At 64.8% G+C, this 43,583-nt stretch carries 51 protein-coding genes and 1 tRNA gene (1 of these 52 running past the window's edge); 19 read left to right on the forward strand and 33 right to left on the reverse strand.

From position 1 onward, the window contains the following. The 7 genes from BLR51_RS08905 to BLR51_RS27375 form a co-directional block, all read right to left on the reverse strand. Positions 1–1,336 carry the 5' portion of a hypothetical protein gene (locus tag BLR51_RS08905; RefSeq protein ID WP_089846004.1) on the reverse strand. The gene continues 749 nt to the left of window position 1, outside the view, so the window shows 1,336 of its 2,085 coding nt (coding positions 1–1,336); the start codon lies at positions 1,334–1,336; the stop codon falls past the left edge of the window. Next, a complete protein-coding gene (locus BLR51_RS08910; protein WP_089846006.1) occupies positions 1,333–1,785 on the reverse strand; it encodes a hypothetical protein in 453 nt (150 codons plus the stop codon). The genes BLR51_RS08905 and BLR51_RS08910 overlap by 4 nt, the downstream gene beginning before the upstream one ends. 83 nt (positions 1,786–1,868) lie before the next feature. After that, the gene (locus BLR51_RS08915) at positions 1,869–4,331 is read right to left on the reverse strand and encodes a phage tail protein (RefSeq protein WP_089846008.1); all 2,463 of its coding nucleotides are present in this window, start codon (positions 4,329–4,331) and stop codon (positions 1,869–1,871) included. Beyond that, entirely contained in the window at positions 4,328–4,927 is a 600-nt protein-coding gene (locus BLR51_RS08920; RefSeq protein WP_089846010.1) for a phage connector family protein, read from the reverse strand. The genes BLR51_RS08915 and BLR51_RS08920 overlap by 4 nt, the downstream gene beginning before the upstream one ends. 47 nt (positions 4,928–4,974) lie before the next feature. Then, on the reverse strand, positions 4,975–5,433 hold the full coding sequence (locus tag BLR51_RS08925) for a hypothetical protein (RefSeq protein ID WP_089846012.1): 459 nt from the start codon (positions 5,431–5,433) through the stop codon (positions 4,975–4,977). A gap of 60 nt (positions 5,434–5,493) precedes the next feature. Continuing rightward, complete coding sequence (locus BLR51_RS08930; protein WP_089846014.1) at positions 5,494–6,438, reverse strand: phage capsid protein; 945 nt, start codon at positions 6,436–6,438, stop codon at positions 5,494–5,496. Positions 6,439–6,679: 241 nt separating this feature from the next. Further along, positions 6,680–6,907, reverse strand: a complete 228-nt coding sequence (locus BLR51_RS27375; RefSeq protein WP_131821802.1) for a hypothetical protein — start codon at positions 6,905–6,907, stop codon at positions 6,680–6,682. Between the two features lie 223 nt (positions 6,908–7,130). On the opposite strand from BLR51_RS27375, the gene BLR51_RS28005 reads away from it, so the two are divergent. Next, positions 7,131–7,385 carry a hypothetical protein gene (locus tag BLR51_RS28005; RefSeq protein WP_089846016.1) on the forward strand — a complete coding sequence of 85 codons (255 nt, stop codon included), beginning with the start codon at positions 7,131–7,133 and terminating at the stop codon, positions 7,383–7,385. 34 nt (positions 7,386–7,419) lie between these two features. Here BLR51_RS28005 and BLR51_RS08940 read toward each other — a convergent pair whose 3' ends face one another. The 14 genes from BLR51_RS08940 to BLR51_RS09005 all read right to left on the reverse strand — a co-directional run bounded on the left by BLR51_RS08940 (position 7,420) and on the right by BLR51_RS09005 (position 19,147). Then, positions 7,420–8,433, reverse strand: coding sequence for a hypothetical protein (locus BLR51_RS08940; RefSeq protein ID WP_089846018.1), 1,014 nt, complete (start codon positions 8,431–8,433; stop codon positions 7,420–7,422). Next, positions 8,426–8,749, reverse strand: a complete 324-nt coding sequence (locus BLR51_RS08945; RefSeq protein WP_089846020.1) for a hypothetical protein — start codon at positions 8,747–8,749, stop codon at positions 8,426–8,428. The genes BLR51_RS08940 and BLR51_RS08945 overlap by 8 nt, the downstream gene beginning before the upstream one ends. Then, positions 8,746–10,401, reverse strand: coding sequence for a portal protein (locus BLR51_RS08950; protein WP_089846022.1), 1,656 nt, complete (start codon positions 10,399–10,401; stop codon positions 8,746–8,748). The genes BLR51_RS08945 and BLR51_RS08950 overlap by 4 nt, the downstream gene beginning before the upstream one ends. Next, positions 10,398–10,583 (reverse strand): hypothetical protein, encoded by a 186-nt coding sequence (locus BLR51_RS08955; protein WP_089846024.1) that lies wholly within the window; start codon positions 10,581–10,583, stop codon positions 10,398–10,400. Before BLR51_RS08955 ends, BLR51_RS08950 begins: the two co-directional genes overlap by 4 nt. Beyond that, entirely contained in the window at positions 10,576–11,082 is a 507-nt protein-coding gene (locus BLR51_RS08960) for a hypothetical protein (protein WP_089846027.1), read from the reverse strand. Before BLR51_RS08960 ends, BLR51_RS08955 begins: the two co-directional genes overlap by 8 nt. Further along, positions 11,079–11,423, reverse strand: coding sequence for a DUF2829 domain-containing protein (locus BLR51_RS08965; protein ID WP_089846029.1), 345 nt, complete (start codon positions 11,421–11,423; stop codon positions 11,079–11,081). The genes BLR51_RS08960 and BLR51_RS08965 overlap by 4 nt, the downstream gene beginning before the upstream one ends. Beyond that, entirely contained in the window at positions 11,423–11,713 is a 291-nt protein-coding gene (locus tag BLR51_RS08970; protein WP_089846031.1) for a hypothetical protein, read from the reverse strand. The genes BLR51_RS08965 and BLR51_RS08970 overlap by 1 nt, the downstream gene beginning before the upstream one ends. Further along, positions 11,710–13,572, reverse strand: a complete 1,863-nt coding sequence (locus BLR51_RS08975) for a hypothetical protein (RefSeq protein WP_089846033.1) — start codon at positions 13,570–13,572, stop codon at positions 11,710–11,712. Before BLR51_RS08975 ends, BLR51_RS08970 begins: the two co-directional genes overlap by 4 nt. A gap of 181 nt (positions 13,573–13,753) precedes the next feature. Beyond that, positions 13,754–14,437: a hypothetical protein gene (locus BLR51_RS08980; protein WP_089846036.1), complete on the reverse strand. Its 684-nt coding sequence runs from the start codon at positions 14,435–14,437 to the stop codon at positions 13,754–13,756. 443 nt (positions 14,438–14,880) lie between these two features. After that, positions 14,881–16,824: a hypothetical protein gene (locus tag BLR51_RS08985; RefSeq protein ID WP_089846037.1), complete on the reverse strand. Its 1,944-nt coding sequence runs from the start codon at positions 16,822–16,824 to the stop codon at positions 14,881–14,883. Between the two features lie 47 nt (positions 16,825–16,871). Beyond that, positions 16,872–18,041 (reverse strand): DUF7146 domain-containing protein, encoded by a 1,170-nt coding sequence (locus BLR51_RS08990; protein WP_089846039.1) that lies wholly within the window; start codon positions 18,039–18,041, stop codon positions 16,872–16,874. A gap of 95 nt (positions 18,042–18,136) precedes the next feature. Continuing rightward, positions 18,137–18,451 (reverse strand): hypothetical protein, encoded by a 315-nt coding sequence (locus BLR51_RS08995; protein ID WP_089846041.1) that lies wholly within the window; start codon positions 18,449–18,451, stop codon positions 18,137–18,139. Further along, positions 18,444–18,731: a hypothetical protein gene (locus tag BLR51_RS09000; RefSeq protein ID WP_089846044.1), complete on the reverse strand. Its 288-nt coding sequence runs from the start codon at positions 18,729–18,731 to the stop codon at positions 18,444–18,446. The genes BLR51_RS08995 and BLR51_RS09000 overlap by 8 nt, the downstream gene beginning before the upstream one ends. A gap of 236 nt (positions 18,732–18,967) precedes the next feature. Beyond that, positions 18,968–19,147 carry a hypothetical protein gene (locus tag BLR51_RS09005; protein ID WP_089846046.1) on the reverse strand — a complete coding sequence of 60 codons (180 nt, stop codon included), beginning with the start codon at positions 19,145–19,147 and terminating at the stop codon, positions 18,968–18,970. Between the two features lie 233 nt (positions 19,148–19,380). On the opposite strand from BLR51_RS09005, the gene BLR51_RS09010 reads away from it, so the two are divergent. From BLR51_RS09010 to BLR51_RS09030, 6 genes are all read left to right on the forward strand, one after another. Continuing rightward, entirely contained in the window at positions 19,381–19,998 is a 618-nt protein-coding gene (locus BLR51_RS09010) for a LexA family protein (RefSeq protein ID WP_089846048.1), read from the forward strand. Between the two features lie 206 nt (positions 19,999–20,204). Beyond that, positions 20,205–20,453: a hypothetical protein gene (locus tag BLR51_RS09015; RefSeq protein WP_089846050.1), complete on the forward strand. Its 249-nt coding sequence runs from the start codon at positions 20,205–20,207 to the stop codon at positions 20,451–20,453. After that, positions 20,428–20,691: a hypothetical protein gene (locus BLR51_RS09020; protein WP_089846052.1), complete on the forward strand. Its 264-nt coding sequence runs from the start codon at positions 20,428–20,430 to the stop codon at positions 20,689–20,691. The genes BLR51_RS09015 and BLR51_RS09020 overlap by 26 nt, the downstream gene beginning before the upstream one ends. A gap of 114 nt (positions 20,692–20,805) precedes the next feature. Continuing rightward, complete coding sequence (locus BLR51_RS27715) at positions 20,806–20,970, forward strand: hypothetical protein (protein ID WP_165616779.1); 165 nt, start codon at positions 20,806–20,808, stop codon at positions 20,968–20,970. Beyond that, the gene (locus BLR51_RS09025; RefSeq protein WP_089846054.1) at positions 20,967–21,224 is read left to right on the forward strand and encodes a hypothetical protein; all 258 of its coding nucleotides are present in this window, start codon (positions 20,967–20,969) and stop codon (positions 21,222–21,224) included. Before BLR51_RS27715 ends, BLR51_RS09025 begins: the two co-directional genes overlap by 4 nt. After that, entirely contained in the window at positions 21,221–22,381 is a 1,161-nt protein-coding gene (locus tag BLR51_RS09030) for a tyrosine-type recombinase/integrase (RefSeq protein WP_089846056.1), read from the forward strand. Before BLR51_RS09025 ends, BLR51_RS09030 begins: the two co-directional genes overlap by 4 nt. 90 nt (positions 22,382–22,471) lie before the next feature. Here BLR51_RS09030 and BLR51_RS09035 read toward each other — a convergent pair whose 3' ends face one another. The 5 genes from BLR51_RS09035 to BLR51_RS09045 all read right to left on the reverse strand — a co-directional run bounded on the left by BLR51_RS09035 (position 22,472) and on the right by BLR51_RS09045 (position 27,083). Next, positions 22,472–23,449 carry a reverse transcriptase family protein gene (locus tag BLR51_RS09035; protein WP_089846058.1) on the reverse strand — a complete coding sequence of 326 codons (978 nt, stop codon included), beginning with the start codon at positions 23,447–23,449 and terminating at the stop codon, positions 22,472–22,474. Between the two features lie 142 nt (positions 23,450–23,591). Then, a complete protein-coding gene (locus BLR51_RS27380) occupies positions 23,592–24,323 on the reverse strand; it encodes a hypothetical protein (RefSeq protein WP_131821804.1) in 732 nt (243 codons plus the stop codon). Next, positions 24,316–24,741 carry a hypothetical protein gene (locus BLR51_RS27385; RefSeq protein WP_131821805.1) on the reverse strand — a complete coding sequence of 142 codons (426 nt, stop codon included), beginning with the start codon at positions 24,739–24,741 and terminating at the stop codon, positions 24,316–24,318. The genes BLR51_RS27380 and BLR51_RS27385 overlap by 8 nt, the downstream gene beginning before the upstream one ends. 560 nt (positions 24,742–25,301) lie before the next feature. After that, a tRNA-Thr gene (locus tag BLR51_RS09040) sits at positions 25,302–25,377 on the reverse strand. A gap of 50 nt (positions 25,378–25,427) precedes the next feature. Then, on the reverse strand, positions 25,428–27,083 hold the full coding sequence (locus tag BLR51_RS09045) for an ABC transporter permease (protein WP_089846060.1): 1,656 nt from the start codon (positions 27,081–27,083) through the stop codon (positions 25,428–25,430). Between the two features lie 84 nt (positions 27,084–27,167). Here BLR51_RS09045 and BLR51_RS09050 point away from each other — a divergent pair, with 84 nt between their 5' ends. Then, positions 27,168–28,049: a hypothetical protein gene (locus BLR51_RS09050; RefSeq protein ID WP_089846062.1), complete on the forward strand. Its 882-nt coding sequence runs from the start codon at positions 27,168–27,170 to the stop codon at positions 28,047–28,049. Positions 28,050–28,156: 107 nt separating this feature from the next. Here the strand turns inward: BLR51_RS09050 and BLR51_RS09055 are convergent, their stop codons facing one another. Next, complete coding sequence (locus tag BLR51_RS09055) at positions 28,157–28,414, reverse strand: DUF2312 domain-containing protein (protein WP_089846064.1); 258 nt, start codon at positions 28,412–28,414, stop codon at positions 28,157–28,159. A 121-nt stretch (positions 28,415–28,535) separates the two neighbouring features. Here BLR51_RS09055 and BLR51_RS09060 point away from each other — a divergent pair, with 121 nt between their 5' ends. After that, on the forward strand, positions 28,536–28,751 hold the full coding sequence (locus BLR51_RS09060; RefSeq protein ID WP_089846066.1) for a hypothetical protein: 216 nt from the start codon (positions 28,536–28,538) through the stop codon (positions 28,749–28,751). Positions 28,752–28,829: 78 nt separating this feature from the next. On the opposite strand, the gene BLR51_RS09065 is transcribed toward BLR51_RS09060, so the two are convergent. Beyond that, on the reverse strand, positions 28,830–29,030 hold the full coding sequence (locus BLR51_RS09065; protein ID WP_089846068.1) for a hypothetical protein: 201 nt from the start codon (positions 29,028–29,030) through the stop codon (positions 28,830–28,832). A 209-nt stretch (positions 29,031–29,239) separates the two neighbouring features. Between BLR51_RS09065 and BLR51_RS09070 the strand changes: the two genes are divergently transcribed. The 4 genes from BLR51_RS09070 (at position 29,240) to BLR51_RS09085 (ending at position 31,491) form a co-directional block, all read left to right on the forward strand. After that, a complete protein-coding gene (locus BLR51_RS09070; protein WP_089846070.1) occupies positions 29,240–30,106 on the forward strand; it encodes an MBL fold metallo-hydrolase in 867 nt (288 codons plus the stop codon). Positions 30,107–30,179: 73 nt separating this feature from the next. After that, complete coding sequence (locus BLR51_RS09075; RefSeq protein ID WP_089846072.1) at positions 30,180–30,611, forward strand: YeeE/YedE family protein; 432 nt, start codon at positions 30,180–30,182, stop codon at positions 30,609–30,611. A 1-nt stretch (position 30,612) separates the two neighbouring features. Then, the gene (locus BLR51_RS09080; protein WP_089846073.1) at positions 30,613–31,050 is read left to right on the forward strand and encodes a DUF6691 family protein; all 438 of its coding nucleotides are present in this window, start codon (positions 30,613–30,615) and stop codon (positions 31,048–31,050) included. A gap of 9 nt (positions 31,051–31,059) precedes the next feature. Continuing rightward, a complete protein-coding gene (locus tag BLR51_RS09085) occupies positions 31,060–31,491 on the forward strand; it encodes a protein tyrosine phosphatase family protein (protein WP_089846075.1) in 432 nt (143 codons plus the stop codon). Between the two features lie 17 nt (positions 31,492–31,508). On the opposite strand, the gene BLR51_RS09090 is transcribed toward BLR51_RS09085, so the two are convergent. The 5 genes from BLR51_RS09090 to BLR51_RS09110 form a co-directional block, all read right to left on the reverse strand. Beyond that, entirely contained in the window at positions 31,509–32,615 is a 1,107-nt protein-coding gene (locus BLR51_RS09090; RefSeq protein ID WP_089846077.1) for a flagellar motor switch protein FliM, read from the reverse strand. Positions 32,616–32,714: 99 nt separating this feature from the next. Continuing rightward, complete coding sequence (locus tag BLR51_RS09095; RefSeq protein ID WP_089846079.1) at positions 32,715–35,396, reverse strand: ATP-binding protein; 2,682 nt, start codon at positions 35,394–35,396, stop codon at positions 32,715–32,717. Further along, on the reverse strand, positions 35,393–35,668 hold the full coding sequence (locus BLR51_RS09100; RefSeq protein WP_089846081.1) for a hypothetical protein: 276 nt from the start codon (positions 35,666–35,668) through the stop codon (positions 35,393–35,395). The genes BLR51_RS09095 and BLR51_RS09100 overlap by 4 nt, the downstream gene beginning before the upstream one ends. Further along, entirely contained in the window at positions 35,665–36,051 is a 387-nt protein-coding gene (locus BLR51_RS09105) for a response regulator transcription factor (RefSeq protein ID WP_089846083.1), read from the reverse strand. The genes BLR51_RS09100 and BLR51_RS09105 overlap by 4 nt, the downstream gene beginning before the upstream one ends. Positions 36,052–36,146: 95 nt before the next feature. Beyond that, the gene (locus BLR51_RS09110; RefSeq protein WP_089846084.1) at positions 36,147–37,460 is read right to left on the reverse strand and encodes a helix-turn-helix domain-containing protein; all 1,314 of its coding nucleotides are present in this window, start codon (positions 37,458–37,460) and stop codon (positions 36,147–36,149) included. Between the two features lie 224 nt (positions 37,461–37,684). Between BLR51_RS09110 and BLR51_RS09115 the strand changes: the two genes are divergently transcribed. The 6 genes from BLR51_RS09115 to BLR51_RS09140 form a co-directional block, all read left to right on the forward strand. Next, positions 37,685–39,046, forward strand: a complete 1,362-nt coding sequence (locus tag BLR51_RS09115; RefSeq protein WP_089846128.1) for a substrate-binding protein — start codon at positions 37,685–37,687, stop codon at positions 39,044–39,046. Positions 39,047–39,129: 83 nt separating this feature from the next. Continuing rightward, positions 39,130–40,161, forward strand: a complete 1,032-nt coding sequence (locus tag BLR51_RS09120) for a branched-chain amino acid ABC transporter permease (RefSeq protein ID WP_089846086.1) — start codon at positions 39,130–39,132, stop codon at positions 40,159–40,161. Positions 40,162–40,163: 2 nt separating this feature from the next. Beyond that, positions 40,164–41,369 carry a branched-chain amino acid ABC transporter permease gene (locus tag BLR51_RS09125; protein WP_089846088.1) on the forward strand — a complete coding sequence of 402 codons (1,206 nt, stop codon included), beginning with the start codon at positions 40,164–40,166 and terminating at the stop codon, positions 41,367–41,369. 10 nt (positions 41,370–41,379) lie between these two features. Continuing rightward, the gene (locus tag BLR51_RS09130) at positions 41,380–42,135 is read left to right on the forward strand and encodes an ABC transporter ATP-binding protein (RefSeq protein WP_089846091.1); all 756 of its coding nucleotides are present in this window, start codon (positions 41,380–41,382) and stop codon (positions 42,133–42,135) included. Between the two features lie 28 nt (positions 42,136–42,163). Continuing rightward, positions 42,164–42,919, forward strand: coding sequence for an ABC transporter ATP-binding protein (locus BLR51_RS09135; RefSeq protein WP_089846093.1), 756 nt, complete (start codon positions 42,164–42,166; stop codon positions 42,917–42,919). Between the two features lie 84 nt (positions 42,920–43,003). Further along, a partial coding sequence (locus BLR51_RS09140; RefSeq protein ID WP_165616780.1) for an AMP-binding protein occupies positions 43,004–43,583 on the forward strand: 580 nt, incomplete at its 3' end.

The raw sequence follows: 43,583 nt of genomic DNA on the forward strand, positions 1-43,583 counted from the left end.
TTCTGGAGACAACACCGGCCAGACGCATCCGCTCTTCCGGATCGTTTTCTGCGTCCAGGGCAGTTTCCAGTGCGTCGGCTTCGGCTTCGGTCAGGATGCGGCTATCGCGTGCAAAGCCTGCGGATACCAGCTCCTCGCCGATCTGAGCGCGCCGGGTCAGCTCGGCGGCGAGCGTCTCGCTGTCCGCCGAAAAGTCGATCGGGCTGATCTCGGCCACGCCGACGGTGCCGGCATAGGCGATGGGGTCTTCGTCATAGCCCTTTTCGTGCTCCTCAAGCCGTTCCTGAAGAACCTTCAGCCGTTCGGTCTGGTACGGCTTGGTGACCTTCCGCGCCTCCTCCTCATCGATGAGGGCGGCCAGCTGCGCGGGCGTCAGGGTGGCAAGCGATCCGTTTTCTTCCCGCAGGGCAATGGCGGCCTTGGCCTCTCCATAATACTCGCTCTGCTGAACCTCTGGATCCTCGAGGAACCGTTCATCCACCGCCTCGCGACCATCGGCGGCGATGTCCCTGATTTCCCGGATCCGGTCATTGATCGCCTTCTTGCGTTCGAGTGCGGCCTTTTCTGCCGCCGTCGCGGCGGCTCGGGCATCGGCCTCCAGTTTCCCCTGGGCCTGCACGCGGTAGCGGGCGACGGTGTCCGCTTCCAGCCCAAGGAAGCCGCCCGCATCGGCGGCGGCAATGAAGGCCTCCGGGTCGTCGGACACCATCCTGATGGCGCGGGCGTTGGATATGTCGCCCTGCAGACCGATCCTGCGGCGCTCCGCCTCGGCGGCATCGATGACACCTGCGGCCAGCAGACCCTCGATCTGTTCGTTGCCCTGAGACAGGAGCACGTCAACCGTGCCCGCATCCGCGCTGGCGCCGGTCCGGGTCGCTTCATGGGCGTAGCGCAGAAACGACGCCTCCCGCTCGGCATTGCGCAGGCCGACCGTGCGGCGCCCAAGGTCGAAGGCCACGGCGTTGGTCAGCTGGTCGAAGGCAAGACCGAAAGGCTCGCGGTTCTTCGGATCGATCAGGGGTCTGCCGGTCTCTGCCGTGGCGGTGTCGTATTGCTCGCGCAGCGCCTGCACGCCCTGCGACCACGCGGCGTCTGCGGCATCGGGATCCCCGATCTGCTGCACCGACAGGCGAAGATCATTTACGTCGCGGGTCAGATCGACCTGACTGCGCTTCAGCTCGCGGTCCAGCCGTTCCGCCTCGAGGCCCTTGCCGACCTGCGCCATGACCTGCCCGAAATCGGCCAGAGCTGCGCCGCCCGTCGGCACGGCCTGCTGCGGCGCCCGGGCGGCGCGACCGGGGCTGAGCGGCCCGACAGGGACGGTGAGCCGCGTCATGCCAGAAGCTCCGGCCAGATGTCAGGCGCTGCCGTCAGGAAATCAGCCGCAGCGGAAAAGCCGCCCTTGATGACGGCATTCCGGCCCTGGGCGCGCAGCATGCGCTGCTGTCCGGTCAGTTCGACTGCCTCGGCCTGCCCGCCCTGCCGGATCGCGGCACTGCCGAAAGCCATTTCCTCGGCTGCCGTCTGGCCAAGGTAGACTGCGGACGGGCTGCCCAGATCGACGCCCCGCGCGGCAAGCTCGGCCCGCTGGCTGCCGATCTGGCGGCGAAACTGTGCCCGGTAGCGCTGATCCTCGACCGAATTCAGCTGCAGCATCTGCTGCTTCTGTTCGCCAATGGCCTTGGCCTGCGCGGCAGCAGCGCGGTTGGTCTGCACGCCCTGCCAGATGCTGCCGCCAATCCCGGCGACGGTGCCGGCAAGCTGCAGCACCTGCCCCGTCGTCATTGCGGCCGCCGCCGCACCAGCGCCCGCTGTGCCAGCGCCCGCTGCCCCGGCAACAACAGGAGCGAAGATTGCGGGAACACACATCAGGCGCCAACCTCTTCGATATTGGGCACAAGGCCGGTGATCGTCAGAGGGGCGAGCCCGTCCGGCAGGAATTCGATCGACACCTCGTCCGCCTCGCCGCTGTCACAGCCAAGCCCGACGATGCCGCTGGCGTCGCGCGCGACTGTCTCCAGAATGCGGTAGGGCAGCAGTTCGCTGGGGGCTGCCGCGTGTTCCTCCCCGGCGTCGTTCCGTTCGATCGTGCGGACGAAGCCCGCCGCCGTGCGATGGACGATAGCCGCAGACCCCCGCTTCAACCGCCGCTTTCGCCCGCGGCTGTCACCATCCCGGGCGCCGGCGCGCAGGGGCAAGGTGCGCACGCGGTGGCTGGTATCGACCAGACCGATGACCGCGTGGGACACAGGATCCGGAAGGGTCAGACTGCCATCCTGTGAGACGGTCAGATCGTCATAAGCGCCGCGGTCGGTCCATGCGGACACGGTCTGACCAGCCAGATGCGGCAGGCTGAATTCTGAGGTCGGCACAGCAGGATCAAAAACTGCCCCGCAAAAGGCATGGTTGAAGGTTTCGACCCCGCCCGCGCCGGACAGGGGAAGCACGTTCAGCGCCTGCTCCTCGATGCAGCGGACCGTCTGGCCGCCGATCTCGCGGCGCACGATCATGGTCAGGAGGTCATAGGCGGCATCGACGCTGGGGGTCACATCGATGTGCTCGACAAAGCCACCGGCCACAGGAACGGGCGCCCAGCCCAGCACATCCTGTTCCGGGTCATAGATGACGCAGGCCAGCGTTCCGTCGCCGCAACGCAGCCACCCGCGCTGAAACGGCGACGGCTGCCACACGATCTGTTCGAAGCGGGCGCCGCCCAGATGCTGCGACGGCAGGGAAAGCTCGACGGGTCGCATGGCGTCTTCGGAGAAGTTGTAGCGGATCTCCATCACCCGGGCGCGGTCCTTGGTGACGTAGACCGGCCAGCCATAGGGCAGCGCGGGCTGCACCCGGGCGGCGCCGTCCGTCGCCACCACTTCGGGGCGGAAGGTGGTCAGGGTGATCGGTTCATCACGCGATCCCGCCGCCCCAAGCCGCACGCCGCCAAGCGAACCGATATAGACGCCGCGACGGCCCGACACGAGCCAGTTGATTTCGTTCTTGGACGAGACGCCGCCGATGTCATAGCTGAACGATCCGTCCTCCTGATCGCTCGGCAGGAAATCCCGATAGGCGCCGATGGTGGAAAAGGTGATGGTGCGCGGCTCTGTCGGGGTGCGCGCCGCAACCAGCCGCTGCTGGTGAAGGGTGATGTGACGCGGGAAACCGTAAATCTCGTTCCATGCGCCTTCGGACCAGCGATAGGTCGGGTCATCGACGCAGGGCTGCGGAACAGCCGTCACAACATCCGCAATGGCGGTGTTGGTATCGACAACCTCGGTGATGCGGACAATCCCCGCTTCGGTTGAATGGTGTTTGTAGAGCGTGGCTTTTGACAGGTCGGTGCGCACCGTGCCCGAACTGTGGACCGGGGGATTGATCCCGGTGTTATCGCCCGCCGTGATCTCGTAAACATTCTGGTCGTAGCGGACCAGCTGGCCCACCTGGCAATCGGCATTGCCAACCCAGATCGGCACGTTGCGCCAATCTGTCGGCTCCAGCAGGATCAGCACGCCGACATGCTCCGGGGTGAAGATGTCCCCCGATGCAGCCAGCGTCACGCCGACGGCACCCGGGCCGATCATGGTATCGTACAGGAAGGTCCACCAGACGGCGGGGCTGCCAAAGCCAGCGCCAGTCAGTGCGGTGCCGCTGGTATGTCGGGGCGCCGTGGATCCACACGATCCGTCTACGGCCTCTTCAAGCGGCGATCCGACACCGGCGAATTCATAGACCCGGCTGCCCGTCTTGCGGACGTCGCCGATTTCCAGATCCTCGTCCGCCTGCCAGTAGGTTTCCGCACCGGTGCCGTCGGGGCCGATCAGCTGGATCGTCTTCGCTTCATCAAGGTTCTGGACCCGGAACGGCCCGGCCTCCAGCTTGGCCGGGGCAAGCGTCCAGTTGTCCAGGGCGAAGCGGCTGAGCTGCTGCAGCGGGTGCCGCCCGTCCGCGAGATACATCACGTCGGCGTCCTGCATGTGGTTCAGGTTGGGCAGGTCCGCCGCGGTGAATGGCGTGTCCAGTTCATAGGGCACACCGCCCTGCATGACCAAGGCGCCGTAGCGCCAGACCCGCATCTTGCCTGCGGTAAATTCCAGCGCCAGCGCGTCGTCATCCGCAAAGATGAAAGGCACGCGGATGGCATAAGCGTTGCCCCGCGTCGTGCCGCGAAAGATGGTGCCGGGCGCGCGGGTGAACCCGCCCTGCCGCAGCGGCAGGAAGCCGCGACAGATCGCAAGGCCGGTCTGGTGCCGCTGGAAATCCTCCCGCGCGTGCAGCAGCGGATCAATCTCCCCGGCAGAGAACGCGACCTGAGGCGGGCGGGAGGCGGTCATCGCATGACCCCCGCCGCCCAGTCGTCACTGGTCTGCTGCGGCAGCCCGTCCAGCCGGGTGCCAGACGCGGTGCCCTGATCGGACGTGATGGCGCGCTGGAATGCCGCGCTCAGATCATCCTTCAGCTCGACCCGCTTCGTGCGCGAGGTGACCAGCTTTGGCGACAGCAGCACGGCCAGCTGGCAGGCGACGGTCAGCTTGAAGTCCGACGGCAGCTGCGCCTCGTTGGTGAGGTGGAACGTGCCCCGGATCAGGATCTGCCTTTCGCTGGCGCGCAGCGTCATGCCATCGACCCGATACCGGATCCCGCTGCCATAGACCTTCCGCAGCTTCAGCATGTCATCCGGCAGCAGGAACGCATGCGGCAGATCCGGATCCGTCGCATCGTTGGGGCCCGGCAGCGACAGAGGCGGGCGGATCATCCGGCGCGCGAAAGACCAGTCATAGGCTTCCAGCATCATCCGCAGAGCCTCGGGATACTGCTCTGCCGCCGCCTGCGCCTCTTCGGTATTCTCCCCGAAGGACTGCAGCGGACGCATTTCCATCAGGCGGAACGCCTGTCTTGCGATGGTGCTGGCGGCGATGGCGACGGTCATGGAACCCCCATGGATGGGCCGGGCACCATGGCCCGACCGCGGGCGCGTCAGGGCATGATGTAGGCGATGCGGAAGGTCATGGACCCGGCGCCCGTGGCATTGGCCTCAGCATGCGCCCAGATCTCGAGCTGGCCGCCCGGGTTCTCTGCCAGCCCCAGCACCTCCCACCAGCGCTTGCCGTGGTTGGCATCGGCCACCGCGAACGGGGTGACCACGTTTTCGGTGGCTTTGGTCTGGTCAACCAGCGCGTCGGTGTCGGTTTCGGTGCCGATGACCACCTGCGCAAAGCCCCAGCTGGCCACGCCAAAGAACGTGTCCTCATGCACCAGCGCGTTCGAGGGCACATTCGCGAGATGGTATTTCGATCCGCTGCTGTCGGTGCCGACGTTGGCAACGCTGCCGGTGGACAGGACGAGGCGCCCGCGCGCCACCTCGGGATCGGGCGGCGTCGCGGTGATGTCGAAATGGTCATAGACCAGATTGGAATTGCCGGTGACAACGGCCATGGGGGTTACTCCTGGAAAGGGGAAGGATCAGGCCGGATGCGATGCGCCCGGCCCGGTCGGTCAGCCTTCGACGCAGCGGATGATGCGGACGCCCTTGTCCTCGACACGCCCGGAATTCACGTAGGCGTCGACATAGACGTAGGGCAGGTTTTTGGCGGAACCGTCGTTCCAGATCCGGCCATCGACGTCCTGCCAGAAGGCGGCAACGACATTTTCCTTCGTCCAGATCGGGACCAGGCGATGGCCGCTGCTGTCATAGGGCACCCGGTTGGAGAACAGCCAGTTGATCCCCAGCAGCGTGCCCGGCTTGCCGTTGCGGATGTTCTCCACCTCGAACGGGTTGAGGCTGGTCTTGGTGGCAAGCGCCAGATTGATCAGGTCGGTTTTCTGCTTCGGGCTGATCAGGCCATAGATTTCCTGATCGCTCTCCAGCCCGAAATCCTCGAGCTCCATGCCCTCGGTCGCCGCGCGCAGCTTTTCGGCGGTCAGACCGATGCTCTCGCCGCCCAAATCGTGGGCGATGTAGTTTCCGGCGGGCAGGGTCACCAGCGCATTGGGGGTCTTGCCCTCATAGACGCCACCCATGATACCGCCGCCCGCAACGCGGAACTTGCCGGTGCTCTGCACCTTTTGCACCCCAAGGATCGTGTCGAACACGCCGCGTTCCACGCCCTTGACGTGGTTCTGCAGGAAGGTCGATGTGGGATCCATCGCCTTGTCGAACTGTTCTTCCTTGGTGATGTATTGCCCGGTTTCGATCACTTCCGGACGGACCAGCCAGCGGCGGGAATGCTTCGGCGGGTTCTCGGGGTTCCGGCGGCTGTAATCCTCGCCCTTGATGTAATCGACCGCCCCGACGAGATCCGCGATGTCCTGCGCTTCGCCCTTGCCGTCAGCGACAGTGACAGCGGCGCGCAGCGGGTTCTGCATCTGCTGATGCACCATCTTCACGTTGTTGGTGAAGGTCAGCTTGTGATGGTCCTCGACCACCTGACGATAGGACATGGGTGCCCCTCTCTCGAAAAATCAACAATATGGTGAGATTTCGGAGGGGTTGCCCGATGACACCGGACCCGACCTGAGCCGTAACGTGGCCTGCCCGCCGGAATTGCCCGGATCAGACGGACCCGCAAAGGGGTTGCCCGTCGTGAAAACTTCATCCCGAATTTTGCGCGAAAGTCAAGACAGAACGCCACATATGGCCATCGGATGACCGGGCCCTACTGCATGCAGAGCCCGGAACAGATCAGGGACTCCGATCAACAGCGCCTGAGCGCGCGATCTGGTTTGCCGCGACACCCGCGCGGGATCGGCAGCGATCTTGCGCAGTGACCAGCGCCAGCAGCACCTGCTCTTGATCAGGCTCCAAGTCTAGGCTGGACAAGACGTTTGCCAGCGCAACCGACAGCCCCTCCTGTTCGTGAAGTGCTTCCAGAATTTCTTCCGCTCGGTCGAAGGTTTGCTGATTGATCACGCCGACACCTCATATGTCTGCGGTGCCGGCGGGGCAGAATATCCGGAGCTGAGCTGGTAGCGGCACACAAAATTCATTCTCGAACCTCTTTCCATATTGCGAGAATGAGAAATCCCAGCACCTGAAAAAGGCCGAAGCCCGACAGATAATGTGGACATTCGCTGGCAATTGCCGGTGTCAAATGGTTTGATTGCAGGCGAAGTAGTTTCCGTCGGGTACTGTCATGATAGACTGGGCACGGGTCTGGATTTTTTCAGGGGTCACGGTGCTCCTCGGTACAGTGAAGATCCTGAGCGACGGCGTGGCTAGATACTGGCAGCCATGGGTCGTGCTCGCTACATACGCCCTCGCTTTCGCGATAATGGGACTATTCTTGAGTTTTCCCAACGACAGCAAGGCACAGCGCAATCTGGCGATATTGTCGCTTGCTCTTTTAATCCTCGCGGCAATTTTGCCCACCATCTTCGAACTCTGGTGACCCCGCCGCAGTCGCCACGACGGGGTCTGTCTGATCACTTCCCGGCGTCCGCGAGGATCTTTTCAAGGTGCATCCGGCGCTCATGCAGGGCCTTGTAGGCTGCGCCAGCGCCCGGGGCACCGGCGCGTTTTGCGGCCATCGCCTTGCCATAGTCGCTGTCGGGTTTCAGCATCGCGTCCAGTTCGGCCCAGGCCTCGGCCGGCGTCGTGCCCAGCCCACCGCCGGCCCCCTCGAGGCGGGGCAGATTGTCCTCGCCCATCATCTGACCGACAGCCGCGAAGAGGCGCAGCGTGTTGGCGTCGCCCGACGAACCTTTCAGAACCTGCGCGATATTCATGAGCGCGTTGCTGTCGAGCCCTGCGGCTTCGGCCAGCGCGCTGGCGGCCTGCTGGGCCAGTGCCACCCGGGCGTCATACTGATCGCCCCAGTCCTTTTTCAGCTCCGTGCGCAGCTGGTCCGCAGACTGCTGCAGATCGCGCTCGGCCCCCTGCAGCATGTCGGCGACGTTCTCGGCATAGAGGTTGACCATGCCCTGCAGCTGCGGCCCGTTCAGCCCCAGCTGATGGCCAAGAGCGCGCGCCTTGCCTTCCAGCTCTGCATCCCATGCCTGATCCTTGGGCCAGCCCTCGGGCTTTGCGAGCTCGTATTTCTCGGCGCTTTCCGGAATCCCGAAGACCTCGCCATTCTTGCGCAGCCACTCGCTCATGTCCTCGTCCTTCTTCGGACGGGTCAGCAGCTGGTCGGGCGAGGCGCCAAGGCGGCTTTCCGCATGACGGTAATTTTCGGTGATCTTGGCCAGCGCGTCCAGCGGATCGTCCAGCGTCAGGCCCTTCGCGGTCAGCAGCTGGCGGTGGGTGTCGCTGAACTTATCGCCCTCCCACCAGTTACCAGCCCCGGCGCCACCTGCGGGGGCCGTGTCATCGCCGCCCCCCGGGATCGTGTCCGCGCCAGCACCCGGTGCCGTGTCCGCGCCGCCCCCGGCACCGGCACCGGCATCAGCCACCTGAAACACGCGGCGCGCACGAAAACGCTTCAAAAAATCAGTCATAGTCCTGCTCCTCAAGAAGTTCGTTTAGTTGGGTTGGGGTCAGGCCAGCAGCCGCAAGCAGCTGCAGGGCCAGATCGCGCCGGCCCGCCTCATAGGCCAGCCGGTGCGGGTCGATCGGCGCGGCGCGGGGGATACCGCCGCTCATGCGCACGGGCTCACCGGCCAACAGCCCGCTCTGCCGGATCAGATCGGGCACCAGCCCCGGCACCTTGCGTGCCGCCTCGCGCCAGATCGAGGCATGCGCCGCCGCCGTCGCCCGCGCCTGCGGGGTGACCCCGAAACGGGACAGCAGCATGGACAGACGGTCAAGGATCATTCCTGCTGCCCCCTGCCCTGCATCGCCGCCCCGGCCTGAGCCATGTCGCGCAGCCCGGCGCCGCCGGTCTTGGCCATTTCCGCCATGGCCTGCGCCTGCTCGGCCTGCTGGCGGGCGGCCCGCGTCTGCATCGCCACATCCCGGGGAACCAGAACCCGCTGCGGCACCGACGTGCTGGCCTCGTGCAGCACCTCGGCGTAATCATCCGCGCTGATCCGGTCGAGGATCTCGGGCTTGAGCTGCGCCAAGGGCAGCATGTCGCCAAGGACATACTGGCGGACCGTCTGCGCCTCGGACGCGCGCAGGGCCATGGCCGCCGCCGATGTATAGGCCACCATCAACGGCGTCCCGGGTGGCACGCCTTCGGGCGGGGGCGGGATCTGGCCGGCGCGGAACAGCATCCGGAACCGCCGCTCGTATTTGCGGGCCGCGTATTCCTCCATGATCCGGTCGGCATGCGGCGCCCAATTGCGCAGCCGGGCCTCCTCGATCACGCGGTTTTCCGCATCGGAAATCCCGGTGCGCCCGGTCAGGCTCATGACCGAATAATAAAAGGCATTCTCCACCGCCTCAGCCGCCGCGCGCTTTTCCTCCAGCGTCAGGCCGATATTGCCGTTGAATTCCTCGGACCGGACCAGAGGATTGCCGCGAACATCCACGGCGCCATAGACGACGCTGCCGGGGCGAAACTCCCCGTCCAGCGGAATGGCATTGCGATCGGGGGCGAGTTTCGTGGGATCTGCGGCCCGCTGCGCGGCGCGCAGGGTGGCGGTTTCCATCAGATCCAGCTTCCGCGCCGACGGCAGCGCGATGGATCCGGGGCCCGTGCCGTAGATCATGCCGCTGTCCACATCCCAGCGCGGGAAATAGATCGGCATTTCGTCATACCCCGCCTCGCGGACCACCGAGTAATCCAGCTGACAGCACCACAGGCTGAGCCAGCGCCTGCCCCGCACGCCCAGCCTGCCCTGCTCGAACGTGTCGTTGGGCAGGACGTGGTGGAAATAGGCGTGCTTTTCGCTGTTGCCCTTCTGCGCAAGGTCCATGACCCGGGGCGGCACCTTGCCCTTGAAGGCGCGGACCGCCTGTCGTGGCGTCAGATACCGCTTCCGGACCGCCTCGTTGACCCGACCATGAAAATCCACATCGACGACCACCTCTGCGAGCGAGAAGGTTACGTCGATGAACTTGCGGTTCACCTGGTCCAGCTCGTCATAGGCGGCGCCGTTGCCGAAGGCCGCAAGGTCCGCGTAAATCTGGAAGCTGGCCGGGTAAAAGCTCGACATGGACGGGCTGAAGGAGGTGTGAACCTTCGACGCGGCACGATCGAGCCATTCCGCGAAAGGCGGCCAGCGGTTCAGATCCTCGTCGGGCGTGGTGAACCCGCCCCAGCGCGTCGCCGGGTTGGTGATCCCGGCATAGATGCCCGCAGCGAAATGACCATGCGCAATCGCGCCCTCGCTGGACATGGATTTGGTGAGCTGCCGCGTGGTCGCGGTGTCGACACGAAAGCCGCCGCGCTGGGGGCGGATCAGGCGGGCGATGTCCTCCCAGTCGCTTTCGAACTGCAGGCGCGGCTCCTTCAGCTCCGACCAGCGGCGTTCGGCCTCGCGGGCGCGTTCATCACCGGGAAAGAGATGGGTGGATTTCATCGGGTCACCTCGCCCAGCTTGCCGCCGGACGGGATGCCCAGGGCGGATGTGAGGATATTTGCCGCCGCGCCGGAGCGGGCGCGCCGCAGCCGCGCCTCGATGTCGCCGTCCTGTCTGGCCGTGGTGGCTGGTGCCGGGATCAGCGCGGGCTTCGGGTCTTTGATGTTCGGGCCTTTACACATGCTCGGTGCCTCCTTCGTGGATCCATGCGAATTGCAGAAAGACGGCGCGCCCGTCCGGGCCATAGCCGGGGGTCTCCGCCTCGAACCGGAAACCGCAGGCCCGAAGGAACCCGGGCGCGGTCGGATGGTCAGCCCAGCATCGGGCTTCCAGACGGTGGATGCCGGCGCCAGCCGCCCAGCCGGGAAGACGGCGCCGGATTTCGATGGCCGCACGCGCCAGCGGCATGCGGAATTTGTCATGGGACCGGGACAGGAGCGCCGCCTGCGCAACACCGCGCGCCGTCAGCACGACGGTCAGCAGCGCGAAGGGTCTGCCGGTGTCGGTGCGCAGCAGATGTGACACCACCCCGACCGCCTGCGCCGCCCGCCATTCGGCAAAAAGCGCCAGATGCGACGCCTCCGCCCCGCGCGCGAGCACGGCCTCGCGGTAATCCGACGGGTCAAGCGCCCGCAGGATGTCAAGCGCGGCGTGATCCTCATATGGCCCGGCGTGGATCATGCCGTGCGCGCCGAATCGAACGGGGCCGCGAAGGCGTCCGGCTGCACGGTATCACCGACAATGCGCCAATCGTCGGCCAGCATGTCGGTCTGCGAGGCCAGCCAGCCGACAACGATCGTGCCATCAGCGGCGCGCATGTCGATATGCGGCAGCACCTCGATCTCGCCCTCGGGGTGTTCGAGCTCTTCGGCGCGATGGGCGGTTGCATGCCCGCATTTTGCGTCGCGCGCGCCGATCACCGATCCGGGCGCCAGCTTCAGCCACATGCCCTTGCCGTTCCAGCCGGCACGGGCGACGCGCGCGCCCTGCTTCAGGGCGCGGAGTGCATCACCGAAATCCATCACACCGCCCTCCCTTCCTGACGCAGCAGCCGGCGTGCGGCGTTGCCCCAGTTGGTGGCGGCCAGATCGCGCGAGCCGCGCGCCCCGACCTCGAGCCTGCCGGCCTTCGCATAGGTCCGGCCCTGCGATGTCTCGCGGAACTTCATGCCCTCCTCGATCTCGAGGCGGCGCAGCATGTCCGCATTCACGGTCGGATAATCCGCCATGACCCAGACGAGCCGTTCAAGCACGTCCAGATCGGGCTTCGGCGGCGCCTTGGGGGCGGCCTGCGGCGTGGGGTTCGTGGTCATGATCTTTCTCCGTAGGGGTCAAGGACGTTCCATCCTGTGCGCAGGCCGCCTTGCGGGCTGTCCGACAGCGGCGGCCCGCCGTTATGGCCGCGCATGGACTGCGGGCCCTTTCGTTTGTCGGACAATCTTGCGACGTAGGGGCTGATGCCGTCGGCCCGGTGCTGGCCCAGCAGCAGGTATTGCAGCGCGTCGTGCACGTTGGCTTCGGTCAGCTTTTTGTTCGGCACCTTGCGCTTGTCGCCGCTGCTATCGACCTCTTCGCCCCAGACATACCGGGCCTCGAAACCGCGGATCAGGAACCTGCAGGACGGGTCGATGAGCAGGCCCGGCTCCCCGGCCTCGAGCGGCGCCTCAAGCGCTGCGCGCACGGCCTCCAGACGCGGCTGGATGCGGTTCTGACCGATGATCGACGGGCGGATATGGAACCCCGCCGCGCGGCCCACCATCAGGTTCCAGGTCGCGTTTTCGTCCGCCGACTGGCTGGCCCCATGCTCGCCGGCCATGTCGCCCCAACCGGCTTCGATCCGGCCCCCCGGGCAGCGTTCGTCCAGAAACTCCCGCAGGCGCTGGCCGAACACCTGCGCAAACAGCCGTTCATCGGGAAAGTGCAACTCGCCAAGGATGCGCCAGCGGAAAAAGCCGACCAGCTGGGCGACGATCGCCGCCCCCTTGAAGCCCTGATCGAGGCCAAGCAGCAGCGGCAGGCGGGGATCGAAGGGGATCGTCTCTTCGGCGACATGGATGCGGCGCCGGAACTCCCGCTTGAAGACCGGCTCGCCCTGCCGAAGATAGACCACCTTGTTGTAAACGAGCCGGTCGACCATGTCGCCGCGGCCTTCCAGCTTCATCGACATGATCTGGCGCGGGTAATAGCTCGAGCTGAGCTTCGCGAGGTTCTCGCAGCCCGGCTCGCCATAGCCCGGCTGGTTGTAGAACTCGATCCGCACCGGCTTGACCGTGCGCGGCGGGCGGTGTTCCTCGCGCGCCCGGGTGTCTTCATCCGCCTGCATCGCCAGCGTCAGCTCAGCCGCCAGCCCCCGGCGCCTTTCCTCGTCGTGGAAGACGCGGAAGGCCCAGTTGTCCTCGTCGGGCGCGTTGAAGTCGCAGGCGATCTGCCCGTAGCTGCGCAGCTCGGGCGGCAGCCCCTCAAAATGCGTCTTGGCGGGATAGCGATCGATCCGGCCAATGCCCACGCTCAGGATCTCGCCCGGCATGGTGTCGGCTTCGTTCAGCACGATGTCCGTGGTCTGAATGCCGCGCATCGACGCGATGATGTCATCCCCGAACGCCATGAACTCGGCGGTGAATTCGATCGGGCCGAACGCATCCTCGAAATGGATCACATGGGTGACCGGATCGCCCCGTCCGCCCGACCATTTCCCCAGCGCCTTCGGGAAGGTCTCCAGATAGCTAGGGATGGTGGTGGACCAGACCTGGCGATAGGTCTCGCGGATGAACAGCACCTTGTAGCGCCGCACCCCGTCCACGGTGCTGCGCGGCATGCAGATGGCGCGGCGCGCGCGGCTCTTCATCAGCGTCGTGGTCTTGCCGGAGCCCACCGGCCCCTGAATGCCGACCACGTCGCCGTCATCGAAATAGAAGCCCTGCGCCTTGGGGCCCGGGAAATAGGCGGTTTCCTCGAGGCCGGGAAAGCTGTTGCCCCCGGCGAAATCGCCCTCTAGGCTCTCGATTGCCTCTTTCGCCCCCAAGCCTTCCAGTTTGGCGAGCGTGTCCGGATCCAGAGCCGTCTGGATCCCCGCACCCCCGTTCGCTGCGTGCCCGGGCCCGCCGCGACCCTCTCCGGAGGCAGACCGCAGCACCCCCCCACCCCATTCGCCGGTCACAAGGTTCACGCTCATTTCCCAAGCTCCGGATCAAAAACCCTGAATGGGGTCGGAGCGGGGGGCAGACAGACAGCCGCGGGGCGCCCCCCCGGGGGGGTCGCGCGGGCGCCGGGCCGGGCGCGATCGGCGGCTGCGGGGCGCGGGATCGACCCTGCGGCGGCGCGACCAAACTGATTTTTAATCAGTGCATCCGGCATCACTTTTCCCTGTCTTTCCAGTCGGTTGGCTGATCCGTCCGAATTGCCGCGTCCGAATTGCGCGCCTCATCCTCGCTAACCTGTTGATTTCGCTCGATTTGCCAGCGCACATCCGCAGGCACCAATCCGGCACCAGCGGCGGGCGTCACATCCCGGACCGATGCGCCGCGATCGGCAGGCGCGCCGCCCTGAACGACGAGCTGCACGGTCTGCTGCACCGACACGTCGGGGCTGGCCTTGGGGGTGCCGTAAGGCAGCAGCGCCTCGGCGGCGCGCAGCTGGACCGCAAACACCTGGGCGAAGGTGGACAGGCGCTGTTCGGGCGTGATGACCCGATCCGCCTTGTCCTTGTCCTGCGCCTCGGCGAAGGCCCAGACCAGCAGGCGTTCGGTCTGCATCATCGCGGTCTCGAACACGTCGCGCGAGCTGGTCAGGCCCGCCATCTCGGCCAGCTGCTGTTCCGGCAGGCGGTATCCCTTGGCCGCGAGCCAGTCGCGCATCTGTCTGGAGCCCTTGCCCATCGCGCCCTTCGGACGGCCGCCGCTGGGTGCTGCCACCTCCGCAGGCGTCCGGCCCGGCTCGTCCGGCAGCAGGGACAGCTGCTCGCCGGTCCGCCGCGCATCCTCGAGCCGCGCCGCAGCCTTCCGGGCCAGCTCCTCTTGGGTGTTGCGCGGCTTAGCCATGCCGAAAACCCCCTATTTTAAGCGAAATCAGGGACTTAAGGTCATTCCACAACAGAGAGGGGGCCAATCTACAACGCTTCAGGCCCCCTTGTTGTAGGCTTTGTTGTAGGGATTTCGCTTTGAAATCAGCGCCTTGATAGATAACTACAACGCTACAACGGATATATTCATTCACCCACACACGCGCGCGCGCGCATGCGCACATATTTGAGAGGGGCGCGATTTTGCGTTGTAGCGTTGTAGAATGGGGGTAATGCGCTGATCTGGCAGGGTTTTTCCCTACAACAAACCCTACAACAGAGCCATGGCCGTTTGTTGTAGCGTTGTAGCCCTGACCCGTGGCGGGGCCATCAGAGCGCACGAACATCATGGCATCCGACCGGGTGCGGGGCAAGCGCGAAGGGATGCGCGGCGGGACAAGGGAACCTGAATGGCGCATGTGTCTAGCGGTAGTCCTCGAGCTCATCATGACCGGGGCGCGAGGCGCCAGCGGTTCCGTTGGCAGGATCCATGGGGAACGACAGCATTCCGGGGATCGCCTTCAGCGGCATGATCCAGCCGCGCGAGGTGATCCGGGCCAAGGTTGGCGGGTGTGGGGGCTGGACGGCGCCGGGCACGCGGGAGGCGGACTGCTTCCATGCACCACCTGACCACTGGCTGCCCTGAAACAGCTGCACCAGCGGGGCAATCGGCTTGTTCATGATGAACAGCCCCGGCTCGGGCTCGTCGTAGACGCGCAGGCCCAACTGCGACAGGTGGCGCTGCGCGTTCCGCTGCTGGTCGCTCTTGTCCATGGGGCCACCGTCTTCGTTGTAGAGCGTCTTCGGCGCCCCGGGCAGACCGGCGGCCGCCGCAACCCATTGGGCGATGTTAAACTGTTCCCCGCGCCGGAACGGGTCATAGGTCTGGGACATGAGGTGCAGCAGCATCGCCTCGGCGTCGTTGACGGTGTCCGCCTTGTCGGCTGTCACCTGGAACGCGACCTTGCGCGCCATGCTGGCCGCCTCGTCCTCGCCCACCACGTCCTCCGACCGCGCCATGTCGGCCAGCGCCAGCACCGTGCCCCAGTTGTCCGCGTCGCGGCCCGTCACGTCGGCCAGCTCCAGCGCGTGCCGCCAGACCGCAAGGCGTTCGGGAAAGCTCGCCCACCGCTCGATCAGGAAAGCCTTCAGCCGGGCGCCACGGCTGCGCCAGGTGCGCGTGCGCAGCCCCAGCTTGGCGGCACCTTTCGGGATCGGGTTGAGCTCGAGGCGGATCAGGCGCTGCACGTCCTGCGTCTTCATCACGCCGGGGATCAGGATCGAGGAGAACAGGAAGGTGGAATAGACCTTGCCGCCGACGCCGGACTGATCCGCGCTGCCGCGCAGCCACTGGCCGCCCGACGAGGCGACACGCGCAAGCGTGATGATGTCCTTTTCCTTGGTCGATCTTTCGTCGCCCGGCTCGAGCTCGTCCACCGCGACCGGCAGGCTGGCATGGCCCAGCTGGGAGGTGATGCCGGATTTCGTGGCGTCGGTGGACTGGATCAGGGCGCGTTCGCCGTGCAGCATCTCGATGAAGCGCTGAAACTCGGACTTGCCGGCACCAGCTGGTGCGGTCAGCCAGAAGGTCGGCCGCCAGTCCAGCGCCCCACCCAGAAACTGCGCCGCGATCAGGCCCAGGGCGATGACCGGGTGCAGATCGTCGCGCGTCCAGTTCCATGTGCCCAGCATGCGCAGGATCTCGGGAACCGGATCCGGACCGTCGGCAAAGTCCGGCGCCGCGACAGGGGGTGCTGCAGGGTAGATCTTGCCGTCGATCCGCCCGGGCGGCAGGCGGTCGCCGCGATACAGGACCGCGTCGCCCAGATGATAGATCAGCTCGCCGTCGTCATCGGTCCAGGCACCAACGCCACGCACATCGGAATTGGGCTCGAACACGCCGCAGGCGCTGACCGCCTCGTGCATCCGCATGGCGGCTGATGTCTGATCGAAGCGGTTGCGCTTTGGCCGCAGGATCGGGGGATCTCCGCGCTCTGCAATGTTCTCGAACTGGGGAAACGCGGCGGTCAGGGACGCCATGCGGTGCCCGAAGAGGCCCATGATTTCCTGCGCGCCCAGCTTGTCCACCTTCTGCAGCTGGCCGTTCACGTCGAGAAAATAGCGAAACTTGCCGCAGACCCCCAAGGGCGTGACCGGGCAATTGTCGAAGATCTCGTGCTCGGCATTGCGGCGGGCCGTGCCGCCGCCCTTGCCACCCGCCGCGCCGTCCTGCTTGGCACCTTCGCGGGGCGGGCTGCGGTCATCGCCGGACCCCTGCTGATCGCGGTGGACCGGCAGGGTGACGACGGGGGCCTGTTCCAGTTCCTGACGCAGCTGCTCCGCCGTCGGGCCCGGGCGGGCCGGCATCTGCTCCTCATCCGTTCTCGCCGTCAAATCGGCCATGCCTCTGCCCTTCATTCTTCGTCTGCAGTCTCTTTTGGCGGTGCTTTGTCCGCCGCTTGCCGCAGTGCATCGTTCAAATCCTTGCCGCCGTAGCGGTTCTGCCAGAGGCGCACCTCGCGCCCGGCCTTGCAGTGCGCCTCGATCGCGCGGCGCAGCTGCTCCTTCTGCTCCGGATGCGGGTCGCGGTCCGCGACCAGCGTGACCCGCGCGACGTTCTCCGGCAGGCGGATCGCGCCCATGTTCGACAGGCTGATCGCCGCCACGACACGCACATCGGGCAGCAGCATGACGACGCTCAGCGCGTCCTCGATGCCTTCGGTGATGTAGACATGCGTGCCCGGCGCGCAGGCAGGCAGGCTGGGCGCTCGGCCACCACGCGGCCCGGTATCGGCACCGCGCCAGATGTTGATGCCGCACTGCCAGGCATGACCCAGCACCAGCCTTGGCTTGGGAACCGGCGCCTTGATCCAGCGGCCATCCTCGCGGGCCAGATAGGTGCGATGCACCGCGACAAAGCGGCCCTGCAGGTCGGTGATCGCCGCAGCCATCATGGGATATGTGCCTTCGGTCACCTCTCCCGTCTTGTCATCGATGTACTGGTATCGCGCCTGCGGGACGTAGCGCAGCGCGCCCGGCTGGCGGCCAAGGCTCGCCAGATCAATGCCCCGCTCGGCGCGCAGGTAGTGATCCACCGGCGTGCCGCGCAGCGCCTCATGGCCGCTGAGCCAGATGCCCTGCGCAAGACGCTGCCTCCGCTCGCGTTTCTGCTCTGCCGCTGCATCTGCGAGGGCCCGCGCCCTGGCCGCCTCTGCTGCCCGCTGCTCGCGCTTGCGCCGCAGCTCGGGGCTTTCGGTATCAAGCCCCAGCCATGCCCGCGCTTCCTTGATGGCGCCGCTGAGGTTCGACGACCCCTCGCCATGCAACGCGAGGTCGATCAGGTCCAGCACATCGCCATGGCTGCCGGTCGCATAGTCGTTCCAGCGGCCTGCCTTCGATCCGGAGACGTGGATGCAGAAGCTGCCCACATTGCGATCAGGGCGCCCGGGATTGAGGGTCCAGTAAATCCCGTGTTGGGTGTGGCTGCCCGCGACCGGCGGGGCATAGTGGCTCACGACGCTGTCGAGCTGCGCAAGAAGCCGGTCCTTGATTTCCTCAAGGCTGTAGGTCTGCCGGGATGCCATGGGTCAGACCGGACGTGCGGCCCGCGCCTTAGGCACGGCCAGCATCACGGTTTTTGCCCGTGTCCGGGCGGTGCGGAATGTGTCCGGAGCCACGATCATTGCGCGGCTTCCTTCTCGATCGCCAGCCCCAGCCGCCACTCGGCCCAGGCACAGACGGCGGCCCGGCTTTCGAGGCAGGCGCCCGGATCGCGCCGCCCGTCCGGATCATGCGTGGCCAGCAGCATGCGACCGGCCTCGCTGAGCCGCCGGACAAACGGATTGCCGCTGTCGGACTTGGTCAGGGCGTTCCGCAGGATGTCGAGATGCATCGCCTCCCGCTTCGCGTCGTAGATCACGCTGCAGGCCAGCACCGTCAGGCAGTGCGCCAGCACATGGTCCGCCGGTGTCATGGGCGTCTGGATGTCAGCCATGGATGTCCCTCCGGCTCTGTCCCGGGGGCGTGGGCATGTTGGTGGCATCGATCCAGTGGATCATCTGCTCGGCGGCCCGGCGGGCTTCATCGGGGCTGTCCGCCCGATCGACCGCGTCGCACAGGTCGCCGACGGCGCGGGACAGGTCGTCGCCACCCCCGCCATAGCGCAGCGCGGACCCGCGCAGTTCGGCGATGTCACCGCGTGCGAGGGTCTGGCTCTTGATCCGCATGCACACGGCAAACGCCTCGAGGCGCAGGGCAATCTGGGTACGTTCCATGGCTGATCTCCGGTTTCTCCAGGCGGGGGACGGTGCAACGCCGCCCCCCGCGGATCGACGGCACGCAGCCTGTTCGGTCGAGCGGCAGCATCCGCCCGACTGCGCACCGGATCTGATGACAAAAAGGCCGCCCGCCTCGGGACAAAGACGGGCGGCCAGGTGACTGGCGCGCGGCAGTGCGCCAGCCCGGACAGACCGCAGCACCCCGAGGGAGAAAGGATATGCGGTCTGGCAGATCATTCGGCGGCCACCTGCGCGGGGCCGCAATGCAGCTGCGCCGCAGGTGCCGCGCGCATGGCTTCCACCAGCCGGTCGATCTCGACTTCCGGCGCGCCCCAGATAAGGTGATCCGCGCTCAGCGGGATCTCCCGCGCCGCCGCATAGGCAAGCAGCGCCCGATTGGCGCGCGGCGGCATGTCACCGGGATCCCGGTATTTCGAGCCACGACGCCAAGCGTAGGCGGCCTTTTCTCTAAGGCCCCCGATAAGCGCGAGGCCTTCGATCGGCCCGATAAGCCGCTCACATACCTCAACTGGTGTCAGGTGTTTACTCATGACGCCAGATCTAGCGGCATCATACCAGATCTTGCAACTGATTTTTTCAGTATTTCTGTCAAGCAAGTTCAGTCACGAGTGACTACTTGGCGAATATGGATGTCAACTGGTTCAAGCAGCAGCAAAAACGCGCAGGCGTCACGGCCGAGGATATCGCTCAGGCCATGGGCCGCGCGCGCTCGAATGTGTCGAACATCTATGCTGGCAAACAGCGGATGTCCCTGGAATGGGCCAGAGCCTTTGCCCAGGTGCTGGATCAGCCGCTGGACGAGGTTCTGCGGCACGCCGGCACGCTTGAACCGGCAGAAGCACAGCACCTTTCCCCCGGCTTCGCTGAGGCAGATGCGGTGCCCTTCATCGGCAAGGGCTCGGAAACCCACAAGGCCGCCCAGATCGCCGCCTGCTTTGGTGGCGGACAACCCGGCGTGGATATATGGCAGGTGCGCCGCAACTCCCTGTGCCTTAACGGCATTCTGACCGGAGACTTTGTTCTCGTAGACACTCGCCAGTCAGAACTGACCAAGGCCGGAGACACGGTCATTGCCCAGCACTATGACTGGCAGACTGGCTCCGCGACAACGATCCTGCGCCGCTTTGAGCCTCCGGTTCTGGTCGCAGCCTCGATGGATCCCAGCGAACAGCGCGCCCTTGTCGTTGACGGGCGGAATGTCGTCATTCAGGGCAAGGTCATCGCGAGCTGGCGCGCGGCCTGACGCCCGGCACGCCCGCCCCTACTGCACCAGCATCCCGCAAGACCCGAACCTCCTGCAGCAACCTCCAGCATGGCTGAGCGGTGCATTTCTCCGCCACGCAGCCCTGCTTTCATTTTCAGCGTATTTCAGTTTTTCTGACATTTTCAGTTGACAGTTACGAGTAGCAACCCCTAACTCATGGCATCAACCTAGTTCAGGAGTTGGCCATGAACCTTGCCCCCGCCAATGATCCGGTCCCGCCCGCCCGCGCGGTGGTCGATGACCGCACACTGTCCCGCTTCGAAGTCGTGGCGCACAGCGCGCAGACGGTCGGAAGCATTTCCGATTCCGATGCGACCCTGCTGCTCCTGCTGGCAGCCCCGATCGCCCGCGAGCTGCAGCAGCGCCGCGCCGCGATGTCCTGCATCTGCGACATGACGGATCTCGCCAATGTGCACTTCCTGCCCGGAAGCTGACCGGCTGCCCGACACGTCGGAGCTGCAGTTCCGCGACATGACGCCGGAAGAAGAGCGCGCCTTTACCTACGCGCTCGACTGTCTGCGGACATGGGCGGCGCAGCTCAGCGCCGGTGCCGACAAACTCTCCGACCGGGCAGCGGATGCCCGACCGATGACGCCGAGGCAGATCGCCAAGGACCGCTTCCAGATGGTCGACAGCCTCGCGCACGCCATGCAGCTCGGCTTTGTCCGGTAGGCTGCTCGCCCGGGCCGCCCCCGGCGTCTCATCCCCATAAAAGGCGTCGGCCCGACCACCACTCACAGCCCTGCCACGGGCGGACGGCAGGGCACCCCTTCCACAGGTGCAACCGTGCAAACCGCAATCTTCCTGATCGCCTTCGTCTGCGCGTTCAGCGCCGGCTTCGCCGCCTTCAGCTGGGCGCGCAGGCTGGGTGACACGCTCGGCCCGTCCGAAGACGGCTTCACCACCTCCCTCAGGCAGAACGCCTCGCGCATGGAAAGGATGAGCCAATGACCCCGTTTATCGACGCTGACGCAGTGGCTAACCTGATCGGCTTTTCGTCGGGCCGAGCCTTTCTCGCCGCCCGCTTCCGGCTGGAAACACAGGAGCATTTCCCCCTGCCGATGCCGACCTGCCAGCGCCCGATGAAATGGCGGCGCGACGCGGTCACCGCATGGCGCGAGGAACGGGGCCTGCCCGCAGCCACCGCCCCGGTGATCCATGCCGGATCGAACGTCATCCTTATGCGGGAGGCGCGGCGGGCATGACCAAGGCGCCGTTCCCCAAGCTCCCCCGCGGCCTTGGCCTGCGGCAGCGCCAGCGGGCGGACGGCACCTGGCGCCTGTGGTGGGAACCTTCCGCCGATGCGCGCAAAGCGGGCACCCTGCCCGTAGAGCTCGATCCCGACCGGCCGACATGGTCGAAGCGGCAGGCGGAAAGCCTCAAATCGAATGCGGGCGGCTCCCGTCCGCAGCGCATTTCCTCGAGCGGTCGGACCGTGGATGCCCTGATCGCGGAATACCGCCGCTCCAGCCGCTTCGCAAAAACCAAGCCCGCGACGCAGAAGGGCTATCTGGCGGATTTCAACACGATCTCGAAGAAATGGGGCGGCCAGCCGATCGCGAGCTTTGATCGCCCGGTGATCTACACATGGTATGAGACGCTGCACAGGCGGACGCCCACCTACGCCTCAAAGCTGATCCGCTCCTTCTCGGTCCTGTTCAGCTATGCCGAACTGCTGGGCTGGCGCCCCGAGAATTCCAACCCCTGCTTCCGCCTGCAGCTTCAGCAGGCCCGGAAGCGCAAGCGCTATGCCACATGGGCCGAATATGATGCGCTGATCACCGCCGCCGAAGATCTCGGCCTGCCCGCCATGGCTGGCGCGATCGCGCTTGCCACCTTCGCAGCACAGCGGCAGATCGATGTCATCACGGCAGAGCTGGGCGCCTTTCAGGATCTGGACCTTGGGTCGCACAGACTCTGGGTCTGGGATCTGACCCGCTCCAAGCGCGGCAACCTTGGCCGCATCCCCCTGCATGACGAGCTGGCGCCCCGGGTGCGCGCCCTCAAGGAAGCTGCCCGCGACAACCAGACCCGTCTGTTCCATGATGATCTGACCGGGCAGCCATGGTCCGGCGACCTGTTCCGCAAGCGGTGGGCCACCATCCGGCAGCGCGCCGCCAAGGCCTGCCCTACCCTGCTCGATCCGAATCCGCTGGAGTTCCGCGACCTGCGCCGCACCTTCGGCGTCTGGGCCCGCTCCGGCGGCGCCCTGCGCGAGGACGTGGGCGACGTGCTGGGCAACTCCGCCGCCATCGACGCTGGCCTAGGCGAGGTCTACATGCCCGCGCAGCTCGAGACAGCAGCGCGGGCGGTGGCAGCGATTCGTCGACCCGGCGAGATTAGCTGGAAGAAAAACGGATAAGCCGCCTCCGCACGCGCTACGCGTTAAGCGTTAAGCGTTAAGCGTTAAGCGTTAAGCGTTAAGCGTTAAGCGTTCAAGTAGAGGTCTGCTTCACGTCGAAGAATCTCTATGCTTTATTACTTGAGAGTAATAATTTAGATGCCCCTCAAGACGACACGCATCTTCTTTCTTGCATAGACCCGACTGAAGCACGTGCCTATAGGCACGCAACTTATTTCGGTATCCTTTAGTTAACTTCACCTCTCCGCAATTTACTATTAAACCATGGACCTTCATTCTTTTCGGCGCAACGGAGAAGTAAGTTTTTTTCTTCGAAATCTTCCAGGGAGTACTATAAAAGATCGTCGACAACCTTTCCGGAAGAGAGGACGGATACACACCCTCAGACGAGAAAGTAATATCATCTGCATAGCGAGTTATTCTGATTCCCAGCTCCTCCGCCAATTCTGCTAGAGCGGTATCAACCTCAAACATCGCAATGTTGGAAAGAACAGGACTTGAAGGGGCACCTTGCGCAAGACCCCCATCATAACAAGAAAGCTTCGAGATTAATTCAGAGCTCTTGAAGTCATACCCAAAAGAACATAAGCTTGAAGCGATCAAACTCCGAGGCGTACTTGGAAAAAAATCCTCTAAGTCTATTGAATACACCCAACGCGCACTAGTATGACGCACTGCAGCATCAATATGCGATCTGCCCGGCACAAAGCCAAAAACATGGTCTGGAAATCTCGCCTTTCCTTGCAGCTGATACGATATCCACTTCTGTATGACTTTAAGACCAACCTTTGGCGCAAGAATCGACCTCTTACCCTTCCCCTTCGGTATGGAAAATTTCCGATAGTGGCGGTCGGGTTTGTTTATAAAAGACCACACAATTCCCGGATTGACGCCAAACATCGTTGCCAAAACCTCCTTCGAGGTAATTGGCATGCCCCCCCCCTCAATAAGCTTATTGATGCGTTGCAACTCTTCATGATCTACTACAGAATCCACAGCTTTTAAAAAATCTTCTCTTTCCGAGAAAATAAAAAACTGCGATTCTACAAGATTGTGCGGGAGTCTCATTTAGCAAACAATCGTTTCATGAGCGTCGGTCTTCGGACTGACGATTCGAAGGAGCGTCAGTCCGAAGACCGACGACCCTTCTGTACATAGCCTTGGCAAGTGGGCATGATACACACCCGCGCCTGAGACTCCCGCGATGTGATTATAGCTCATTTCGCCTCGCCAGGTCAAGAAACCGAACAACGTCCGGACTATTTCGGCGCTTTACTGTTCCAAGAACCTTCAAAGCACCTGCAGTCAGACAATAAAGTCCATCTTTCCGCCGGATGATCTGCCCCGCCCGTCGAAGAGCATCCAAATGTCTATTTACATAGTCAATCGGCGGGGAAGAAAACCCTTTTGACTCCAACCTTGAAATCAAAACTTCAACATTAATAGGTGCTGCTATTCGAAGCTCCATAAGGATAGCCGTTCGAGACGGTAGATTTTCATTGACCGTTAACTTCACTTCAAGAAGGGACAAGCTTGCGTTATTTATGTAGATAGCTGCACGATTCTTTATTTCCTCTAAGTAGCTTCTGGTCACACCACCCTTTGGAACAATCCAGACAGTACAGCCTTGCGAGTCAATCGTGAGGAACGAATTTCTCACCCATTCCGGGAATGCATGAAGGAGTGTCGCCCTCAACCCAGCCTCAAGATCAAAGTTAGCAGTATCATTTAGAATAAATTTAACAAGAACTCCCGAGCGAACCAATTCCTCAGATATTTTACCCAAATAAATATTTGAAGGCTTCTGATGGCCATTGCTATCTTTAGAAACCTCAATAAACGCATAGAATGCCAACCTGTCGCCATCCTGGCGCACCACAGGCCCACTAAGCACCAGACCAGACGAAGTCAGAATTTCCGCAACATCAGATGAATTAAGCATTTTCTTGCCTGACTATAGCGAGTACTATGATTGACCAGTGCTCCGCTTTCGCCACCCACTCATGCGCCTCGGTAACCGGCACCCCTGATAACTTAAAACGGGCAGAACGAAAATCTACTAGTGTTTCTGGAGTGTAATCCGCAACAACACGAATAGCGTAAGCCTTCTCCAAAGTCTCAGCAAATCCTAAATTTATTGAGCTGGCCTGCCTGCACCCCTGAACAAGGCTTACATCACCAAGCTTGTCAGCCTTCCTTTGAAGCGCCTTGATTCTCCTTTGAATAGTGCCTCTAAGAATTTCCGGAATGTTTTTATGTTTGATATTTCCTTCATACTTACTATCAATATTTATAAGAGCCTTTCTAACCAGCAGAAAAGTAGCATAATAGTATCTATTAAATGCGGATCTGGCATACATGTCTGCGCCGCAAACACCGGAAGAGTCTGCTGTGACGAGCCTAACGGCTTCAAGTTGTAGGTGGTGTGCGACGCTGTGCATTGGACAACTATTTTTTAAGTCTACGATGGAAGCAGTTGATATTTATAAGAGTACACGCACAAAGCGTCTCGGATTTGGATGCGATGGTACCTCAAGAGACTACCAAATTTGCTATGACCTGAAAACTGGCGAAGTCGGCATGTTCGATCCTAGCGTACATTCCTTACCACTGAACACAATGAGCAAGTTCCCATAGGTACGGATGAACTATTGGTACCGCCGGGCACGCGCATCACGCAACTTAGGTGACGGGCAACTCAGGACGTTGCGGTCAGAGGTCACAGCTAGTGTTCAATTTTTACTACCTGGCGCCGCGTCACCCCTCGAGGGTCTGACACCTTTTATCGCCGCAGCTGCAAAACACTTGAAGTACAACACTCACTTGGTTGACATCAACAAGCGTCCGATTCGGACATGCTCGGACACTCGGACAACGACACGAGAAAACTCGCGCATCTCTTTGATTTTAATCAATTATTTGGTGCCCCCACACGGACTCGAACCGCGGACCTACTGATTACAAATCAGTTGCTCTACCAGCTGAGCTATAGGGGCACCGTAGGTGCAGGGATATGCCAGCCCCGCCCCGGACTGCAAGCCCGAAACTACCGGTTGGCATGCGCGAGCAGGCCTACGGCGGCGAGACCTACGCCGATCACCAGCACTGCCGCCGGGGCGGCGCCGCCGAGGTTTTCCAGCGACGCCTGTTCATGCACCCGCGTGGCCAGCGTTTCATAGTTGAACGGGCGCAGCAGCAGGGTGGCGGGCAGCTCTTTCACGCAGTCGACAAAGACCAGCAGCAGGGCCGAGGCCAGAGAGCCTCGGATCAGCGGATAATGCACCTCGGCCAGCACCTGCCCCTGACTGCGCCCCAGCGACCGCGCCGCCAGCGCCAGATTCGGCGACACCCGTCCCAGCGCCGCATCCGCCGCCCCCTGCGCGATGGCGAAAAACCGCACGCAATAGGCCAGCACCAGCGCGAAGGCGGATCCGGTCAGCACCAGCCCGATCTCCTGCCCGGTCACGGCGGCCACGGTGTCCGCCAGCCGGTGATCCAGCGCGGCCAGCGGAATCAGGATGCCGATGCCCAGCACCGCCCCCGGCGCGGCATAGCCGATCGTGGTGACCGGCATCAGCCGGCGCGGCAGCACCCGCCCCGACACCCGCACGCCATAGACCAGAAACAGCCCGCCACACACGGTCAGCACCGCCGCGAGCCCGCCCACCATCAGCGTGTTCAGCCCCGCCCCCCAGAGCGCGGGATCGGCCCAGTTGCGGGCATGGTCCAGCGCATGCGACAGGATCACGCCGCCGGGCAGCAGGAACCCCAGCGCGAAGGGCAGAAGGCAGACCAGCAGCGCCGCCACAGCCGCCGCCCCCGTGAGCGGCACGCGGGCCACGGGGCGGTGCCGGATCGACAGGTTGAAGAACCGCATCCGGCGGCGCGAGGCCTTTTCCAAGAGCACCAGCAGGATGACCAGTGCCAGCACCGTGGTGGCGATCTGCGCGGCGCCGCCTGCATTGTTGCTTTGCAGCCAGACGCTGAAGATGCCGGTGGTCAGGGTCTGCACCGCAAAATAATCCACCGTGCCGAAATCATTGACCGATTCCATCATCACGATCGCCACCCCCGCCGCGATCGCCGGTCGCGCCAATGGCAGGCCCACGCGGCAGAACCGCCCCCATGCTCCCGCGCCCAGCGACTGCGCCACCTCGTCGGCGCTGGCGGACTGCTCGCGGAAGGCATTGCGGGCCAGCAGATAGACATAAGGATACTGCGCCGCCGCCAGCACGAGGATCGCCGCCCCCATCGACCGGATTTCCGGAAACCAGTAGTCGCGGGCGGTCTGCCAGCCGAAAGCCTGCCGGAGCCCGGTCTGCACCGGCCCGGAATATTCCAGAAAATCCACCAGCGCATAGGCGCCCACATAGGCCGGGATCGCCAGCGGCAGCAGCAGCAGCCATTCCAGCCAGCGCCGCCCGGGAAACTCGTAGCGCGACACCAGCCATGCGGTCACCGTGCCCGCGACACAGGCCAGCGCCCCCACCCCCGCCATCAGCACCAGCGTGTTGCGCAGATAGCGGGGCAGCGTGGTGGAGATCAGATGCGGCCAGATGTTCTCGCTCGGGAAGAGCGCGATCCAGAGCACGGCAAGGATCGGCGCCACCACCACTGCCGCGATCAGTGCAGCCCCCAGCGACCATGGGTCAGGCAGGCTGGTCAGCCGCAGACGGCGGGCGGTGTGGTCGGCAAGGCTCATGCGGGCATTCTCCTGCGGCGGCCGCGTTCCCCTCGCGGCGAAAGGCCTTATAGTGCAGGCATCGCGCAACAAAAAGAGCAGGCGATGCAGGTCATTCTTCACTTGGGCGTTCACGGCACGGATGAGGACCGTCTGCTGAAGACGCTGTTGCGCAATGCCGATGACTTCCGCCGCGACGGAGTGGCGATCCCCGGGCCAAGCCGGTATCGCACCCTGCTGTCGGAGGTGGTGAATTCGCTGGGTGGCGCGGATCCGGCGGAAGATGCGCGCGAGGTGCTGCTGGACGCGCTGCTGACCGAGGATGCGGTCGATGTGCATCGGCTGATCCTGAGCCACGAGAACCTGCTGTCGGTGCCCAAGCTGGCGCTGGCGGGCGGGCGGCTTTATCGTCGCGCCGAAGAGCGGGTCTGTGCGATCCAGAGGCTGTTCCGCGGCGATGCCGTGGAGGTCTGGATGGGCCTGCGCGACTTTGCCAGCTATCTGCCCGCCGTCTATCGCGAAAGCCCGGCGCAGAGTTTTGACGCGTTTCTGCACGGCGCCGATCCGATGCATCTGCGCTGGTCCAGCCTGATCCGCCGCCTGCGGGAGGCGGCGCCGGAGGTGCCCGTCACCGTCTGGTGCAACGAAGACACGCCGCTGCTCTGGGGGCAGATCCTGCGCGGCATGGCCGGGATCGACGCGGAGCGCAGGATCATCGGATCCTTCGATCTTTTCGCCGACATCATCAGTCCCGAAGGCATGAAGCGGTTCCGCAGCTTCCTCAAGGAGAACGACAGCGTCACCGAAGCGCAGAAGCGCCGGGTGATGATGGCATTTCTGGACAAATACGCCCTGCCGGAGGCGCTGGAGGAAGAGCTGGATCTGCCGGGCTGGGACGCCGCCTATGTGGACATGCTGACCGAGCTTTACGACGAAGACGTGTGGCAGATCAGCCGGATGCCGGGCGTCACCCTGCTGAGCCCCTGATCGCGCGGCGACGGGCGGGCCGCTGTCCCGCAGGTGTGCAAAACGACGCGGGCGCAGCCCTGTCTCAGGTGCCGCGCCCGTCAGGGATCAGGCCAAGCGGCGCGGGATCAGATCATCCCCAGCGCGGCTTTATACATTTCCAGCACCGCCTCTTCCTCGGCGATGTCGTCCTTGTCGCGCTTGCGCAGGGCGATGACCTTGCGCATCACCTTGGTGTCGTAGCCGCGCGCCTTGGCTTCCGCCATCAGCTCCTTCTGCTGCTCGGCAACAGACTGCTTCTCGATCTCAAGCTGTTCATATTGTTCGATGAATTGCCGCAATTCCTCGGCGGCCACGCCATAGGCGCCGGAAGTATCGTCCTGCATCTGCTGTTCTCCTGCCGGTATCGCGTCTGGTTACAGGCGGGCGCGCGCCCCATCAAGGGGTTGCGGCAGCGTGGGGGATGGATTACCGGGCTCCCGTTTGCGCAACGGGAAGGAACCGGGCATGGAATGGCTGATCTGGGTAGGCGCGGCGATGTCGCTGCTGGGACTTGTGGGGCTGTTCTGGTGCATCCTGCGCGTCTGGAGCGCGCGCCGCTCCGGGCTTGAGGATGCGGCGCTGCGCGAGGCGGTGCGCAAGGTGGTGCCGCTGAACATGGCGGCGCTGATGCTGTCGGTCTTCGGGCTGGTCATGGTGGTCGTGGGCATTTTCCTCAACTGACAGCCGTCCCCTGACCCGCTGCGCGGCAGAGCCCGCCCGGCGGGCGGTGCTCCGTCTCCCGCCGCGCCGTGACGGCACCTAGACCGGCAGGTTGTCCATCTCCGCCTCCAGCGCGGCGGCGGCCTCTTCACGGATGCGGTCGGCAAGTTCGGCGGGCACCGCCTGCCCCTGCGCGCGCAGTTCGGCGGCCCGCGCGGCGAGTTCGGACAGGGGCGCGGCATCCGCGCTTTCCGGCGCCTGATCTTGCGCCATGGTCCAGGTCTGCAGCGGATCGGTCATGAGCTGTCCTCCTTCATGAGGGGCCCCGCCGGGACGATGTCTGCGGCGCGGCCCCGATGGGTGGTGCCATCCCTGGCCTCATCGATGGCACGATCCGACAGAGTCTGCCCTGCCGGTCCCGGTCCTGCCATGATCCAGGTCAAGGACAGAAAGGTCTTGAAGACATATTCCATTATGATTATATGAACTCCGAACCGAGGGAGCTTTCCATGACCCAGCCCGATGTCACGGCCTTTTTCGACGAGGCCACCAACACGATCTCTTACGTGGCGCGCGATCCGGCGGGCCATTCCTGTGCCATCATCGACAGCGTTCTGGATTTTGACTACGCCTCCGGACGCACCGACACGCGCTCTGCCGATGCCATCATCGCTTTCGTGCGGCAGCACGGACTGACCGTGGACTGGCTGCTGGAAAGCCATGTCCATGCCGACCATCTGTCCGCCGCGCCCTATATCCAGCAGGCGGTGGGCGGCAAGATCGGCATCGGCGAACGGATCACCGAAGTGCAGGACACCTTCGGCAAGGTGTTCAACGAAGGCACGGAGTTCCAGCGCGACGGATCGCAGTTCGACCGCCTGTTCCGCGAGGGCGACAGTTTCCATATCGGCCAGATGCGCGGTGACGTGCTGCACACGCCCGGACATACCCCCGCCTGCCTGACCTATGTGATCGGCGACGCGGCCTTTGTGGGCGATACGCTCTTCATGCCGGATTTCGGCACGGCGCGCTGTGATTTCCCGGGCGGGTCGTCGGAAACGCTGTTCCGCTCGATCCAGAAGATCCTGTCCCTGCCGGACGAGACCCGGATTTTTGTCGGCCATGACTACAAGGCGCCGGGGCGCGACAGCTACGCCTGGGAAACCACGGTCGGCGCGCAGAAAGCCTCCAACATCCATGTGGCGGCGGGCACCTCGGCGGAAGAGTTCGTGCAGATGCGCGATGCCCGCGACGCGACGCTGGCCATGCCGCGGCTCATCATCCCGTCGCTGCAGGTGAACATGCGCGCAGGGCAGATGCCGCCCGCCGACGCACAGGGCGACGTCTTTCTGAAAGTGCCCGTCAACAAGCTTTGACCCCGCGCGCGGGCGGGCCGCCACGGCCTGCCCCGCCGCATCGCATCTCCTTGGCATAGGACACGCAGATATCATGCAACTCGACTGGATTTGGGGCCTGATCGGCGGCATGCTGATCGGGACAGGAGGCGCCGTGTTCCTGCTGGTCAACGGCAGGATCATGGGCGCGTCCGGCATCATCGGCACGCTCATTGACGGCTCGGCAGGCCGCAGCAGCGGCGAAAAGCTGAGCTTTCTTGGCGGGGTGATCCTGCTTCCGCTGCTGCTGACGCTGATCCCGGCGCTGCGGACGGTGGACACGCATATTTCGCAGATGCCGCTGGTGCTGGTCGCCGCGGGACTGCTGGTCGGGCTGGGCACGCGGCTCGCCAATGGCTGCACCTCCGGTCACGGGGTCTGTGGCATGTCCCGGCTGTCGGTGCGCGGCTTTGCCGCCACCGCCTGTTACATCCTTGCCGGGGTGGCGAGTGTGGCCGTGTTCCGCCATCTTCTGGAGGTGATCTGACATGGCACGACTGGTATTCGCCTTTCTGGCGGGGGGGCTGTTCGGCGCAGGGCTGTTCCTGTCCGGCATGACCGACACCGCCAAGGTGCAGGGGTTTCTTGACGTCTTCGGGGCATGGGATCCGACGCTGGCCTTCGTGATGGGCGGGGCGATGATCCCCATGGCGCTGGCATGGCTTTATGCCCGCGGGCGGCGACACTCGGTGCTTGGCAGCCCGCTCCCCGCCGCACCGGAGCGCCGGATCGACCGTGGTCTGGTGCTGGGATCGGTGATGTTCGGCACGGGCTGGGGGCTGGCCGGGCTCTGCCCCGGACCCGCCATCGCCGCGCTCAGCTATGGCGGGCCGATGCTGTGGATCTTCGTGGCGGCGATGCTGACCGGCATGGCACTGGCCCCGATGCTGCGGACGAGACTCGACAAGATCGTGGCGGCGGAATAATCCGTCATCATGGAGCTTCGTCAGATCACCCCCCGCTACACCGTCACCCCGCAGATCGCGGTGGAGGATGTGCCCGCCCTGGCCGAGGCAGGCTTCACCCTTGTCATCTGCAACCGGCCCGACGGCGAGGTGCCGCCAGACCTGCAGGCCGAGGCCATCGGTGCCGCGGTCCGGGCCGCTGGCATGGCGTTCGAGGTTCTGCCGGTCACCCATGACGGGCTGACGCTGGACACGATCGAGCGGCAGGCCGCGCTGGTCGCGGAAGCGCCCGGCCCGGTTCTGGCCTATTGCCGCTCTGGCACGCGCTGCGCCACGGTCTGGGCCATGGGACAGGCTGGCCAGATGCCGGTGGACGCGATCCTGTCCACCACCGCGGCGGCAGGATATCCGCTCGACGGGCTGCGCCCGACGCTCGACTCCCTCGCACAGCGCGAGACGTGATCCCCACCATCCCGGCATCAGCCGTCCTCTTCCATCGGGGCGGCTGAAAAGTCGAAATCGCCCAGATCCTCGCCGCCCATGGCGGCGGAGAAGTCGAATTCCCCCGAATCGAACTCCATCGCGGGCAGATCGGGCAGATCGGCGGCCAGATCCTCGACCGGCGGCGCGGGCAGCGGAGCCGCTGCCATCGGCGCCATCACCGGCGCGTCGGTCACGGGGTCGGGATCGGCGGACATGGCTGCCGCGTCACGGGGCAGGCCCGCAGGCCAGCGCAGCCGGATGGCCCGCATCCCGTTCATCTGGCCCAGACGCCCCCCCGCCACCGCATCCCCCTTTCCCGCGTAGAATTCCGCCCCGTCCAGCGCATCGCGCGGCAGCAGCAGCAGATCCCCCGGCTGCAGCGCCTGCGCCGCCCGCAGCGTCAGCCGGATCCGGCACAGCACCGCCTCCATCCGCGCGGGAAGCAGTTTCATCCGCTGTTCATAGGGACCGGGCGCGTCCGGCACTGGCGCCGCCGCGCTGTCCTCGGCCAGCCCCGGCTCCGGAAACAGCAGCAGAAGCTCGCCGCGCCGCCGCCCCAGCGCCAGATCGACCGACACCCGCAGCATCTGGTATTCCGGCGCATCAAGCAGCAGCGCGGCGCTGCGCGCGTCGTCGATCATGGCCCCGAACCGGAACCCTTCGAACCGGGAGCGGAGCGGATGATCCTCCAGATAGCGCACGAAGCGGTCCAGCGCGCCGTCGATCAGCGGCGCCATCATGGCGGCATCGGTCTGGGTCAGCGGCCGGTCGTCCAGCGGCATCTGGGTCACCTGCAGGATGGTCTGCACCTCGATCAGCCCGGTCATCACCTGACGGTCCACCGCCGCGATCCCCAGCACGCCCTCCGGCCCGTCCAGCAGCAGCAGCAGGGTGTCTGCGGGCAGGACGGAGACAAGGTTTTCCTGTTCGACCACTGACAGGTCGATCCCATGCGTCACCAGCGCCAGATCCCACAGCACATCCGCCGTGCGTGACAGCGCCCGGCGTAGCGCCTTGGCGGGCGACATCGACCGCGCCTCCAGCGCGCGGCGTGCAGCACTCGCCTTCTGGCTAAGGACATCCTGTCTGGCCACTGCCGCCATTCCCATTCCAGCCCGTTCTCTGGCCCATCTGCCCTAGCTGTATGGCGGCAGAAGGTTACCAAGCGCTTTAACCCGGCGGAAAAACGGCAGGGCTGCGCCCTATTGCGCGGCCAGAGCCAGATCGGCGGGCAGAACCACGCGGAAGGCGGCACCACCCTGCCCGGGCAGATAGGCGATCTCTCCGCCCAGCCGGGTCACGATCTGGCGGCAGATGGCCAGCCCCAGCCCCGCGCCCCCCGCCTTCTGGTCACTCACCCGGCTGAATTTCTCGAAGATCATGTCCTGCGCCTCGGGCGAGATGCCCGAGCCGTTGTCGATGAAATCGATGATCAGCGGCACCCCCGGCGTCACGCGGATGTCCAGCCGGGGCTGGGCGGCGTCGCAGTATTTGCGCGCATTGGCGATCAGGTTGATGAAAACCTGACTGAGCCGGTCCAGATCGGTGTGCAGGCGCACGCGTTCGGCCACCGGATCGCGCCGGATCAGCAGCCGCGCGCCGGCGTCATCCGCCGCCGCCGCCGCCGCCGCGCGGTCCAGCACATGGGCCAGCACGCCTTCGCGGAGGTTGAGGTTGACCTGCCCGTTTTCCAGCACCGACAGATCCAGAAGATCGTCCAGCAGCCGGGTCAGGCGGATCGCCTCGTCATGGATGATCGAGGCATATTTGGTCTGCTGCCCCGCACTCAGCCCGTCCGTGTCGCGCAGGATCTCTGAAAAAGCGCGGATCGAGGTCATGGGCGTGCGCAGCTCGTGGCTGATCTGGCTCAGGAAGGCGTCTTTCTGCACCGAAAGCCGGGTCAGCTTGGCGTTGACCTCGCGCAGCTGTCCGGCAGTGCGGGCCAGTTCCTGCGACTGCGCCTCCAGCCGGGCGGAGTATTCCATCATCTGCGCGGTCTCGTCGGCCACCGCCATCAGATCCTCGACCGAGACCGACATGCCGCCGACGATCTGGCCGACCATGGCATGGGCCGTGGCCGCCCCCACCGAGCCTGCCAGTTCACGCTCCAGCATCTCCAGAAAATCCGGCGTGGGTTCGGGCAGCGGACCCCGGGCGCCCTGACGCCGCGCCTCGCGTTCGAACAGCGCCTGCGCGTCGCGCGCGCCAAGGATGCGCTGCGCCATGATCATCAGATCCTCGGTCTGCGCCACGCCGCCGGTCCAGCTGCGCGGGCTGGGGGAATGTTCGAACACGTTGACGAACTGCGCGCCCTGCAGCCGTTCCAGCGGCTGCGGAAAGCTCGCCAGCGAGGCGAGAATGAAGCCGCCGGTGTTCAGCGTCATGGACCAGAAAAACGCATGCAGCAGTGGATCCAGCCCTTCGATCCCGAACAGCGCCTGCGGGCGCAGCCAGCCAAGCCCGAAGGGCCCGCCCGTGACCCAAGGTTCGGGCAGGAACACCCCCGCGCCGAAGCTCGGCAGAAACAGCGTGTAGCCCCAGCAGCCGAAGCCCAGCGTCAGCCCGGTGAAGGCGCCCAGCTTGGACGCGCCGCGCCAGAAGATGCCGCCCAGCATCGCGGGCAGCACCTGCGCCATCCCCACAAACGACACCAGCCCGATGGTGGCCAGCGCCTCGCCGCCACCGGACAGGCGGTAATAGAGATAGCCCAGCATCACCACGCCGATGATCGACAGCCGCCGCGCCAGCAGCACCACGCTGCGCACGTCGCCCGACACCTTGGCCCCCGGTTCCGCCAGCCGCAGCCAGAGCGGCATCACCACATGGTTCGACACCATGGTCGACAAGGCAATGGCCGCGACGATCACCATGGAGGTGGCGGAACTGAACCCGCCAAGGAAGGACAGCACCGCCAGCCCGTCCTGCCCCTGCGACAGCGGCAGGGTCAGCACGAACAGATCGGGGTTGGAGCCTGCGGGCATCAGATCCAGCCCGATGACCGCGATCGGCACCACGAACAGCGACATCAGCCCCAGATACAGCGGAAAGGCCCAGCTTGCGGTGCGCAGATGGGTTTCGTGGTCATTCTCCACCACCAGCACCTGAAAGATGCGCGGCAGGCACAGAAAGGCCGCCGCCGACAGCAGCATCAGCCCCGCCCAGCGTCCGCCGTCGATCTCCCACCTGCCCAGCGCCGAGGCGTCGATGCGCGCCAGCGTGGCGGAGAGCCCGCCGCCCAGCCCCCAGACCACGAACACCCCCACCGCCAGCAGCGCTGCCAGTTTCACCACCGCCTCCACCGCGATGGCCATGACCACGCCGTTGTGGCGCTCGTTCGCGTCCAGATTGCGGGTGCCGAAGATCACCGTAAACAGCGCAAGCCCCGCCGCCACCCACAGCGCGGTGTGGCCCTTTTCCTCGCCGGGGGCGAGATCCTCGGCGCTGAACACCTCGAAGCTCAGCGTGACGGATTGCAGCTGCAGCGCGATATAGGGCGTGGTCCCCACCACCGCGAGGATCGTGACCCCCACCGCCAGCAGGTTGGATTTGCCATAGCGCGACGAGATCAGGTCCGCGACCGAGGTGATGCGCTGCGACCGCCCGATGCGCACCAGCTTGCGCAGGATCCACCACCAGCCCACCAGCACCAGCGACGGGCCCAGATAGATGGTCAGGTATTCGAACCCGGTGCGCACCGCCGAGCCCACCGCGCCGTAAAAGGTCCATGCCGTGCAGTAGATCGACAGTGACAGCGTGTAGACCGCCGGGGACCGCAGCCAGCGCACCTGCCCGCGCAGCGCCACGCGTTCGGCGGCAAAGGCCACCGCGAACAGGAAGACCGCATAGGCCAGACAGACCGCGACCAGCGTGTTGAGCATGGTCATTCGCCCGTCTCCGCCTCCTCGCGCCGGCCCAGCGCATAGACCAGCACCGCAGAGCCCAGCACCAGAAAGGCCCAGACCCCGAACAGGTAAACGATGGCGCTGGAGGAGCGCACGCCGCCCTCTTGACCCTGTGGCCAGAGCAGCGGCACCAGCCACAGGAGCAGCCCCAGAAACGGCAGCACCCGCGCCGCATCCATCAGCCGCCTGCGCCGGTAGGACTGCCGTTCCAGAAACACCGGCGCCCTGCGGCGGCGCGGCTCCGGCGGGGTCATGCGTCGCCGTTGAGCGCGCCGTCCATAAGCGCGCGCACGGTGTCCAGCATCTCGCTGTTGGAAAAGGGCTTGGTCATGAAGGCGCTGACCCCTGCCCGTTCCGCCATCTCGCGGTCGCGGGTCTGGCCGCGTGCGGTCAGCATCAGCACCGGCAGATCGGCCAGCCCCGCCTCTGCGCGCAGGTCACGCAGGATGTCATAGCCGCTTTTGCCTGGCAGCATCACGTCGAGGATCACCAGATCGGGCCGCGCGCCGCGCAGGCGCGCATTGGCCGTGGTCCCGTCGGAATGGGTTTCCACCTTCAGCCCCTCGCGGGACAGGATGAAGCTGATCGCTTCGATGATGTTCGGCTCGTCCTCGATCAGCAGCACATGTTTCGACATGGCACCCCTTCCTCCACGGCTGCGGGCTCTCCCCTTCCCGAAACCATGGATCAACTCCCCCGGAGCCCTTGTTATCGCGAATGTTACCGGCCCTGTCAAAACTCCTGTTGCCGGGCATCCCCCAGAAGCGACGGCTCGCGCCGCGCGGGGCAGCCCAGCCGCGCACAGATGCGGCAGGTGACCCCCACCTCTTCGGCAGGCTCTCCTCCGGCGGGGGCGGCGGCGGGGGCGATCATCATATGCGCCTCAAGGATCGGATCGCGGTTCGGCTCAGGCAGGGCGGCGGGCTGCGCCACGGCATAGGCCTGCACCACCGATCCCTGCCGCCCGGCAAAGCGCAGCCGCCGCGCCAGCACCGCCATGGGGCGGCTCAGCGCCGGAAACAGCGGCCAGAGCGGGCAGTCGGCACCAAAGCGCGGGATCGGGAAATCCGGCAGCGGCTTGCCGAAGGTCAGCGCACCGGAGGCGTCGCAGATCGCCAGCCCCACCGGACCGCAGGGCGCATCGGCAGGCAGCGCCGCCAGACGCCGCATCATCCGCGCCGGGTCACTGTCGAACCGCCGCGCCAGCGCCAGAGGATCGGCACCCAGCTGGGCCACCGCCTCCAGCAGGACGGGCAGCGGCAGGGCTGCGGCATCCGCCGCCTGACGGCGCAGCGCCCGGCGCAGCAGGGCCCGGGCGCTGTCCGACAGGTCGCGGCCCAGCCCCGCCGCCACCTCCTCTGGCGGCTGGCCCGCCTCCAGCGCCGGAAAGTGGTAGCCCGCCGCCGCGAACACCGCCGTCATCTCCTCCAGCGGGGTGACGCTTTCGGTGGCGCCCCGGCCTTCGCTGTCCAGATAGCTGACCAGCGCGCGGCTGCTCTGCGCCAGCCGGGCGCTGTCTTCGTAGATGTTGCGGTGAAAGCGGCGCTGCCAGTCGGGATCAATCTCTCCGGGTTCGGCAAGGATCGAGGCGGCGGAACGGATCGCGGTCACGGTGGACAGCATCTCGTGCAGGGTTTCGGCCAGATGCGGGTCATGGGCCAGCCGGTCCGACAGGGTTTCGACGCTGCGCTCCAGCATCTCCACCCGGCCCCGCGCCTCGGCCAGCAGCCGCGCCCAGCCCGGAAAGCGCCCGGCAAACTCATCCGCCCGGTCCAGTTCGGCGGTGCTGCTGCGGCTGGCGCTGGCCGCTTCGCGCAGCGTCGCGATCAGCGCGGCCTCGGCCCCTTCGGTCAGCATCGACGGTTCGACCCCCAGCACCTGCGCGATGTCCAGAAGCAGCTTGCCGCCGATTCTGCGGCGATTGTGTTCGATCAGATTGAGATAGGAGGCTGAAATCCCGGCCTGCCGCGCCAGATCCGCCTGCTTCAGCCCCAGAATGGTGCGCCTTTCGCGGATCCGGCTGCCTGTCAACGTGTCGCGCGGCATGGGGCTTTTCCTGTGCTATCAACGGCTTTCTGCAGCGCGATATAAAATTATTTACCACGCCGGATCACATCCTGTTCATTTGTTGACAAAAAAATCCTGAATTGCAAAGCTGTTGTTGCGGAATTTTCGGTCTTTGCCAGATACTGATTTTGCACGGAACCGTGCCCGCACGCCGAAGGGAAGAGGAGCCCGTCGTCGTGCAGATCACCAAATGGGAGGATTCAATGTCCAACACTCTGACACGCCGCGGCGTGCTGAGGTCGGGTGCCGTGGCCGGTGCTGGCGTCGCGCTGCCGACGATCTTCACCGGCTCATCCGCCTCTGCCTTCACCAATGAACCCACCGGCGATACCGTCACGCTGGGCTTCAACGTGCCGCAGACCGGCCCCTATGCCGACGAGGGCGCGGACGAGCTGCGCGCGCTGGAACTGGCGGTGGAACACCTGAACGGCGGCGGCGATGGCGGCATGCTGCAGACCTTCTCCTCCAAGGCGCTGGACGGCACCGGCATCCTTGGCAAGAAGGTCGCCTATGTCAGCGGTGACACGCAGACCAAATCCGACGCCGCCCGCGCCTCCGCCAAGTCCATGATCGAAAAAGACGGCGCGGTGATGATCACCGGCGGCTCGTCCTCGGGCGTGGCCGTGGCCGTGCAGGGGCTGTGCCAAGAGGCGGGCGTGATCTTCATGGCCGGTCTCACCCATTCCAACGACACCACCGGCAAGGACAAGAAAGCCAACGGATTCCGCCACTTCTTCAACGCCTATATGTCGGCTGCGGCGCTGGCGCCGGTGCTGTCGCAGCTTTATGGCGACGAACGCCGCGCCTATCACCTGACCGCCGACTACACCTGGGGCTGGACGCAGCAGGAATCCATCGCCGCCGCCACCGAGGCCTTGGGCTGGGAAACGGTGGAGAACGTGCTGACGCCGCTAGCCCAGACCGATTTCTCCTCCTATATCGCGCCGGTGCTGAATTCCGGCGCCGACGTGCTGGTGCTGAACCACTATGGCGGAAACATGGTCAACTCGCTGACCAACGCCGTGCAGTTCGGCCTGCGCGAAAAGCAGGTGAACGGCAAGAATTTCGAAATCGTCGTGCCGCTTTATTCCGAACTGATGGCCAAGGGGGCCGGCGCCAACATCAAGGGCATCGTCGGTTCGCAGAACTGGGACTGGAAGCTGGAGAACGAGCGCGGCGCCAAATACACCGGCTCCAACGCCTTCGTGAAATCCTTCGGCGAGAAATACGGCTTCCCGCCCAGCCAGGCGGCACAGACCTGCTACGCGCAGGCGCTGCTTTACGCCGATGCCGTGGCCCGCGCGGGCAGCTTCAACCCCTGCGCCGTGGGCGAGGCGCTGGAGGATTTTGCCTTCGACGGTCTGGGCAATGGTCCCACCACCTACCGCAAGGGCGATCACCAGTGCTTCAAGGACGTGCTGGTGGTGCGTGGCGCGGAAAACCCCTCCGACGAATACAACCTTGTCGAGATCGTCGAGGTCACGCCGGTGGAACAGGTCACCTATGACCCCGAACACCCGATGTTCGCGGGCGGCAATCTGGGATCCTGCAACGCGGGCGTCTGACCCGCCGCACGGCCCTTCTCCGCGTTCCCGGCCCCGTGCCGGGAACGTCTTTCCCCGTATCCTCTGACCTCGAAGGCCGGGACATGGACGCCATCATCCTGCAAATCCTGAACGGACTCGACAAGGGCTCCGCCTATGCGCTGATCGCGCTGGGGCTTACGCTTATCTTCGGCACGCTTGGTGTCGTCAACTTCGCGCATGGCGCGCTGTTCATGATCGGCGCCTTCTGCGCGGTCACACTCAGCCGTCTGCTGACGCTCAGCCATCAGGTCCTTGACGAAAGCCGCAAGGATTTCCTTGGCAATCCGCTGAAAGTCGACGTGCCCTATGTCACCGAATGGTTCGGAGAGACGACCGGCGCCGCCATCATCGACTGGGCGGTGCCGCTGGCCATCCTGTTTTCCATCCCCGTCATGATCCTGATCGGGGTCATCATGGAACGCGGGCTGATCAAGCATTTCTACAAGCGCCCCCATGCCGACCAGATCCTCGTGACCTTCGGGCTGGCCATCGTGCTGCAGGAAATCATCAAGTATTTCTACGGCGCCAATCCCATTCCGACCCCCGCCCCCGAGGTGTTCCGCGGGTCGTTCGATTTCGGCGTGCTGCTTGGGTTCGATCCGAACGCGGTGATCTATCCCTATTGGCGGCTGGTCTATTTCGGCTTTGCCGCGCTCATCATCGGCGGCGTCTTCGCCTTCCTGCAGTTCACCACTTTCGGCATGGTGGTGCGCGCGGGCATGGCCGACCGCGAAACCGTGGGCCTGCTGGGCATCAACATCGACAAGCGGTTTACCATCATGTTCGGGCTGGCCGCCGCCGTGGCGGGGCTGGCAGGGGTGATGTACGCGCCGATCAATTCGCCCAACTATCACATGGGCATGGATTTTCTGGTGCTCAGCTTCGTGGTCGTCGTGGTGGGCGGCATGGGCTCGCTGCCCGGTGCGGTGCTGGCGGGCTTCCTGCTGGGGATCCTCGAAAGCTTCGCCTCGATGAACCAGATCAAGGCCATCCTGCCCGGCATTGACCAGATCATCATCTATCTGGTGGCCATCATCATTCTGCTGACCCGTCCGCGTGGCCTCATGGGCCGCAAGGGCGTGATGGAGGACTAAGCATGTTCGGTCTCGGCAAGAAAGACCTGTCCCTGTTCCTGATCGTCGTGGGGCTGGCGCTGTTCGCCCCCTTCCTCCTGAACCCCTTCCCCACCGGCAGTTCGCTGGCGCAGTTCAACGCGGGCTATCCCGACCTGATGCAGCGTTTCGTGATCTTCGGCATCTTCGCCATCGGCTTCAACCTGCTGTTCGGGCTGACCGGCTACCTGTCCTTTGGCCATGCCGCCTTTCTGGGCATGGGATCCTATGCCGCCGTCTGGATGTTCAAGCTGCTGAGCATGAACGTGATTCCGGCTATCCTGCTGTCCATGGTGGTGGCCGGGCTGTTTGCCGTGGTCATCGGCTATGTCAGCCTGCGGCGGTCGGGCATCTACTTCTCTATCCTCACGCTCGCCTTCGCGCAGATGAGCTACAACCTTGCCTATTCGGTGCTGACCCCCATCACCAATGGCGAAACCGGGCTGCAGATCACGCTCAACGATCCGCGCATCTTCGGCGTCAGCGCCACGGCGGATGGCGGCATTCCGGTGACCAACCTCTTCGGGCTGGAAATGCGCAGCGCCACCACGCTAGACATCGCGGGCTGGAGCTTCAGCTTTTCGGCGGGCTATTACCTCTGCGCGATCATGATGATCCTCGCCTTCTACCTTGCCATCCGCATCTTCCGCTCGCCCTTCGGGCTGATGCTGCGGGCGATCAAGTCGAACCAGCACCGGCTGAACTATACCGGGCTGAATGCGCGGCCCTATACGCTGGCGGTGTTTGTCATCTCCGGCATGTATGCGGGGCTGGCGGGCGGGCTTCTCGCCTCGATGGATCCGCTGGCGGGGCCCGAGCGCATGCAGTGGACCGCCTCCGGCGAGGTGGTGCTGATGACCATTCTGGGCGGCGCGGGCACGCTGATCGGGCCGGTGCTGGGTGCGGGCTTCATCAAGTATTTCGAGAACATCTTCTCCAAGATCAATGACGGCGTGCTGCACAGCTGGTTCGCCTTCCTGCCCGACGGCATCGAAAATCTGGTGGTCGGGCTGATCCATCCCTTCGTGGGCAAGGGCTGGCACCTGACGCTGGGACTGATGTTCATGCTGGTGGTGATCTTCCTGCCCGGCGGTCTGGTGGAGGGCGGCCAGCGCATCGGACGCCTGATGCGGCGACGCAAGAAGCCGGCGCAGGATCCGCGCAAGCCCAGCCCCAACCCCGCCGAATAAGGAGCACGTCATGGGTATTCTTGAAGTCAAGGACGTGAACAAGCGCTTCGGCGGGCTGAAGGCGCTGTCAGAGGTCAACCTGTCGGTGCGCGAAAACAGCGTGCATGCCATCATCGGCCCCAATGGCGCGGGCAAATCCACCCTGCTCAACTGTCTGGTGGGCAAGCTCATCCCCGACACCGGGTCGGTGCTGTTCGACGGGCAGTCGGTGCTGGGGCGCAAACCGTTCGAGATCAACCAGATGGGGATCTCCCGCGTGTTCCAGACACCCGAGATTTTCGGCGATCTGACGGTGATGGAAAACATGATGATCCCGCTGTTTGCGCGGCGGGACGGGTCCTTCCGCCTGCATGCCATCCGCTCGGTGCGGGCGGAACGCGCGCTGGTGGAACGCGCCGAACAGATGCTGACCGATGTCAAGATGATCGACAAGCGCAGCATGCACGCGGCCTCCATGTCGCGCGGCGACAAGCGGCGGCTGGAAATGGCCATGTGTCTGGTGCAGGAACCGCGGCTGCTGCTGCTGGACGAACCCACCGCCGGCATGGCGCGCGCCGACACCAACAACACCATCGATCTGCTGAAAGAGATCAAGGAGTCGCGCAACATCACCATGGCGATCATCGAGCACGACATGCATGTGGTGTTTTCGCTGGCCGACCGCATCACCGTTCTGGCCCAGGGCACGCCGCTGGTCGAAGACACGCCTGCCAACATCAAGGGCCACCCCAAGGTCCGAGAGGCCTACTTAGGCGAACACGCCTGATCCCCCCTGCTGAACGGAGCCCAACATCATGAATGTCAGACCGGATTTTTCCAAGAACGCCAATCAGGCCGAAACCGCCCCCGCCTTCCTGTCGGTCTGGGACATGCATTCCTATTACGGCGAAAGCTATATCGTGCAGGGGATCAGCTTCAACGTGCACGAGGGCGAGATCGTGGCGCTTCTGGGGCGCAACGGCGCGGGCAAGACCACCACGCTGCGCTCCATCGCCCGGCTGGGCAACCCGCAGGTGCAGCGCGGCGAGATCTGGCTGGATCACCAGCCGCTGCACCGCATGTCGTCGCATCAGGCGGCGGTGGCGGGGCTGGGGCTGGTGCCCGAGGACCGGCGGATCATTGCGGGCCTGACGGTGGAAGAGAACCTGCAGCTTGCCCAGATCGCGCCGCCGGTCGGCTGGTCGCTGGACCGGCTTTACCAGCTCTTTCCGCGCCTTGGCGAGCGGCGCAAGCAGGAAGGGGTCACCCTATCGGGGGGCGAACAGCAGATGCTGGCGATCGCCCGGGCGCTGGCGCGCGACATCAAGCTGCTGCTTCTGGACGAGCCCTACGAGGGGCTGGCCCCGGTGATCGTGGACGAGATCGAAAAAACCCTGCGCCACATCAAGGAACAGGGCATGACCACGGTTCTGGTGGAACAGAACGCGGTGCGCGCGCTGCAGCTGGCGGACCGCGCGATCATCCTCGATACAGGCTCCATCGTCTTTGACGGCACCGCCGCCGAGGTGCTGGAGAATGAAAGCCTGCGGGCGGAGTATCTGGCGATCTGACGGCGGGATCCCCGGCCTGCGACCAAAGCGGTCTTGATTTCCCGGTCCGGGCACGCATGCTCTGCGCAAAGAGGAGAGAATGCCATGACCCATCAGTCCACCTACCCGCCCTCGGCGGAATTTGTGTCGCGGGCGCATGTGGATGCGTCCGGGTATGAGGCGATGTATGCGCGGTCGCTGTCGGACCCCGAGGGGTTCTGGGCGGATCAGGCGGGGCGGCTGGACTGGGTCAGCGCGCCCACGAAGATCAAGAACACCTGCTTCGATTTTGGCGCGGTCTCGATCAAGTGGTACGAGGATGGCCTGCTGAACGTCGCCTATAACTGCGTCGACCGGCATCTGGCCACCCGCGCCGACCAGACCGCGATCCTGTTCGAGCCCGACAACCCCGAAGAACCGGCGCAGCACATCACCTATGCCCAGCTGTCGGACCGGGTGAACCGCATGGCCAATGTCCTGCTCAGCCAGGGGGTCATGCGCGGCGACCGCGTGGTGATCTATCTGCCGATGATCCCCGAAGCCGCCTATGCCATGCTGGCCTGCGCCCGCATCGGCGCGGTGCATTCCATCGTCTTTGCCGGGTTTTCCCCCGATGCGCTGGCCAACCGCATCAATGACTGCGGCGCCAAGCTGGTCATCACCGCCGACACCGCCCCGCGCGGCG

This window comes from Salipiger marinus (assembly GCF_900100085.1).
Classification (GTDB): domain Bacteria; phylum Pseudomonadota; class Alphaproteobacteria; order Rhodobacterales; family Rhodobacteraceae; genus Salipiger; species Salipiger marinus.

Coding starts and splice junctions, on each gene's coding strand:
- BLR51_RS08910 (WP_089846006.1), bottom strand. CDS start 1,785: ATGACGACGGGGCAGGTGCTGCAGCTTGCCGGCACCGTCGCCGGGATT.
- BLR51_RS08915 (WP_089846008.1), bottom strand. CDS start 4,331: ATGACCGCCTCCCGCCCGCCTCAGGTCGCGTTCTCTGCCGGGGAGATT.
- BLR51_RS08920 (WP_089846010.1), bottom strand. CDS start 4,927: ATGACCGTCGCCATCGCCGCCAGCACCATCGCAAGACAGGCGTTCCGC.
- BLR51_RS08925 (WP_089846012.1), bottom strand. CDS start 5,433: ATGGCCGTTGTCACCGGCAATTCCAATCTGGTCTATGACCATTTCGAC.
- BLR51_RS08930 (WP_089846014.1), bottom strand. CDS start 6,438: ATGTCCTATCGTCAGGTGGTCGAGGACCATCACAAGCTGACCTTCACC.
- BLR51_RS28005 (WP_089846016.1), top strand. CDS start 7,131: ATGATAGACTGGGCACGGGTCTGGATTTTTTCAGGGGTCACGGTGCTC.
- BLR51_RS08940 (WP_089846018.1), bottom strand. CDS start 8,433: ATGACTGATTTTTTGAAGCGTTTTCGTGCGCGCCGCGTGTTTCAGGTG.
- BLR51_RS08945 (WP_089846020.1), bottom strand. CDS start 8,749: ATGATCCTTGACCGTCTGTCCATGCTGCTGTCCCGTTTCGGGGTCACC.
- BLR51_RS08950 (WP_089846022.1), bottom strand. CDS start 10,401: ATGAAATCCACCCATCTCTTTCCCGGTGATGAACGCGCCCGCGAGGCC.
- BLR51_RS08955 (WP_089846024.1), bottom strand. CDS start 10,583: ATGTGTAAAGGCCCGAACATCAAAGACCCGAAGCCCGCGCTGATCCCG.
- BLR51_RS08960 (WP_089846027.1), bottom strand. CDS start 11,082: ATGATCCACGCCGGGCCATATGAGGATCACGCCGCGCTTGACATCCTG.
- BLR51_RS08965 (WP_089846029.1), bottom strand. CDS start 11,423: ATGGATTTCGGTGATGCACTCCGCGCCCTGAAGCAGGGCGCGCGCGTC.
- BLR51_RS08970 (WP_089846031.1), bottom strand. CDS start 11,713: ATGACCACGAACCCCACGCCGCAGGCCGCCCCCAAGGCGCCGCCGAAG.
- BLR51_RS08975 (WP_089846033.1), bottom strand. CDS start 13,572: ATGAGCGTGAACCTTGTGACCGGCGAATGGGGTGGGGGGGTGCTGCGG.
- BLR51_RS08980 (WP_089846036.1), bottom strand. CDS start 14,437: ATGGCTAAGCCGCGCAACACCCAAGAGGAGCTGGCCCGGAAGGCTGCG.
- BLR51_RS08985 (WP_089846037.1), bottom strand. CDS start 16,824: ATGCCGGCCCGCCCGGGCCCGACGGCGGAGCAGCTGCGTCAGGAACTG.
- BLR51_RS08990 (WP_089846039.1), bottom strand. CDS start 18,041: ATGGCATCCCGGCAGACCTACAGCCTTGAGGAAATCAAGGACCGGCTT.
- BLR51_RS08995 (WP_089846041.1), bottom strand. CDS start 18,451: ATGGCTGACATCCAGACGCCCATGACACCGGCGGACCATGTGCTGGCG.
- BLR51_RS09000 (WP_089846044.1), bottom strand. CDS start 18,731: ATGGAACGTACCCAGATTGCCCTGCGCCTCGAGGCGTTTGCCGTGTGC.
- BLR51_RS09005 (WP_089846046.1), bottom strand. CDS start 19,147: ATGCCGCCGCGCGCCAATCGGGCGCTGCTTGCCTATGCGGCGGCGCGG.
- BLR51_RS09010 (WP_089846048.1), top strand. CDS start 19,381: ATGGATGTCAACTGGTTCAAGCAGCAGCAAAAACGCGCAGGCGTCACG.
- BLR51_RS09015 (WP_089846050.1), top strand. CDS start 20,205: ATGAACCTTGCCCCCGCCAATGATCCGGTCCCGCCCGCCCGCGCGGTG.
- BLR51_RS09020 (WP_089846052.1), top strand. CDS start 20,428: ATGTGCACTTCCTGCCCGGAAGCTGACCGGCTGCCCGACACGTCGGAG.
- BLR51_RS09025 (WP_089846054.1), top strand. CDS start 20,967: ATGACCCCGTTTATCGACGCTGACGCAGTGGCTAACCTGATCGGCTTT.
- BLR51_RS09030 (WP_089846056.1), top strand. CDS start 21,221: ATGACCAAGGCGCCGTTCCCCAAGCTCCCCCGCGGCCTTGGCCTGCGG.
- BLR51_RS09035 (WP_089846058.1), bottom strand. CDS start 23,449: ATGAGACTCCCGCACAATCTTGTAGAATCGCAGTTTTTTATTTTCTCG.
- BLR51_RS27380 (WP_131821804.1), bottom strand. CDS start 24,323: ATGCTTAATTCATCTGATGTTGCGGAAATTCTGACTTCGTCTGGTCTG.
- BLR51_RS27385 (WP_131821805.1), bottom strand. CDS start 24,741: ATGTATGCCAGATCCGCATTTAATAGATACTATTATGCTACTTTTCTG.
- BLR51_RS09045 (WP_089846060.1), bottom strand. CDS start 27,083: ATGAGCCTTGCCGACCACACCGCCCGCCGTCTGCGGCTGACCAGCCTG.
- BLR51_RS09050 (WP_089846062.1), top strand. CDS start 27,168: ATGCAGGTCATTCTTCACTTGGGCGTTCACGGCACGGATGAGGACCGT.
- BLR51_RS09055 (WP_089846064.1), bottom strand. CDS start 28,414: ATGCAGGACGATACTTCCGGCGCCTATGGCGTGGCCGCCGAGGAATTG.
- BLR51_RS09060 (WP_089846066.1), top strand. CDS start 28,536: ATGGAATGGCTGATCTGGGTAGGCGCGGCGATGTCGCTGCTGGGACTT.
- BLR51_RS09065 (WP_089846068.1), bottom strand. CDS start 29,030: ATGACCGATCCGCTGCAGACCTGGACCATGGCGCAAGATCAGGCGCCG.
- BLR51_RS09070 (WP_089846070.1), top strand. CDS start 29,240: ATGACCCAGCCCGATGTCACGGCCTTTTTCGACGAGGCCACCAACACG.
- BLR51_RS09075 (WP_089846072.1), top strand. CDS start 30,180: ATGCAACTCGACTGGATTTGGGGCCTGATCGGCGGCATGCTGATCGGG.
- BLR51_RS09080 (WP_089846073.1), top strand. CDS start 30,613: ATGGCACGACTGGTATTCGCCTTTCTGGCGGGGGGGCTGTTCGGCGCA.
- BLR51_RS09085 (WP_089846075.1), top strand. CDS start 31,060: ATGGAGCTTCGTCAGATCACCCCCCGCTACACCGTCACCCCGCAGATC.
- BLR51_RS09090 (WP_089846077.1), bottom strand. CDS start 32,615: ATGGCGGCAGTGGCCAGACAGGATGTCCTTAGCCAGAAGGCGAGTGCT.
- BLR51_RS09095 (WP_089846079.1), bottom strand. CDS start 35,396: ATGACCATGCTCAACACGCTGGTCGCGGTCTGTCTGGCCTATGCGGTC.
- BLR51_RS09100 (WP_089846081.1), bottom strand. CDS start 35,668: ATGACCCCGCCGGAGCCGCGCCGCCGCAGGGCGCCGGTGTTTCTGGAA.
- BLR51_RS09105 (WP_089846083.1), bottom strand. CDS start 36,051: ATGTCGAAACATGTGCTGCTGATCGAGGACGAGCCGAACATCATCGAA.
- BLR51_RS09110 (WP_089846084.1), bottom strand. CDS start 37,460: ATGCCGCGCGACACGTTGACAGGCAGCCGGATCCGCGAAAGGCGCACC.
- BLR51_RS09115 (WP_089846128.1), top strand. CDS start 37,685: ATGTCCAACACTCTGACACGCCGCGGCGTGCTGAGGTCGGGTGCCGTG.
- BLR51_RS09120 (WP_089846086.1), top strand. CDS start 39,130: ATGGACGCCATCATCCTGCAAATCCTGAACGGACTCGACAAGGGCTCC.
- BLR51_RS09125 (WP_089846088.1), top strand. CDS start 40,164: ATGTTCGGTCTCGGCAAGAAAGACCTGTCCCTGTTCCTGATCGTCGTG.
- BLR51_RS09130 (WP_089846091.1), top strand. CDS start 41,380: ATGGGTATTCTTGAAGTCAAGGACGTGAACAAGCGCTTCGGCGGGCTG.
- BLR51_RS09135 (WP_089846093.1), top strand. CDS start 42,164: ATGAATGTCAGACCGGATTTTTCCAAGAACGCCAATCAGGCCGAAACC.